General features: G+C 73.5%; 50 protein-coding genes and 2 pseudogenes (1 of these 52 only partly in view). 24 read left to right on the top strand and 28 right to left on the bottom strand.

Annotation, left to right across the window (positions count from 1 at the left end):
• Together GV126_RS05025 and GV126_RS05020 are read right to left on the bottom strand one after the other, a co-directional pair.
• On the bottom strand, positions 1-183 hold the start of the coding sequence (locus GV126_RS05025) for a S8 family peptidase (RefSeq protein ID WP_185948238.1). It extends 3,117 nt beyond the left edge of the window; 183 of the gene's 3,300 nt are visible here — the first part of the coding sequence; its start codon is at positions 181-183; the stop codon falls past the left edge of the window.
• Between the two features lie 399 nt (positions 184-582).
• Positions 583-906, bottom strand: coding sequence for a DUF2254 family protein (locus GV126_RS05020; RefSeq protein ID WP_236569885.1), 324 nt, complete (start codon positions 904-906; stop codon positions 583-585).
• A 170-nt stretch (positions 907-1,076) separates the two neighbouring features.
• Here GV126_RS05020 and GV126_RS05015 point away from each other — a divergent pair, with 170 nt between their 5' ends.
• The gene (locus tag GV126_RS05015; protein ID WP_236569884.1) at positions 1,077-1,730 is read left to right on the top strand and encodes an RraA family protein; all 654 of its coding nucleotides are present in this window, start codon (positions 1,077-1,079) and stop codon (positions 1,728-1,730) included.
• An 82-nt stretch (positions 1,731-1,812) separates the two neighbouring features.
• Here GV126_RS05015 and GV126_RS05010 read toward each other — a convergent pair whose 3' ends face one another.
• Positions 1,813-3,189: a cellulase family glycosylhydrolase gene (locus GV126_RS05010; protein ID WP_185948220.1), complete on the bottom strand. Its 1,377-nt coding sequence runs from the start codon at positions 3,187-3,189 to the stop codon at positions 1,813-1,815.
• Between the two features lie 321 nt (positions 3,190-3,510).
• Between GV126_RS05010 and GV126_RS05005 the strand changes: the two genes are divergently transcribed.
• Complete coding sequence (locus tag GV126_RS05005) at positions 3,511-3,672, top strand: SCO1431 family membrane protein (RefSeq protein ID WP_159663051.1); 162 nt, start codon at positions 3,511-3,513, stop codon at positions 3,670-3,672.
• Between the two features lie 231 nt (positions 3,673-3,903).
• The gene (locus GV126_RS05000) at positions 3,904-5,076 is read left to right on the top strand and encodes an acyl-CoA dehydrogenase family protein (RefSeq protein WP_159663049.1); all 1,173 of its coding nucleotides are present in this window, start codon (positions 3,904-3,906) and stop codon (positions 5,074-5,076) included.
• On the opposite strand, the gene GV126_RS37595 is transcribed toward GV126_RS05000, so the two are convergent.
• Both GV126_RS37595 and GV126_RS04995 read right to left on the bottom strand, forming a co-directional pair.
• Complete coding sequence (locus GV126_RS37595) at positions 5,039-5,287, bottom strand: hypothetical protein (protein ID WP_236569883.1); 249 nt, start codon at positions 5,285-5,287, stop codon at positions 5,039-5,041. The two genes, GV126_RS05000 and GV126_RS37595, sit on opposite strands and share 38 nt — an antisense overlap.
• 465 nt (positions 5,288-5,752) lie before the next feature.
• Positions 5,753-6,184, bottom strand: a complete 432-nt coding sequence (locus tag GV126_RS04995) for a hypothetical protein (RefSeq protein WP_159663047.1) — start codon at positions 6,182-6,184, stop codon at positions 5,753-5,755.
• 203 nt (positions 6,185-6,387) lie between these two features.
• Between GV126_RS04995 and GV126_RS04990 the strand changes: the two genes are divergently transcribed.
• The gene (locus GV126_RS04990) at positions 6,388-6,828 is read left to right on the top strand and encodes an Lrp/AsnC family transcriptional regulator (RefSeq protein WP_006136660.1); all 441 of its coding nucleotides are present in this window, start codon (positions 6,388-6,390) and stop codon (positions 6,826-6,828) included.
• A 54-nt stretch (positions 6,829-6,882) separates the two neighbouring features.
• On the opposite strand, the pseudogene GV126_RS04985 reads toward GV126_RS04990, so the two are convergent.
• A pseudogene (locus tag GV126_RS04985) lies at positions 6,883-7,083 on the bottom strand (helix-turn-helix domain-containing protein); the annotation flags it as partial.
• A 221-nt stretch (positions 7,084-7,304) separates the two neighbouring features.
• Positions 7,305-7,745 carry an SH3 domain-containing protein gene (locus GV126_RS04980; protein WP_159663045.1) on the bottom strand — a complete coding sequence of 147 codons (441 nt, stop codon included), beginning with the start codon at positions 7,743-7,745 and terminating at the stop codon, positions 7,305-7,307.
• 352 nt (positions 7,746-8,097) lie between these two features.
• Between GV126_RS04980 and GV126_RS04975 the strand changes: the two genes are divergently transcribed.
• Positions 8,098-8,520 (top strand): PPOX class F420-dependent oxidoreductase, encoded by a 423-nt coding sequence (locus tag GV126_RS04975; RefSeq protein WP_159663043.1) that lies wholly within the window; start codon positions 8,098-8,100, stop codon positions 8,518-8,520.
• 139 nt (positions 8,521-8,659) lie between these two features.
• Positions 8,660-9,970, top strand: a complete 1,311-nt coding sequence (locus GV126_RS04970; RefSeq protein ID WP_159663041.1) for a baeRF2 domain-containing protein — start codon at positions 8,660-8,662, stop codon at positions 9,968-9,970.
• A 285-nt stretch (positions 9,971-10,255) separates the two neighbouring features.
• Here the strand turns inward: GV126_RS04970 and GV126_RS04965 are convergent, their stop codons facing one another.
• The 5 genes from GV126_RS04965 to GV126_RS04945 form a co-directional block, all read right to left on the bottom strand.
• Entirely contained in the window at positions 10,256-11,158 is a 903-nt protein-coding gene (locus GV126_RS04965) for a glycosyltransferase family 2 protein (protein WP_159663039.1), read from the bottom strand.
• Positions 11,159-11,334: 176 nt separating this feature from the next.
• Entirely contained in the window at positions 11,335-13,113 is a 1,779-nt protein-coding gene (gene polX / locus GV126_RS04960) for a DNA polymerase/3'-5' exonuclease PolX (protein ID WP_159663037.1), read from the bottom strand.
• A 74-nt stretch (positions 13,114-13,187) separates the two neighbouring features.
• On the bottom strand, positions 13,188-14,183 hold the full coding sequence (locus GV126_RS04955; RefSeq protein WP_419796022.1) for a sigma-70 family RNA polymerase sigma factor: 996 nt from the start codon (positions 14,181-14,183) through the stop codon (positions 13,188-13,190).
• Positions 14,184-14,622: 439 nt separating this feature from the next.
• On the bottom strand, positions 14,623-16,344 hold the full coding sequence (locus tag GV126_RS04950) for an MFS transporter (RefSeq protein ID WP_159663033.1): 1,722 nt from the start codon (positions 16,342-16,344) through the stop codon (positions 14,623-14,625).
• A gap of 108 nt (positions 16,345-16,452) precedes the next feature.
• Positions 16,453-16,911, bottom strand: coding sequence for a MarR family winged helix-turn-helix transcriptional regulator (locus tag GV126_RS04945; protein ID WP_159663031.1), 459 nt, complete (start codon positions 16,909-16,911; stop codon positions 16,453-16,455).
• 487 nt (positions 16,912-17,398) lie between these two features.
• Between GV126_RS04945 and GV126_RS04940 the strand changes: the two genes are divergently transcribed.
• Positions 17,399-18,370: a Gfo/Idh/MocA family protein gene (locus GV126_RS04940; protein WP_159663029.1), complete on the top strand. Its 972-nt coding sequence runs from the start codon at positions 17,399-17,401 to the stop codon at positions 18,368-18,370.
• 178 nt (positions 18,371-18,548) lie between these two features.
• Here GV126_RS04940 and GV126_RS04935 read toward each other — a convergent pair whose 3' ends face one another.
• Both GV126_RS04935 and GV126_RS04930 read right to left on the bottom strand, forming a co-directional pair.
• Positions 18,549-19,784, bottom strand: coding sequence for a metallophosphoesterase (locus tag GV126_RS04935; protein ID WP_159663027.1), 1,236 nt, complete (start codon positions 19,782-19,784; stop codon positions 18,549-18,551).
• Positions 19,785-20,038: 254 nt separating this feature from the next.
• Positions 20,039-20,338: a hypothetical protein gene (locus tag GV126_RS04930; protein WP_236569881.1), complete on the bottom strand. Its 300-nt coding sequence runs from the start codon at positions 20,336-20,338 to the stop codon at positions 20,039-20,041.
• 118 nt (positions 20,339-20,456) lie between these two features.
• Between GV126_RS04930 and GV126_RS04925 the strand changes: the two genes are divergently transcribed.
• Positions 20,457-23,594 (top strand): alpha-L-rhamnosidase, encoded by a 3,138-nt coding sequence (locus GV126_RS04925; protein ID WP_159663025.1) that lies wholly within the window; start codon positions 20,457-20,459, stop codon positions 23,592-23,594.
• Between the two features lie 108 nt (positions 23,595-23,702).
• Here the strand turns inward: GV126_RS04925 and GV126_RS04920 are convergent, their stop codons facing one another.
• From GV126_RS04920 to rhaI, 6 genes and pseudogenes are all read right to left on the bottom strand, one after another.
• On the bottom strand, positions 23,703-24,347 hold the full coding sequence (locus GV126_RS04920; protein ID WP_159663023.1) for a LutC/YkgG family protein: 645 nt from the start codon (positions 24,345-24,347) through the stop codon (positions 23,703-23,705).
• A complete protein-coding gene (locus tag GV126_RS04915) occupies positions 24,344-25,831 on the bottom strand; it encodes a LutB/LldF family L-lactate oxidation iron-sulfur protein (protein WP_159663021.1) in 1,488 nt (495 codons plus the stop codon). The genes GV126_RS04920 and GV126_RS04915 overlap by 4 nt, the downstream gene beginning before the upstream one ends.
• A complete protein-coding gene (locus tag GV126_RS36245) occupies positions 25,828-26,583 on the bottom strand; it encodes a (Fe-S)-binding protein (protein ID WP_185948068.1) in 756 nt (251 codons plus the stop codon). Before GV126_RS36245 ends, GV126_RS04915 begins: the two co-directional genes overlap by 4 nt.
• A gap of 111 nt (positions 26,584-26,694) precedes the next feature.
• Positions 26,695-28,122: pseudogene (locus tag GV126_RS36240) on the bottom strand (rhamnulokinase); the annotation flags it as partial.
• A gap of 8 nt (positions 28,123-28,130) precedes the next feature.
• Positions 28,131-30,170 carry a bifunctional aldolase/short-chain dehydrogenase gene (locus GV126_RS04905; RefSeq protein ID WP_159663017.1) on the bottom strand — a complete coding sequence of 680 codons (2,040 nt, stop codon included), beginning with the start codon at positions 30,168-30,170 and terminating at the stop codon, positions 28,131-28,133.
• A gap of 48 nt (positions 30,171-30,218) precedes the next feature.
• Positions 30,219-31,379: an L-rhamnose isomerase gene (rhaI, locus tag GV126_RS04900; RefSeq protein ID WP_159663015.1), complete on the bottom strand. Its 1,161-nt coding sequence runs from the start codon at positions 31,377-31,379 to the stop codon at positions 30,219-30,221.
• Between the two features lie 343 nt (positions 31,380-31,722).
• On the opposite strand from rhaI, the gene GV126_RS04895 reads away from it, so the two are divergent.
• The 11 genes from GV126_RS04895 (at position 31,723) to GV126_RS04845 (ending at position 43,243) form a co-directional block, all read left to right on the top strand.
• Positions 31,723-33,237 carry a sugar ABC transporter ATP-binding protein gene (locus GV126_RS04895; RefSeq protein ID WP_159663013.1) on the top strand — a complete coding sequence of 505 codons (1,515 nt, stop codon included), beginning with the start codon at positions 31,723-31,725 and terminating at the stop codon, positions 33,235-33,237.
• Positions 33,234-34,274 carry an ABC transporter permease gene (locus GV126_RS04890; protein ID WP_159663011.1) on the top strand — a complete coding sequence of 347 codons (1,041 nt, stop codon included), beginning with the start codon at positions 33,234-33,236 and terminating at the stop codon, positions 34,272-34,274. Before GV126_RS04895 ends, GV126_RS04890 begins: the two co-directional genes overlap by 4 nt.
• Positions 34,267-35,268: an ABC transporter permease gene (locus GV126_RS04885; RefSeq protein WP_159663009.1), complete on the top strand. Its 1,002-nt coding sequence runs from the start codon at positions 34,267-34,269 to the stop codon at positions 35,266-35,268. The genes GV126_RS04890 and GV126_RS04885 overlap by 8 nt, the downstream gene beginning before the upstream one ends.
• A 38-nt stretch (positions 35,269-35,306) precedes the next feature.
• Positions 35,307-36,389, top strand: a complete 1,083-nt coding sequence (rhaS, locus tag GV126_RS04880; protein ID WP_159663007.1) for a rhamnose ABC transporter substrate-binding protein — start codon at positions 35,307-35,309, stop codon at positions 36,387-36,389.
• Positions 36,390-36,424: 35 nt separating this feature from the next.
• Entirely contained in the window at positions 36,425-36,745 is a 321-nt protein-coding gene (locus tag GV126_RS04875; RefSeq protein WP_159663005.1) for an L-rhamnose mutarotase, read from the top strand.
• Between the two features lie 88 nt (positions 36,746-36,833).
• Positions 36,834-37,862 (top strand): LacI family DNA-binding transcriptional regulator, encoded by a 1,029-nt coding sequence (locus GV126_RS04870; RefSeq protein ID WP_159663003.1) that lies wholly within the window; start codon positions 36,834-36,836, stop codon positions 37,860-37,862.
• Between the two features lie 105 nt (positions 37,863-37,967).
• Complete coding sequence (locus GV126_RS04865; RefSeq protein WP_159663001.1) at positions 37,968-39,269, top strand: alpha/beta fold hydrolase; 1,302 nt, start codon at positions 37,968-37,970, stop codon at positions 39,267-39,269.
• A 55-nt stretch (positions 39,270-39,324) separates the two neighbouring features.
• Positions 39,325-40,083, top strand: coding sequence for a PIG-L deacetylase family protein (locus GV126_RS04860; RefSeq protein WP_159662999.1), 759 nt, complete (start codon positions 39,325-39,327; stop codon positions 40,081-40,083).
• Between the two features lie 73 nt (positions 40,084-40,156).
• Positions 40,157-41,101, top strand: coding sequence for an RNA polymerase sigma factor SigJ (sigJ, locus tag GV126_RS04855; RefSeq protein ID WP_159662997.1), 945 nt, complete (start codon positions 40,157-40,159; stop codon positions 41,099-41,101).
• A gap of 112 nt (positions 41,102-41,213) precedes the next feature.
• Positions 41,214-42,077: an alpha/beta fold hydrolase gene (locus GV126_RS04850; protein WP_159662995.1), complete on the top strand. Its 864-nt coding sequence runs from the start codon at positions 41,214-41,216 to the stop codon at positions 42,075-42,077.
• Between the two features lie 290 nt (positions 42,078-42,367).
• Positions 42,368-43,243: a pentapeptide repeat-containing protein gene (locus tag GV126_RS04845; protein WP_236570229.1), complete on the top strand. Its 876-nt coding sequence runs from the start codon at positions 42,368-42,370 to the stop codon at positions 43,241-43,243.
• Here GV126_RS04845 and GV126_RS04840 read toward each other — a convergent pair.
• On the bottom strand, positions 43,205-44,899 hold the full coding sequence (locus GV126_RS04840; protein WP_159662991.1) for a cytochrome P450: 1,695 nt from the start codon (positions 44,897-44,899) through the stop codon (positions 43,205-43,207). The two genes, GV126_RS04845 and GV126_RS04840, sit on opposite strands and share 39 nt — an antisense overlap.
• 135 nt (positions 44,900-45,034) lie before the next feature.
• On the opposite strand from GV126_RS04840, the gene GV126_RS04835 reads away from it, so the two are divergent.
• The 3 genes from GV126_RS04835 to GV126_RS04825 all read left to right on the top strand — a co-directional run bounded on the left by GV126_RS04835 (position 45,035) and on the right by GV126_RS04825 (position 47,222).
• Positions 45,035-45,646, top strand: coding sequence for a TetR/AcrR family transcriptional regulator (locus GV126_RS04835; protein ID WP_159662989.1), 612 nt, complete (start codon positions 45,035-45,037; stop codon positions 45,644-45,646).
• A 345-nt stretch (positions 45,647-45,991) separates the two neighbouring features.
• Positions 45,992-46,774: an alpha/beta hydrolase gene (locus GV126_RS04830; protein WP_201299800.1), complete on the top strand. Its 783-nt coding sequence runs from the start codon at positions 45,992-45,994 to the stop codon at positions 46,772-46,774.
• Between the two features lie 4 nt (positions 46,775-46,778).
• A complete protein-coding gene (locus tag GV126_RS04825) occupies positions 46,779-47,222 on the top strand; it encodes a MarR family winged helix-turn-helix transcriptional regulator (protein WP_159662985.1) in 444 nt (147 codons plus the stop codon).
• A gap of 100 nt (positions 47,223-47,322) precedes the next feature.
• Here the strand turns inward: GV126_RS04825 and GV126_RS04820 are convergent, their stop codons facing one another.
• The gene (locus GV126_RS04820) at positions 47,323-48,675 is read right to left on the bottom strand and encodes a glycoside hydrolase family 10 protein (RefSeq protein WP_159662983.1); all 1,353 of its coding nucleotides are present in this window, start codon (positions 48,673-48,675) and stop codon (positions 47,323-47,325) included.
• 343 nt (positions 48,676-49,018) lie between these two features.
• On the opposite strand from GV126_RS04820, the gene GV126_RS04815 reads away from it, so the two are divergent.
• The gene (locus GV126_RS04815; protein WP_159662981.1) at positions 49,019-49,261 is read left to right on the top strand and encodes a hypothetical protein; all 243 of its coding nucleotides are present in this window, start codon (positions 49,019-49,021) and stop codon (positions 49,259-49,261) included.
• 346 nt (positions 49,262-49,607) lie between these two features.
• On the opposite strand, the gene GV126_RS04810 is transcribed toward GV126_RS04815, so the two are convergent.
• Genes GV126_RS04810 through GV126_RS04785 form a run of 6 tightly spaced genes read right to left on the bottom strand, consistent with a single transcriptional unit; the run spans position 49,608 to position 55,055 of the window.
• Positions 49,608-50,888: a cytochrome P450 family protein gene (locus GV126_RS04810; RefSeq protein ID WP_236569880.1), complete on the bottom strand. Its 1,281-nt coding sequence runs from the start codon at positions 50,886-50,888 to the stop codon at positions 49,608-49,610.
• A gap of 2 nt (positions 50,889-50,890) precedes the next feature.
• Positions 50,891-52,108 (bottom strand): cytochrome P450, encoded by a 1,218-nt coding sequence (locus GV126_RS04805; protein WP_159662979.1) that lies wholly within the window; start codon positions 52,106-52,108, stop codon positions 50,891-50,893.
• Positions 52,105-52,731, bottom strand: coding sequence for a GTP-binding protein (locus GV126_RS04800; RefSeq protein ID WP_438947827.1), 627 nt, complete (start codon positions 52,729-52,731; stop codon positions 52,105-52,107). The genes GV126_RS04805 and GV126_RS04800 overlap by 4 nt, the downstream gene beginning before the upstream one ends.
• Positions 52,712-53,059: a DUF742 domain-containing protein gene (locus GV126_RS04795; protein WP_159662977.1), complete on the bottom strand. Its 348-nt coding sequence runs from the start codon at positions 53,057-53,059 to the stop codon at positions 52,712-52,714. Before GV126_RS04795 ends, GV126_RS04800 begins: the two co-directional genes overlap by 20 nt.
• A complete protein-coding gene (locus tag GV126_RS04790; protein ID WP_159662976.1) occupies positions 53,056-53,463 on the bottom strand; it encodes a roadblock/LC7 domain-containing protein in 408 nt (135 codons plus the stop codon). Before GV126_RS04790 ends, GV126_RS04795 begins: the two co-directional genes overlap by 4 nt.
• Complete coding sequence (locus tag GV126_RS04785; protein WP_159662974.1) at positions 53,460-55,055, bottom strand: sensor histidine kinase; 1,596 nt, start codon at positions 55,053-55,055, stop codon at positions 53,460-53,462. Before GV126_RS04785 ends, GV126_RS04790 begins: the two co-directional genes overlap by 4 nt.
• A gap of 353 nt (positions 55,056-55,408) precedes the next feature.
• Here GV126_RS04785 and GV126_RS04780 point away from each other — a divergent pair, with 353 nt between their 5' ends.
• The gene (locus tag GV126_RS04780; protein ID WP_159662972.1) at positions 55,409-56,626 is read left to right on the top strand and encodes an EfeM/EfeO family lipoprotein; all 1,218 of its coding nucleotides are present in this window, start codon (positions 55,409-55,411) and stop codon (positions 56,624-56,626) included.
• The last annotated feature ends 148 nt before the right edge of the window (positions 56,627-56,774 follow it).

Genomic DNA, 56,774 nt, shown 5'->3' with positions numbered 1-56,774 from the left:
CCGGCCCTTGGCGTCGAGGGCGACACGGTCACCGGTGATGAGAGTGACGTGGGTCTTCGCGGTGAGTCCCGACCCGGCGGCCGGGACGCTGTCCGCGGGCTTCGCCGACGCCGGGGTGGTCATGCCCGCGGCGAGGGCGACGGCTGCGGCCGTGGCCACACCGGCAGCAGCAACTCTTTTCACTTGTCTGCGCAAGTTCTCCCCCTGGAGTGGAGTAACGGGTGAATTCCCCGTTCACCCGAGCGGGAGAGGTTTCGTACGCATGTACGGCAACCTCTCCGGATCACGCAGTATGCCGGGAGCGATCTGACGGCTCAACAGATGAAAGGACGGTAAGAGACGATGAAGGAAAACTGTTACGCCGCAGTCGGATCACCGTTGCAGAACCGCGAAGTGCCCTGTCGGCGCGCCGCGTTGCCCGGACGCTGGTGTCGGTCTCCGGGGGGCACCCCACCTCAGCAGGGCTGCGAGGACGGTGCCTGGCAGGCAGGCGTGACATCTGATGTCCTGTCAGGTGGCTTTGCCGCAGCGCTGCTTCGGCTTGTTGAAGCACCGTTCCACTGCGTTGCGTGCTTGCAGGTGTCACGTTCGAAGACCCGGGGGCCGCCCACCGCGGCGGCCGCGGTGTCGTCCGGGCGCACATGTTCCGCGCGACCGTTGCGGGGAGCAGGTTCTTGCTCGTCCATGACTGGGCAGCGCGTCACCCTGTCCGAGAGAGCGGTCGGCCGAGCGCGGCAGCGCGTCCTCGTTCCGGTCGAGTGCCTGGACGGCGGTGGCGGGGTCGTCGACGGCGGGCGACAGGGCCCGGTTCGCGATGCCGGCGAGGAGCCGGAAACCGTACGCGGTGTTCTGCTGCGGCGTGCGGCTGGGCCCGTCACGGACGCGGGCAGCCGCCTGCTGGTCCACTCGCCGACCCGGGGGCCGGGGGCGTCGGCCGGCGCAGTACCGTCGACGCCGGGCGGGGCCGCCGGAGGACCGCCGGAGGCCGCCGGGGACAGCATGGACGCACCCCGCAGAGGGGCGCGACCGTGTCGTCCGCGGCCGCACGCGACGACGACCAGGGAAGCAGGGGAGACATGGCGGACGACACCGGAGGCATGGCGGACGGCACCGAAGCGAGCGGGTTCGCGGGCATCCCGACCACCACGCTCGCCGATGTCCTGGGGCGCGAGCGGGTCATGGACATCGGGATCCGCCCGCTGTGGCAGCCGGTGCCCCGGATCGCCGGACCCGCGTTCACCGTGCGGTGCCCTCCCGGCGACAACCTCATGCTGCACGCGGCGATCCACCGGGCCGCACCGGGCTCGGTCCTCGTCGTCGAATCGGGAGACCTCGACTACGCGCTGGCGGGCGGGAACGTCTGCGCCGTCGCGCAGCGCCGCGGTGTCGCGGCCCTGGTCGCGGACGGGCTGATCCGCGACCTCGCCGAGGTCCGGGAGGCGGGCTTCCCCGTCTTCGCCCGGGGAGTGATCCCGATTCCGGGCGGCAAGAAGGCCGTCGAGCCGCTCAACGTCGAGGTGCGCTGCGGCGGGGTGGCGGTGAACGCCGGTGACGTCGTCGTGGCCGACGAGGAGGGCGTCGTGGTCGTCCCCTCGGCCTGCCGGGACGACGTGCTGACCGCGGCCCGGGCCAAGCTGGCCAAGGAGGCCGGTGAGACTCTGGACGCCTGGGAGAGTGCGCACCGCACCCGCATCGACCGGATCCTGCGCGACGCGGGCTTCGAGGGCTGAGACGCCGCGGGCGCGCCCCGCACGGACGCATGCTGAGCGGCGAGGCTCCGGTCGTGCGGAGCCCCACCGCTCAGGGAAGCGGTCAGCTGGTGGGGAAGGTGTCCGGAGTGCTGATCCGGCTCTTCATCAGCGCTCCCGACTCGGTCAGCACCGCGCTGCTGCTGTAGTCGGTGCCCCCGCAGGTGCCGGGCTTGAGCGCCGCACTGCCCTCGGGCGCGTCGGAGTAGGTCCAGTTCGCGTAACTGATCTTCAGCTGGTCGAGCAGGTCCAGCCAGGCCGTGGTGCTCGCACGGTCCACCGCACCGTCGCCGGTGTAGCTCACCGTGCCGAACTCGGTGACGAACAGCGGCAGTCGGGTGGCCGCCCGGCTCACCGTGGCGCGGTAGTCGTCCTTGTGGCTGGCGGCGTAGAAGTGGAACGTGTACATGATGTTGTCGGCCTTGACCGGGTTGTTGACGATCTCGCTCTCGTTGGAGCCGTCCGAGACGCCCAGCGAGGACCAGCCGCGGGTGCCGACGATGACGACGGCGTCCGGGTCGGCCGCCCGGATCACCGGAATGACCTGCTCGGCGTACTGCTTGATGGCGGCCCAGCTCACGCCGTTGGGCTCGTTGGCGATCTCGTAGATCACGTTCTTCTTCGCGGCGTTGCGGGCGGCGACGGAGGCGAAGAACGTCTTGGCGCGGTCGAGGTTGTAGTTCGGGTCGCCCGGCGTCAGGGTGTGGAAGTCGATCAGGGCGTACATGCCGCGGGCCTCGGCCATGTCCACGAGGCTGTTCACCCGGCTGGTGAACCCGGCGGGGTCGGTCTCGTAGCCGTCTTCCTGCACGTACATCGCGATGCGCAGCAGATCCGCCTTCCAGTCCTTCGCCAGCGCGTCCAGGGAGGCGTTGTCGTAGCACTGGCTGAACCACTGCAGTCCGTGCGTGCTCATGCCGCGCAGCTGGATGGGGCGGTTGTACTGGTTGCACAGGTGCACGCCGCAGACGTGGAGCTGTCCGTTGACGCCGACGGGCGTGCCGTCGCCGCCGGTGGGGGGCGGCGTGGTGTCGTCGACGGAGCCGGTGCAGGCGACGCCGTTGAGGGTGAACGCCGTCGGCTTGGGATTGGCGCCCGTGAACGAGCCCACGAAGCCGGCGTCGACCGAGGCGCCGGTGGCCAGCGCACGGTTCCAGTCGGTGCCGGCGGCGGTCACGGTGGAGCCGGACTGCGCCCAGGCGGCGTTCCAGCCCTGGACGACCTTCTGGCCCGCGTCCGGCAGCGTGAACTTCAGGGTCCAGCCGGTGACGGGATCACCCAGGTTCGTGATCTTGACTCCGGCCTGGAACCCGCCCTGCCACTGGTTGGTGACCGTGTAGTCGACCCGGCAGCCGGTGGCGGCTGTCGCCTGCGGGCTGAACAGCGTCATGAGCCCGAGTGCCGTGGCACAGGCCGCCAGTAATGCCATGAACCGTCTCACATGTTCCTCCTGCGGGCGAACGGACCTCACGTCATGCGGAGCGACGTGATGGGAGCGCTCCCATGACTCCTGACGGCCCGAGACCGTACCGGCGGGGACCGGGGTGTGTACAGGGATGTGACGGCATTGATTGTCGCGGACCTGTCATACGGGTGCGGTCCAGCTTCTGTGGACCGGCTGTGTGACCGACGTCTCCGCCGTGTCGCCCACCGCGGGTGGCAAGGTGGACGAGGGGCCGGGAGCGAACCCGGCGCAAGGGGCCCGGGAGCCGACCCGGCGCCGGGGGAGTCCACGCAGCACCACCGATCAAGTGAGAAACCCATGACCGCTCACCCGGCCTCCGCGGCCTCCGTCACCCCCGCCCGTGTCCGCACCGGCGGCCCGAAGGGCGACGGCGACGCCCCCAAGTACCTCGAGCACGTCCTCGGCTGGGTCCTCGTCGTGGTGATCGCGATGCTCGTCACCCGGCTCGGCCTGCTGTGACCGGGCGTGTCCTCCGGTGCCGGCCGCCCCTCGCCCCTTTCTTGAAGTAAGCGGTCGTTAACCGGTGACTCCGCGCGGCCGATCGGGCATACTCACTGCGCACAGCCGCTGGTCAGCCACTTCCGTGACCCGGAAGTGCGAAGCATCAGCCGGCCGAGGAACCCTCCGGCGGAGCCGCCCCACCCAAGGCGCACGTCCGCCGATGTGCCCGACAGGGAGGAGAGCGTCGCCATGCCCGACCGCGCCCCGCAGCCGGTGGACCGGCAACTGCCCACGGACGAGGCCCGGGACCTGATCTCGCTCGTGCGTGACATCGCCCGGCACGAGATCGCCCCCAAGGCGGCCGAGGAGGAGGACGCCGGCCGCTTCCCGCGTGAGGTGTTCACCCTGCTGTCCCGCTCGGGCCTGCTCGGCCTGCCCTACGACGCGGAGTACGGCGGCGGGGACCAGCCCTACGAGGTCTACCTCCAGGTCCTGGAGGAACTGGCCGCGGCCCGCCTGACCGTCGGCCTGGGCCTGAGCGTGCACACCCTGGCCTCCTACGCACTCGCCGCCTACGGCACCAAGCAGCAGCGCGCCGACCACCTGCCCGCGATGCTCGGCGGTGACCTGCTCGGCGCGTACGCCCTGTCCGAGCCCGCCTCCGGCTCGGACGCCGCCTCCCTGCGCACCAAGGCGGTCCGCGACGGCGACGGCTGGGTGCTCACGGGCACCAAGGCGTGGATCACCCACGGCGGCGTCGCCGACTTCTACACGGTCATGGCGCGCACCGGCGTGGAGGGCCCGCGGGGAGTCACCGCGTTCCTGGTGCCCGGCGACGCCGAGGGCCTGAGCGCGGCGGCGCCGGAGAAGAAGATGGGCCTGAAGGGCTCACCGACCGCGCAGATCCACCTCGACGGCGTCCGGGTCCCCGACGAGCGGCGCATCGGCGAGGAAGGGCAGGGTTTCGCCATCGCGCTGTCCGCGCTGGACTCCGGGCGGCTCGGCATCGCGGCGTGCGCCATCGGCCTGGCCCAGGCGGCCCTCGACGAGGCCGTCGCGTACGCCGCCGACCGGCGGCAGTTCGGACGGCCGATCGCCGACTTCCAGGGACTGCGCTTCATGCTCGCCGACATGGCGACCCAGATCGAGGCGGGGCGCGCGCTGTACCTGGCGGCGGCGCGGCTGCGCGACGCGGGCCGGCCGTTCGCCCGGGAGGCGGCCATGGCCAAGCTGTTCTGCACGGACACGGCGATGCGGGTGACCACGGACGCGGTGCAGGTGCTCGGCGGCTACGGCTACACCGCCGACTTCCCGGTCGAGCGCTACATGCGTGAGGCCAAGGTGCTGCAGATCGTCGAGGGCACCAACCAGATCCAGCGCATGGTCATCGCCCGTCACGTCGCGGGTCCCGAGAGTCGCTGAACAGGCCGAGCCCGGGGAAGGGCGCCACGAGCCGGACCCACTCCGGGTCGTGGCGCCCCGGCAGCGTACGACCGCGGTCGGCCCAGGCGCGCACCAGGTCACGGTAGATCGGCGGGTCGGGGAGCGGGGGCGGCGCCGGCGGGAGCGGGGCCGTGGGCTGCGGCACGAAGATCCGACGCCTGCGTCCGGCTGCCGTGGGAATCGGGGTCATACCAGGGCAACGCGGTGCGGGGCGGACAGGTCACCGCTCGCCGGAATCGCGCGTGAGTTCACCGCCGTCCGCCACCGTGACGCCGCCCGCGGCACGGCGTGCGGGGCCCCGCCCTTATGGCGCCGGCGGTCCCGCGTGGGGCGCCGCAGGCATGGCTGCCGGAGGACCCGGACCGGACGGAGGGACCCGCACCACGGCGGCGTCGTGCGCCATGGTGCAGGGGTGGTGCCGGTCGCGGGTGGTGCCGACCCGCCGGTTGCGGGCGGTTTCGCACTGCCGACCGCGGGCGGGGGTGACCGGTACGGGTGGCACGCACCGGTGACACCGGCCGCAGGTGGTACCGCCCGCGGGCGGGGCGCCGGGCACGGGTGGCACCGGTCGTGGGTGCGGTGCCCGGTCGTGGGCGGAGTCGCCCGCGGGTGAGGTGTCGGCCGCGGGCGGGCGCCGGTGCGGCGGAACGGCCGCTCAGGCGGCGGGGCGGCGCATCACCGGCACGCGCATCGGGCGCGAGCCCGGGCCGCCGACGTGGGAGAACGGCTGCGTTCGCCAGTCCAGCCCCTGAGGGAGCGTCAGCAGCAGGACGGTCTGCTGCTCCTGCGGGGCGTACGACTCGTCCGCCGGGCGGGCCTCGGAGGCCTTGCGGCCGGTGCCGGCGCAGACCGTGAGCCCGAACGGGTTCCACGGCGAGGCGCACAGCGCGTGCTCCGGCAGGACCTCCTCGTCCGCCAGCAGGGCGATGGGCTGCGCGCACTCCGGGCAGATCACCCGGTACATCTCGAAGGTGTCGTAGTCGTCGAACTCCTCGGCGTCGAAGTCGTCGGGTTCGACGCCCTCCGGCTGGGACTCGACGACCGGCTGCTGCCGCTTGGACACGGAACGGCGCTTGACACTGTGCATGGGATTCTCCCCCTAAGGCTGGGCCGTGAAGGCACTGCGGCCTCGACCACAGCAAGCACTTCCCGTCAGGTCTCGCAGGTAATCACGAGAGCATTACGGAGGGCGCTCGAAGAGTGTGGCGTTTCTCACATGCTCGGCGCAGGTGCTCACGGCGGCGGGCGCGGCCCCCACGCGGCCCTCGGCGCCCTGTAGGTTCTTGCGCCCTGGAGGAGCTGGACCGACAGATCGTGCAGCTGCTCGTCAAGGACGGGCGGATGAGCTACACCGACCTGGGCAAGGCCACGGGCCTGTCCACGTCGGCCGTGCACCAGCGGGTGCGGCGGCTGGAGCAGCGTGGCGTCATCCGCGGGTACGCCGCGGTCGTCGACCCCGAGGCCGTGGGGCTGCCCATGACGGCGTTCATCTCGGTGAAACCCTTCGACCCCAGCGCCCCCGACGACATCGCCGACCGGCTGGCCGGAGTCCCGGAGATCGAGGCCTGCCACAGCGTGGCGGGCGACGAGAACTACATCCTCAAGGTGCGCGTGGCCACCCCGCACGAGCTGGAGGAACTCCTGGCCCGCGTGCGCAGCCTGGCGGGCGTGTCGACCCGTACGACGGTCGTCCTCTCCACGCCGTACGAGGCCCGCCCGCCGCGCATCTGACGCCGGCGGGCTCTGCCCGGCGGCCTCCCACAGCGCCAGCGCCGGTGCCGGGTCGGCGCCCGCGAGCCGGGCGAGCGCCTCCACGGCCGACCGGGGCGGGTGGGTGACCCCGGTGAGATACCGGTGCCAGGCGGACTTGCTGTACGGAGTGCGCGCGGCCAGGGCCGCCAGGCTCAGACCCGTACGGTCCCTCAGCTCGCGCAGGGTCCGTGCCAGCGTCCCGGATGGGGGTGCCGCTTCCTGGGACTGCCGCATCACCGCTCCCGACTCCACTGCCGCTGTGGGCGTTTCGCCCCGGTTGTCGGAATGGTTTCCCTGGGTGGGGGCACCGCCACACCTGCGGGAGGTAGGAGGAAGGTGAGCCCGGTGCGCACACCGGTCGTCGAGGCGCGCCCGCACCCGGCACGCCGCAGGCCCGCCCGGGACGAGTGACCCGGGCGGGCGGTGCGGTCACGAGGTCTGCGGCCGACGCCCCGTCAGCACCACGGCACCGAACCGCGGATCACCGCCACGTACCGTGCCGAGACGTAACCGCGTCCGTGTGCCAGCCGGTACCACAGGTGGGTGCCGCGCACCCGCGACCCATGGGTGCGGCACTGCAGCGCCAGCCACCGGCCCGGGTGCCGGACGCCGATCGTCCGGTAACCCGTGCCGGGTCCGGAGCGGACGTTGAGCGACGCGTGGCGGGTGGTCACCACTCCCACGGGGTGGTTCGAACGGCGGTGCGTGGCACGCCGGCTGACGTGGTGGGTGCGGTGCGCGGGTGCGGGCAGCAGCGAGGGCGGCTCGTGGGCCGCGACCGCCGGCACGGCGGCGCGCGGGGCGGAAGCGGCCGGTGCCGCGTCGGCGGCCGCGGGCAGCAGCGCGACCACGGCCACCGCGGCCGGCAGGACACCGGTCAAAAGCCGTCGGATCATGGAAACCTCCAGGCTGTCGATGCGGTGACCACAGGCCGTGATCACCTGCCGCCCAGCGTGTCCGCCCGGCCCGCCGCCGATGCCGTCCCGGCGTCCCGGGGGACGGCGGGGACGTCCCCCGGGAACGGCTGACCGGCTCGACCGCCCGTACACACGCGCATCCCGCGGCGTGCGCGCCGCGCGTCCGAGGCGCGCGCGACCGCCCGCCGGTCCCGGTCCGCCGGGCGCCGGAGCCTATGCTGAGTGACGGTCAGTGCCCGGCGCGCGCGGGCGCCGCCGGCCCCGCCCGTGTGACGCCCGGGCGCGCCGGGCACCCGACCGGCCGACGACTCTTGCACCCCAGGGAGCCCACATGTCCAAGCCACCGCTGCCGTCCGAGGCCGTCGAACTGCTGCGGCGCCCCAACCCGGCCGTCATGGCCACCCTGCGCTCCGACGGCGCACCGGTGTCCACGCCCACCTGGTACCTGTGGGACGACGGCCGGATCCTGATCAGCCTGGACGAGGGCCGGGTGCGCCTGAAGCACCTGCGGCGCGATCCGCGGGTGACCCTGACCGTCCTCGACGGCGACGACTGGTACACACACCTCACCCTCATCGGCCGGGTCACGCAGATGCGCGACGACGAGGGCCTGACCGACATCGACCGCCTGTCCACGCACTACACCGGCAAGCCCTACCCGGACCGCGTCCGGGCCCGGGTCACCGCCTGGATCGAGATCGAGCGCTGGCACGGCTGGGGCACCCTGAAGGACAGCGACCAGGCGTCCGTGTGACCGCACGGCCCGGGGCCGGCGCGCCCGCCGCCCCGGGGGCCGGAGCGGAGCCGCCCTGCAGGCGTACGCCGAGGTTGGCACCGTGCCCGCCGGGTACCCGGGCGCCGACGACCGGGGTACGAGGGGGCCGAGGGTCACGATGAAGCTGTCGTTCCTGGAACCCGTCACCGGCGGGCCCGGTCCCTGGGCCAGTGTCCACCTGGACACCTCCAGGGACATCGAGGACCCGGACAGGGCGATCGCACTGCGCTGGCGGCAGCTGCGGGCGGCGCTGCGCGCCCAGGGAGCGGACGAGGCCACGGTCGGCGCCCTGGACGACGTGGTCGGAGCGGACCGCGCGATTCCCGGACGGCACGGGCAGGCTCTGTTCGCCGCGCACGGACGTCTCGGCCTGGCGGCGGAACTGCCCGACCCGCCCGAGCACGACACCGCCCGGTTCGGTCCGCTGCCCGACACCCTGCCGGTCGCCCTCGCGCACGCCCCCGACATCCCGTACCTGGCCGTCGTCCTCACCCGCACCGCCCCGCCTCCCGGCGGCGGCGCCGACACCCCTCGGGACGGGGCCGGGCAGGTGCTCGTCGTCGGCGAGGCCGGCCGGTGGCCCATGAGCCGCATCGCCCCGGGACGACGCCTGAGCCGCCGGCTACCCGTGGCGGACTGGCCGCGCTCGGCCCACCAGGTCGCACGGGACCTGGCGGACCTGGCCGACGGCCACCGGGCCGAGGTCGTCGTGGTGTGCCGGGACGCCGGCGACCCCTGGCTGTCCGGCGTCCTGGTCAACCGCCTGCCCATCCAGCTCCAGAACAGCCTGACGGTCGTCGACAACGACGCGAGCGACGTGAGCGACGGGATCGACGTGAGCGAGGGGAGCGAGGGGAGCGAGGGGAGCGACGGGACCGACGTGAGCGACCTGGGCGACCTGGACGACCGGAGCGAGGTGAGCGAGGAGCACGACGACCGGCGCGCCACGCACGACATGAACGACGAGGTGGACGACGGCACCGAGAGCGGCCACCCCGCCGGGCGTGCCCTGGCCGAGGCGCACGTGGCCCGCGTCCTCGACGGATGTCTCAGCAGGGCGGACGAGCGGCACGTGGACGTCTTCTTCACCCAGCGCGCCAGGCACCGCCACCGGTCCGAGGGCATCGCCGCCGCCGTCACGGCCCTGCAGCGCGGCCAGGCCCAGGCCGTTCTGCTCAGTCCGCCCCTGCGGCTGCCCGAGCACCTGTGGACGGGCACACGCCCCGACCAGATCGCCCTGACGGCCGCCGAGCTGCGGTCGTTCGGCACCAGCGACGTGCGGGGGGAGCCGGCCGGGTCGGCACTGCTGCACGCCGCCGTGCGCACGGGAGCGGACCTGGTCGTGCTGCCGCCGGACGAGACACCTCTGACCGACGGCGTGGGCGTGGTGCTGCGCTACCGCGACGTCACGGACCTGACGGTCCTCTAGGGCGTGTTTCGAAAGTCCCGTCTGGCCCGCGACGCCTGGCACGGCACCTCGCCGCGTTGTCGGGCTCGTCCGCGTACGCCCCGTACGCGGACGACCCTCCGCCTTGCGATGCACCGCGCCAGACGCCGCGGGCCCCGCCCTCCGGGCGGACGACGCTACTTTCGAAACACGCCCTAGCCGCACGGCGGCATCCGCCGCGCCCTGTCCGGTTCCTCCGGCCGCACCCCGCCCTGCCCTGCCCGCATCCGGCTCGCGCCGAGTCCACGGCCCGCCGGCCGCTCCTCGTCAGCGCAGTTCCCCCAGCACGGCGAGCCGGCGCACCACGGACGGGGGTACGGGCCGACGGCGGGCGATGCCGCCGGGCAGGCGGCGCAGCAGGCCGCACAGGGCGCGAGCGGCGGCCGGGTCGCGGACGGCCCGCCCGGCGAGCATGGCCGTCCGGCGCGCGGCGTCCCTCAGGGGCAGGCGCATCCAGTGCACGAGGACGTCGTTGCGCTGGTGCAGGGACCAGCGTCGCGCGGGCGTCTCCCGCAACGGCGACGGCAGGTGGCGTGCCTGCACGGCGGACACGTAGGCCAGCCCCCAGCCGGCCGCGGCCAGGTCGACGGCCAGCAGGCTCTCCTCGCCCCCGAAGAACAGCAGTTCGTCGAAGCCGCCGACGGAGAGGAACGCCGCGCGCCGCACGACCGCCGCGCAGGCGGGAAAGCCCAGCACGCTCGGGCCGGGCAGGTCCGCCTCCCGGCCCAGCGGCGCCGACGCCATCTTCAGCGAGACGGGATCCGTCCGGCCGGCCTCGCCGGTGCGCAGCCGTGCCACCAGCAGGCCCAGGCGCGCGTGGCGGTCGAACAGGTCCGCGGCCCGGGCCCGGGAGTACGGCTCCCACCACGAGTCGTCGTCGCTGAAGGCCACGTACGGGGTACGGGCCAGCCGGACGCCGATGTTGCGCGCGCACGCGCCCCGGTTCTCCCGCAGCCGCACCAGCGTGACCTGCGGGAAGCGAGCGGCGACCATGGCGGCGGTGCCGTCGGCCGAACCGTTGTCCACGACGACGACCGGCGGGCTCTCCGGCAGCCGGGTCAGCCGCCCCAGGGTGCCGCGCAACTCCTCGCGGCGGTTCAAGGTGGCCACCACCACCGTCACGGGCGCGGTGGGCGCCGCATCCGAGGTCCGAGATCGCCGAGCGGTCACGCGCGGGCTCCTTCACGACGGCCGTGCCTGTTGTCACCCGTCCCTGCGGTCACCTCGCCCGGCCCCGGGCGCTCCGCGGGTTCGCGCACAACGCCTCCGACTGCCCCCGTACCGGGTGTTTCACGCACCGGGGCCGCGGTCCCTGCCCGGGGTGCCGGAAAACCCCGCCCGGCCGGTCAGGCCGCGGAGCGCCCGGGGCGCCGCTTGGTGCGGCCCTTGCGCAGGAAGCGGCGCAGCCGCGCCTCGGGCCAGGTGTTGATCACGTCGTCCTGGGTGAGCCAGCCGCGCTGCGCCGTGCCCACCCCGTAGCGGATGGTGGCCAGGTGCACGGTGGCGTGGGCGTCGCTGTCGACGGCGAACTTCACGCCGTGGCGCCTGGCCCGCAGGATGTCCTCGTCGCGCAGGTCCAGCCGGTCCGGGTGGGCGTTGATCTCCAGTGCGGTGCCGGTGCGGGCGCAGGCGGCGAACACCTCGTCCCAGTCGGCGTCCAGGCCCGGCCGTCTGCCGATGATCCGGGTGGTGGGATGGCCGATGATGTCGACGTACGGGTTCTCGCAGGCCCGCACCAGCCGCCGGGTCAGCTCCCGGCGCGACCGGTTGAAGTGCGAGTGCACCGAGGCCACGCACAGGTCGAAGCCGGCCAGGAAGTCCTCCGGCCAGTCCACGCCGCCGTCGGGGTCGATGTTCAGCTCGGCGCCGTGCAGCAGGCGCATGCCCCCGCCCCGGGCGCGCCGCCCGTTGCGGCCGTAGACGCCGTCGAGGGCACGCACCTGCTCGCGCTGGGCCAGCATCCGCTCGTCCGTCATGCGCTGCATGGACAGGGCGGGTCCGTGGTCGGTCACCGCGTAGTAGGCGTAGCCGCGCCGCGCGGCCGCCTCGACCATCTCCTCCAGCGGGGCCAGGCCGTCGGTGAGGTCGGTGTGGGTGTGCAGGTCGCCGCGGAGCTGCGCCTCCTCGACCAACTCGGGCAGCTCGCCGCGCAGTCCGGCCTCGATCTCCCCGCGGTCCTCGCGCAGTGGGGGCGGGATCCAGGGCAGTCCGAGCCGGGCGTAGACCTCCTCCTCCGTCTCGGAGACGATCTTCTCGCCGGTCTCGGCGTCGAACAGCCCGTACTCGGACAGCTTCAGCTTCTGGTGGACGGCGAGTTCGCGGGTGCGGATGTTGTGCGCCTTGGCGCCGGTGAAGTACTGCAGGGCCGCGCCCCAGGAATCGGGCGGGACGACCCGCAGGTCGACGGAGAGGCCCCTGGTGGTGCGGACCGAGGTCTTCTTCTCACCGCGGGCGACGACCTCCGAGACGTACGGCAGCTCGGTGAACGCCCGCATCAGCGGCCCCGGATCGGTCGCCGCGGTCAGCACGTCGATGTCCCCGATGGTCTCGCGGAAGCGGCGCAGCGAACCGGCGTACGTGCACCGCAGGCAACCGGTCACCGCGGACAGCGCGGCGACGACGTCCTCGGCGAGGTCGGCGGCCACATCCAGCAGGACCCGGTCCGAGGAGGACCGCAGCAGCTCGATGCCGTGCAGGATGTTCTCCTCGGTCCTGGGGCCGAAGCCCTTCAGGTCGCGCAGCCGCTCGGCACGGATGGCCTCGGCCAGCTCCTCCACCGAGGAGATGCCCAGCTCCTCGTACAGGACACAGGCCTTCTTCGGGCCGAGCGTGGGGATGGCCGTCAGCCGCCGCACACCCGAGGGGATCTTCGCCCGCAGTTCCTCCACCGCGGACACCTTGCCGGTGCGGAAGTACTCGACGATCTTCTCCGCGATCGACTTGCCGACGTTGGGTATCTCCTGCAGGCCCTTGACGTCGAGGGTGGCCACGTCGGCGTGGTAGCCGCCCACCGACCGGGCGGCCTTCTCGTAGACACGTGCCTTGTACGCGTCTCCTCCGGTGATCGAGATCAGATCCGCGTACTCGGCGAACAGCGCGGCGATCTCGTCGTTGGAACGAGCCACACCTTCAGGTTAGGCGAGCACACCCGCCCGGGCGATCCGTTCCCCGCCCGGGCCGTCGGGTCCGTCGGCTCACGTCAGCTCGCCCACTCCAGCAGGCGTTCGCCGCGCTCCGGCGCCCGCAGGTGGGCCAGCGACTGCTTCTCCAGCTGGCGGACGCGTTCGCGGGTGAGCCCCACCCGCTCCGCCACCTGCTGCAGGGTGCGGGGCGTACCGTCGTGCAGGCCGTAGCGCAGGCTGAGGATCATGGCCTCGCGGGGGCCGAGCGTGCCCAGGGCGTCGCGCAGTTCCTCGGCGAGCGCCCGGTACTCGGCGACCTCCGGTGCCTGCAGCACGTCGGTGGCCGGGATGAGGTCGCCGACCACGGTCTCGCCGGTGTCGTCGACGGGTGTGTCGAGGCTGACCGCGTGCCGTCCGACCCGGCGCAGCCAGGTGACACGTTCGGGTTTCAGGCCGCTCTCCCGGGCGACCTCCTCCTCCGTCGGCTCGTGGTCGAGGCGCAGCTGGAGTTTGCGTTCGACCTTGGCGAGCTTCTGCAGCTCCTCCACGACGTGCATGGGCAGCCGTACCGTGCGGGCGTGCTGGGCCAAGCCCCGTTCGATGGCCTGGCGGATCCACCAGGTGGCGTACGTGGAGAGCTTGAAACCCTTGGTGTGGTCGAACTTCTCGATCGCCCGGATCAGCCCGAGGTTGCCCTCCTGGATGAGGTCGAGCAGGGGCATGCCCCGGTGGGCGTGGCGCTTGGCGATCGACACCACGAGCCGCAGGTTGGCCCGGATCATGTGGTCCTTGGCGCACTGCCCGTCGTGCGCGGCTGCCTCCAGCTCACGCCGCCGGTGTGGCGGCAGGTCGCCTCCTTCGGCCTCGGCCCGGGCCAGCTCCTCGGCGGCGCGCACCCCCGCCTCGATGCGCTGGGCCAGCCGGACCTCCTCCTCGGCGCTGAGCAGCGGCGTCGCGGAGATCTGGTTCAGGTACTGGCCGAGCAGATCGGCTTCGTCGCCGGGTTCCGGGGTGCGGCTGCGCGGGCGTGCGGAGTGTTCGGTGGCGCGGCGGCTCTCTCGCGGGTCCGCCACGGCGGATCGTGCCGGTGCGGGCATCGTTGCGGCCCTCCGTCCCCTTCCGCTTGACATCGTCTGGCACTCGTGCCCTGGACAGGAGCGGCGAGTACCCGAGGCAGGCACGCCCACACCGCAGCTCCACCGCCGCCACTGCGGTCCGCCGGCGTCGGACCGGGGTTCTGGTGCGGCGGACGTGGTGGGGGGGGCGCCCGACCCGGCCGGCCTCGTCTGATCGACCGATCGACCGGCCCCCTGACGTGGCCTCCTCGCCGCGTGCCGCGGTGGATCCGGGGCCGCCGGCCGCACGTACGGAGGAGCCGACGGGCCTGTCGAGGTTGCGCGCGTCCCCCGCCGTTGCCGTCACCGCCGTTGCCGTCGCCGGGAACGGACAGGCCGGCGGGCCGCGGCGCGTGAGGTGTGCGCCGCGGCCCGCGCGCCCGGGGTGCCGGCCGGATCAGACCGCGCTGTCGCGCAGCTCGGTCAGGGTGTCCGTGGTCAGGGGCCGGGGTGTGTGGTCGGTGTCGATCAGGACGACGGTGCAGCGGGCGGCCTGGGTGAGGGCGGTGGTGAGACTGCCCTCGGCGAACTGCGCCACCGGGCCGCGCGGCGAGCGGCCCACCGCGACGGTGCGGGCACCGATGTGGTCGGCGTGCCGGGCCAGCACCCGGCCGGCGGCGGCGTGGTCGCCGATGCTGGTGAGGATCTGGCCGGTGGCCCGGACGCCGTGCGCGGCGAGCCGGTCCAGGTGGGCGGTGACGGCGGCCCGGGCCTGGTCGGCGGTCTCGGTGTCGACGGCCTGTTCCTCGACGACGGCGGTCTGCCGGACGTGGACGACCTCCAGCGGGCTGTTGGTGTCGCGGGCGAGGCGGGCGGCGGCGTCGACGATCGCGGCGGCGCGGGCGTGGGAGCCGACGGCGACGACCACGGGGGCCCCGTTCGAGGTGGCCGGGGTGCCGACGGGGGTCAGCGTCGGTTCCATGGACTCGGTCTCGTCGGTGCGCGTCTCGGCCTGCCGGAGCAGGCGGTGACCGCTGGCCAGGACCGGGATGGCGAGGAAGAAGGTGGCGGCGCCGAGGTAGAACGGCACGCTCAGGTCGGTGGCGTCGGCCAGCTTGCCGGCGACGTAGGGGGCCAGGCCGCCGCCGATGAAGCGCAGGAAGCCGTAGGCGGAGGACGCCACCGGGCGCTCGACGGGGGAGACGAGCATGACGGCCTGGGTGGTGAGGGTGTTGTTGATGCCGATGAAGGCGCCGCTGACGATGACCGCGACGATCACGGTCGTGGGCGTGGTGACGCCGGCGGCGATGACCGCCATGACGACGCTCAGGCCCAGCAGGTTGGCGTAGAGGACCTTCGCGGTGCCGAACCGGGCCTGCAGGCGCGGGGCGAAGAAGACGCTGAAGGCGGCCACCAGCAGGCCCCAGCCGGTGAAGACGAGCCCGAGTTCGTGCGCGCTCAGCTTCATCGGGTACGGGGCGTAGCCGAGCATCGTGAAGAAGCCCCAGTTGTACAGCAGGGCCATCAGGCCCATGGTCAGCAGACCGCGGTGGCGCAGTGCCTTGAGCGGGGCGATGGGGGAGGTGCGCTGCTTCGGCTTGGGCAGGCTGGGAACGAAGGCGAGGGTGGCGAGCAGGGCGATGGCCATGAGGGCGGCGACGCCGAAGAACGGGCCGCGCCAGCTGATGGCGCCCAGTTCACCGCCCAGCAGCGGGCCTACGGCGATACCGAGGCCGAGGGCGGTCTCGTAGAGGATGATCGCGCCGCCGAAGCCGCCGCTGGCGGAGGCGACGATCACGGCCAGGGAGGTGGCGATGAACAGGGCGTTGCCCAGGCCCCAGCCGGCGCGGAAACCGACGATGCCGTTGATGGAGTCGGTGGAGCCTGCCAGCGCCGCGAAGACGACGATGACGGCCAGGCCTATGACCAGGGTGCGCTTGGCCCCGAACCGGCTGGAGAACCAGCCGACGAACAGCATCGCGACCGCGGTGACGATCAGATAGCTGCTGAACAGCAGGGATACCTGGCTCGGCGAGGCGTGCAGGCTCTCCGCCAGCGCGGGCAGGATCGGGTCGACGAGCCCGATGCCCATGAACGAGATCACGCAGGCGAACGCCACGGCCCAGACGGCCTTGGGCTGCCGGAACGGACTGGCCGTCTTCTCGTGCGGTGTACTCATGACCGTCCTTCTCCCCTCAGGTGGCCACACGTGTGCGGCCGGGCGGTGACAGGTGTGCGGCGGCGGGAACAGTGAGCGCGGCGCGGGTGGGCCGGTGGGCCGGTGGGCTCAGGAACGCGCCTGGTGCTGCTGGATCGCGCGGGCCAGCGCCGGCAGCGCGGTCCGCACCGCGCGCTGCTCCGGCCCGGTCAGCTCCGCGACGAGCCGCTCCAGCGCCCGGGCGCGCTCGGCGCGCCGCTGCCGGAACACCTCCAGACCGGTGTCGGTGGCCTCCACCAGCACCCCCCGGCCGTCGGTGCGGTCGGCGACGCGGCGGACGAGACCGGCCCGCTCCATGCGGGTGACCAGCTGCGTCATGTTGGGCTGGGAGACGTTCTCCGCCCGCGCCAGCTCGGTCAGCCGCTGCGGCCCCTCCCGGCCCAGCCGCCCCAGCGCCGAGGAGGCCGCGGTGCTCAGCCCGCCGGCCGTCGCGCTCTGGCGCACGTACCGGACCATCTGCTCCACGGCGATGATCAGTTCCTCACCGGGCGTCTGCGCGGAGGCGGTATCCATAACCCGCTTATGCATAAGTGCATGATGCACCTGTGTGGACGGTGAAGCAATGAGGGCGCGAGGATGTTCTTCGACGTCCTCGGAGAGTTCTCGGGGTTCGGGGTTTGCACACCGACGACTGACGGGCACCCGGAGCCGATCGGACGGCCCGTGCCGCCGGGTGCGGGTGTGCCGCCGGTACGGGTGTACCGCCGGTACCGCGTGCCGCTCGAACGCCCGGCCGCACCGACCGGCGGCCGGCGCGCACCCGGCCGCAGCTCCGCGCCCGGCAACGCGGAGGCGCCGCACCGCGCCCCGCGCCTGCACGAGGCGACCGACGGGGTGACGGTAGGTCAATGCGCCCCGTCGGCCGGACAGGTGGCGCCGGCGCGACCCACTTCGACCCCTGCCCGGGCAGACTGCTCGCTGGGCGAGCGCTCGTCACGCCGGTCCAGTACGGTTACCACCGCGATATGCAGGCCCGCACCCTGCCGGCCTGCCTGCGGGCGACGGGGGGAACGCCATGAACGAGCGGCCGGTACGGTTCGGGGTGATCTCCTGCGCCGACATCGCCTGGCGGCGCACACTGCCGGTGCTGGCGGCCGCGCCCCAGGTGCGCATCACGGCCATCGGCAGCCGTGACCCCGACCGGGCCGCACGCTTCGCCGACCGCTTCGGCGGCACACCCGTCCGGGGTTACCGGGCAGTGCTGGAACGGGACGACGTGGACGCCGTGTACGTGCCCCTTCCCACCGGACTGCACCGCGAGTGGGTCGAGCGGGCGTTGCTCGCGGACAAACACGTCCTGGTGGAGAAGCCGACGACCGTCAGCCTGACGGAGACGGAGGACCTGCTTGCGCTCGCCCGGGAGCGGGGGCTGGTGCTGCACGAGAACATGACCTTCCCCCATCACACCCTGCACGCCGAGGTCCGCCGGTTGCTCGAGAGCGGCGCCATCGGCGAGCTGCGCGAACTGTCAGCGTCGTTCGGCATCCCGCCGCGCGCCCCGGAGGACATCCGTTACCGCCCGGAGCTGGGCGGGGGCGCGCTGCTCGACGTCGGGGTGTACCCGGTGCGGGCCGCGCTGGAGTTCCTCGGCCCGGGCCTGGAGGTGGCGGGTGCCGTGCTGCGTACGGACCCGGCGAGCGGTGTGGACGTGGCGGGCGGCGCGCTGCTGGCGCGCAAGGACGGGGTGACCGCGCAGGTGGGTTTCGGCTTTGCGCACGCGTACCGGAACACCTACGCGCTGTGGGGTTCGCTGGGGCGGCTCAGCGTGCACCGGGTCTACAGCGCGCCGGCCACCCTGCGCCCTGTCGTCCGCATCGAACGACAGGACCACGTCGAGGAGTTGACCCTGGACGCCGACGACCAGTTCGACGGCAGCACCGGCGCGTTCGTGCGCGCGGTGCGCGGTGCGCCGCCCGGTGACGTGTGGGCGATGGTCGAACAGGCCCGTGTCGTGGACACCATCCAGGACTGTGCGACGGTCCTGTGACCGCTGAGGGGCCGGCGGACCGCCGGATACGCCAGGACGAACATACGCCCAAAGCCGAGTGCACGGCCGGAGGTGCATCGCCTGCTCGAACCACCGGCCCTTCGAGCAGACGGCAACCAGATCACGCACCTGACGCCGGGAGCACCGGCCCGGACTGTGCGCGGCGAGACGAACCTGATCATCCGTCGACGCCGGACCCCTCGGCCTGCGCGTGCGGGGAGCGGAGCACCAGCAGGGTGATCTCGCTGGGGGCGAAGACGCGGAACGGCGGGCCCCAGAAGCCGGTGCCGCGGCTGGTGTAGAGGAGGGCGCGGGTGCCGTGGCGGCTGAGGCCGGCGAGGGCGGGCTGGCCGAGGCGGACCCGGGGGTGGAAGGGCCAGATCTGGCCCCCGGGGGTGGGGCCGGAGAGCTGGAGGTCGGTGCCTGCGGCTGCCGCCCGGTCGACGAATTTCGGCTGGTGGGCCAGGAGCAGGACGGGCAGGTCGGGATCGGCGCCGTCCAGGGCTCCGGCGAGGGGGGCGCGGTGGCCCGCCAGACCGGAGGACTCGGCGGTGACGTCGTCCACGCCGGCGACGACGAGGGCGTCGCCTCCGCGTTCGAGCAGCAGGTGGCGGTTGCGCAGCGGCTCCCAGCCCAGCTCGTCCATCAGGTCCACCCAGCCCTGGGCCTCGCTGTAGTACTCGTGGTTGCCGGTGACGTAGACACGGGCGTGGGTGGCGCGCACCGTGCCGAGTGGGGCGGCCTGGGCACGGCGGCGTTCTGCCGTGCCGTCCGCGATGTCGCCGGTGTGGCAGACCAGGTCGGCTTCCAGGGTGTTCACCTTCTCGCACGCCCGTGCCGACCAGCGGGCGCGATCGAGCGGCCCGTAGTGGGTGTCGGTGACCAGGACGACACGCAGCCCGTCCAATCCGGCACCCAGGCGCGGGAGTCGCACGTCGAGTCGGCGCACACGTGGCACGCGGCGGGCCTCTGCGTATCCCCAGCCGAGCAGGACGGCGGTGGTGCCGAGGACGGCCCAGGTGACGATGCGGGCCCGGTCCTGGCCCTCGCCGACGCCGGCCACGGTCAGGGCGAGCCGCAACAGGACGCCGAGCAGGACGGACCAGATGAACAGAACCCAGCTGGTGCCCAGCAGGGTGTCACCGACGATCGCCGCCCGGTCCTGCTGGCGCCGGCCGTGGCCGCGCGCCATCGCGAGCGGCATGCCGACGAGGCCGAGGACGAACAGGACGGTGCCGACCACGGTGGCGGGCAGCGGCCAGTGCTGACCGGTGTACAGCAGCACCCAGCAGGGAACGGCCCACAGCAGGACCGGGGCGATCAGGGGGATGCAGCGCATCAGGCGGCGCAGCCGGCTCGGCCGCGGCGCTGGTGCCTCGCTCTCGGCGGGCCGGGTGCTGCTGGTGTCGGTCACGCTTTTCCCTCCCTGACCGGGCTGCCGTCTCGCGCACTGTATCCGGTCGCCTTCGGGCCGGCCGGGCCGGCTTTGCCGCCGAACCGAGGAACGCCAGGGTCGGCTTCCGCGCAGTCAGCCGCGACCGACCCGGTCCCCGACGGTCTCGGCGGACTCCCGCGGCACCCGAACCTCGGCTCACCCGTGGCATCAGCTGCGGCGGCACAGCGCTCGCGGCGCTCGAACGCGCGCTTGAGCGGCGGACGGCCGCATGGTCACTGGACCAGTTCGATGTGGGGGTGGGAGGGGTCGGCCGGGCAGGCGTGGAGCTGGAGGTTGTAGCCGCCGGCGATCATGATCAGGGTGAAGGTCGCGGGTGGGGTGCCGCGGAGGGGTGGAGTCGGGTTCGTCCGTTCCTCCTCCGGGGCCCAGCTGTCGCTGCCGGCGTTCCATTCGGTGGTGGCGATGGTGAGGAGAGGGAGCGCCTCGGTGCCGCATTCCGGGCAGGGGCGGGCGACGGGGTCGGTGAGGCCCCAGCCCCCGGAACCCGGTGCTCCCCTTTTGAACGGTTTCAATTTCCACTCTGCCCAGAGCGTAGACAATCGCCTCCCGTGCCACTAACTTCATCGGCCGCTCGTCTGAATCGATACAACTCCCGATCGATACAACTCCAGCGGCCGAAGGGACAACGGCATGAACAACGGAGCCGACGGCACGGCGGACGGAACAGTGCGCCGCAGAACAGTGCTGGCCACCGCGCTCGGCGCGGTACCGGTGGCCCTGGCGGGCGGGGTCGCGGCGGCCGGCCGGGCCCCCGCGGCCCCCGCCGGCCCGGCCGCCTCGGCCGTGCCCACCGCCCCGCAGGGCACCGCCGTCGAGGCGCTGACGGTCGAACACCGCCCCGATCCCCTGGGCGTGGACGCGGAGAACCCCCGTTTCGGCTGGCGCATGTCCTCCCCGGTCCGCGGCCGCCGCCAGAGCGCCTACCGCCTCCTCGTCGCCACCTCCGCCGACCGGCTGCGACCGGGCCGCGCCGACGTGTGGGACAGCGGACGGGTCGTCTCGGCGGAGTCGGTGGCCGTGCGCCACGCCGGCCGCGCGCTCACCCCCTCGACCCGCTACTTCTGGACCGTACGCGTCTGGGACGAGCGCGGGCGGCCGCTGCCGGACGCCCCGGTGGCCACCTTCGAGACCGGCCTGATGAGCACCGACGGCACCACCCGCTGGGACGGCGCCCGCTGGATCACCATGGCCGGCAAGAAGCCGAACTCGCCCGGAGCGCCGCTGCTGCGCCGCCAGGTCGCCCTGCGCGGCCGGGTCCGCGAGGCGCGGCTGTACCTCTCGGCGCTCGGCGTGTACGAGGCGTACGTCAACGGCCGCCGGGTCAGCGTCCCGCACGGCGACGGCACCACCCACGAACTCCTCGCCCCGGGCTGGACGAACTACGACACCACCGTCAGCTACCTCACCTATGACGTCACCGCCCTGGTGGGGGAGGACCGGCAGCTCACCCTCGCCGCGGTGCTCGGCAACGGCTGGTACAACGGCCGCGTCTCCGACGGCAGCGTGTACTACGCCGAGGACGGCAACCCGCTCGCCCTGAAGGCCAAGCTGCTCCTGCGCTACGCCGACGGCTCCACCCAGTCGGTGGTCACCGGGCCCGGCGCCGGCTGGAAGGCCACCGACCCCGGTCCCTACCGCGCCGACGACATCTACGACGGCCAGACCTACGACGCCCGCAGGGAACTGCCCGGCTGGACGGCGAACGGCTTCGACGACTCCGCCTGGGCGGACGTGGCCGAGCACGGCCACGCCGCCCGTTCCCCCGGCGCCATGCTGGTCGCCTCCCCGGGCGAGAGCGCCCGCCTCACCCCCGAGTGGGACCGCAGACCGCGGTCCGTGACCGTGTACACCGGCGTCACCGGCCAGGCGGGCAGCGCCAACGGCAAGGGCCGCGTCGTCGTGGACCCCGCCCGCACGGTCACCGACCCCGCCCGCGCCGCGACCGCCTCGGTCACGCTCGCCGAGGGCGACACGGCGGTCTTCGACCTGGGCCAGAACATGGTCGGAGTGCCCCGCTACACCCTGCGCGGGCCGGCCGGCGCCGAAGTCGCCTTCCGCTTCGGCGAGATGCTGAACGACACCAGCAAGGGCGCCGACGGCCCGGAGGGCTCGGTCTACCGCGCCAACCTGCGCACCGCGAAGGCGACCAGCACGTACACCCTCAAGGGCGACCCGCACGGCGAGACCCACGAGGACTCCCTCACCTTCTACGGCTTCCGCTACGCGTCGGTGACGGTCACCGGCGGACCGGTCACCGTCACCTCCCTGACCGGGCGGGTCGCCACCTCCGCGCTGCGCGAGATCGGCACCGTCACCACCGACGACGCCCAGGTCAACCAGCTGATCAGCAACGTCCACTGGGGCCAGCGCGGCAACTACCTGTGGATCCCCACCGACTGCCCGCAGCGCGACGAACGCCTCGGCTGGACCGGCGACACCCAGCTGTTCTGCGGCACCGGCCTGTACAACGTCGACGCGGTCGCCTTCCTCAGCCACTTCGAGGACATCCTCATCGAGTCGCAGAAGACCTACGGCCTGGACGGCGCCCAGTTCACGGCCGTCGCCCCCGGCAACCGCTACAACGCGGCCGCCCCGGTGAGCGGTTGGGCCGACTGCGGGGTCGTCGTGCCCTGGACGGTGTGGCAGATGAGCGGCGACCGGACGGTCGTCGACCGCAGCTGGGCGGCGATGACCCGCTACCTGGACTGGATCCGGGCCAGGACCGGGGACACCTACGCCGGCCAGGGTGCCCTGTTCGCCGACTGGCTCGCCCCGCAGAGCACCGGCACCCAGTTCATGAGCGACGTGTACTACGCCTACAGCACCCGCCTGATGGCGCAGATGGCACGGGCGACGGACCGCACCGCCGAGGCCGACCGGTACGACGCGCTCTTCGCCGACATCAAGCGGGCCTTCCTGGCGAAGTACCTGACGGTGGACGGCGACACCGTCACCGTCCGCTCCAGCCTCGGCGGCAGCCCGATCAACGGCACCGCCCCCGAGGACAACAGCCAGACCGCGCTGCTGTGGGTGCTCAAACTCGGCCTGTACGACACCGAGGCCCAGCGCCGCCGGCTGGTCGCCCTGCTCGCCGACAACATCGGCAACGACGCCGCCTACAAGGCCGCCCACCCCGGCAGCACGCGCGTGCAGTACGCCGAGAACACCCTCTCCGTCGGCTTCCTCGGGGTGAACGTGCTCGCCCCCGTCCTCACCGACGAGGGCCGCGCCGACCTCGCCTACAAGCTGCTCCACCAGAACGCCATGCCGTCCTGGCTGTACTCGGTGGACAACGGCGCCACCACCGTCTGGGAGCGCTGGAACTCCTACTCGAAGCAGGACGGCTTCGGGCCGGTGGAGATGAACTCCTTCAACCACTATTCCTACGGGGCGATCATGGAGTGGATGTACGAGGGCATGGCCGGTATCGCCAAGGACCCCGAGCACCCGGGCTTCCGCCACTTCTTCCTGCGCCCCCACCCCGACCCCACGGGCCGCATCACGCACGTGGCCGGTGAGCACGTCTCCCCGTACGGCCGGATCGCCAGCGAGTGGACGGTGAAGGACCGCACCCTGACCTACCGGGCCGTCGTCCCCGCCAACTCCACGGCCACCCTGCGCCTTCCGGCCGCGGACCCGGACACCGTTCGCGAGGGCAGGACGCCGCTGTCCCACGTCGGGGGAGTGAGGTATCTGGGCTTCGCGGACGGCACGGCCTCCTACCGGCTGCCGTCGGGGCGCTACGAAGTGACCTCCGCCCTGAGCTGACCGCACACCACAAAGACGGCCGTCGGCCCCGCACGGACATCGTGCGGGGCCGACGGGCTGCGGGCTGCGGGCCGCGGGCCGCGGGCCGCGGTCGCCGGGACCGGTGCCTCAGTCGCCGACCAGGACCACTTCCAGGATGCGCGGCCCGTGCACGCCCTCCACCCGGTCCAGTTCGATGTCGCTGGTCGCGGACGGTCCGGAGATCCACGTCAGGGGACGGGACGGGGTGAGACGTTCCAGGGCCTCGGGGACGGAGGCGACGACCTGGTCGGGGACGCGGACCACGCAGATGTGGTGGTCGGGGACCAGGGTGATCCGGCGGCGGCCCTGGTCGGGGGAGCCGTCCAGGACGATGGTGCCGGTCTCGGCGACGGCGACCGCGCAGCCGGTGATCACACTGTCGACGTGGTCCAGTTCGTCCGGGGTGCTCTCCGCCCGGTCCTCCACCCTCGGCACGTCCGTCTGCGCCAGCCACCCCGCGTCCAGCCCCGGCGGCACCAGCACGCTTTTCGCGTCCCGCTCGCCCAGCAGATGGGCGATGAGCCCCGGCAGCCCCGCGGTGTCGCTGCGGTGCACGATCGCCCGGTAGTCCACCAGGTTCTCCGCCAGCAGGTCCACCGTCTGGGCGACGGTCCGCTCGCCGTGCCGGCGCAGATAGTCGCGGTGGACGGCCTCCTCGTAGGGCGTGTCGTTCGCCGGCACGTCCGCCAGGGCGCGGCGCACCCGGCCCAGGATCCTCTCCCTGCTGCTCACTTCGCCTCGTCCTTTCCGCCGCGGGTGCGCTGCCACCAGTCCCGGAACGGCTCCGCGGGCACCGCCGGCAGATCCCGGCTGCCGCTCCAGGCCCGGCCGGGTCCGGGCAGCGTACGGGGATGGAAGCGGCGGGTGCGCGAGGCCAGCCGCTGACCGGCGGCCAGCGCACCGGGATGCGTGAACGCCCAGCGCGCCGCCCGCATCGCCGCCCGCTCGGCCGCGTGGCCCTTGGCGGGCTTGAGCACCACCTTGCTGCCGCCTCGTGTCGCCTGCCCGCCCTCGGCGACCCGCTCGCGCAGATGCACCAGCACCTCGGGGATGTCGATGGCGACCGGGCACACCTCGTAGCAGGCGCCGCACAGCGACGACGCGTACGGCAGCGAGGCGTCGATCTCGCTGGCCGTGCCCCGCAGCTGCGGGCTGAGGATCGCGCCGATCGGTCCGGGGTAGACCGGGCCGTAGGCGTGCCCGCCGGCCCGCTCGTACACCGGGCACACGTTCAGGCAGGCCGAGCAGCGGATGCAGCGCAGCGCCTGGCGGCCCACCTCGTCGGCGAGGGTGTCGGTGCGGCCGTTGTCCAGCAGCACCAGGTGGAAGGTGCTCGGGCCGTCGCCGTCGGTGGTGCCCGTCCACATCGACGTGTACGGGTTCATCCGCTCGGCGGTGGACGAGCGGGGCAGGGTCTGCAGGAACACCTCCAGGTCCCGCCAGGTGGGCACGATCTTCTCGATGCCGACGACCGAGATCAGCGTCTCGGGCAGGGTCAGGCACATCCGCCCGTTGCCCTCGGACTCCACGACCACCAGGGTGCCGGTCTCGGCGACGACGAAGTTGGCGCCGGAGATGCCGACCTTGGCGCGCAGGAACTTCTCCCGCAGGTGCAGCCGGGCCGCCTCGGCGAGTTCGGCGGGTGTGTCGGTCAGCCCCTCGGGGGCCGGGCGGCCCCAGGCGCCCATCTCGGAGCGGAAGATGTCACGGATCTCGCCGCGGTTGCGGTGGATGGCCGGGACCAGGATGTGCGAGGGCCGGTCCTTGCCCAACTGCACGATCAGCTCGGCCAGGTCGGTCTCGTAGGCGCGGATGCCCTCGGCCTCCAGGGCCTCGTTGAGCCCGATCTCCTGCGTCGCCATCGACTTGACCTTGACGACCTCGCGCTCGCCGGTCGCCTTGACCAGGCCGGCCACGATCCGGTTGGCCTCCTCGGCGTCCACCGCCCAGTGCACGGTGCCGCCGGCCGCCGTCACCGCCTCCTCCACCTGCACCAGATAGCGGTCCAGGTGGCGCAGCGTGTGGTCCTTGATCCGCTTGCCGGCCTCGCGCAGCCGCGCCCAGTCGGACACTTCCGCCACCGCCTTGGCCCGCTTGGCCCGGATGGTGTGGGTGGCGTGGCGCAGGTTGCGGCGCAGGGTTTCGTCGCGGACCGCCTCGTGCGCGGCCTTCGGGAACGACTCGAACGCGGGCATGCCCAGGTATGTGGTGCTCATGCGGCCGGGTCCTCCTCGGTGCTCGCCAGGATCTCGGCGATGTGCACCGGCCGCATGCCGGTGCCCAGCCGGGTCATCGTGCCGCCGATGTGCATCAGGCAGGAGTTGTCGGCCGCGCACAGCACGTCCGCGCCGGTCGAGGCGGCGTTGCGCACCTTGTCGGCGCCCATGGCCGCCGAGACGTCCGCGTTCTTCACCGCGAAGGTGCCGCCGAACCCGCAGCACTCCTCCGCGCCCGGCAGCTCGACCAGCTCCAGGCCCTTGACCGCTTCCAGCAGCCTGCGGGGGCGGTCCCCGAGTCCCAGGGAGCGCAGCCCGTGGCAGGTCGGGTGGTAGGTCACCCGGTGCGGGTAGTACGCCCCGACGTCCGTCACGCCCAGCACGTCGACCAGGAACTCGGTCAGCTCGTACGTCTTGGGCACCACCGGTGCCAGTGTCCGGGCCAGTGCGTCGCCCCGGCCCTCGGCCCGCGCCCGCTCGCCCATGCGGGGATACAGCTCCCGCACCATCGCCCCGCACGACCCGGACGGGGTCACGATCGCCTCGTAGTCACGGAAGACATCGGAGAAGTGCCGGGCCAGCGGTTCCGCCTCGTGCCGGTAGCCGGTGTTGTAGTGCGCCTGCCCGCAACACGTCTGGGCCGTGGGGAAGTCCACGTCCACGCCCAGCCTGGTCAGCAGTTTCACCACGGCGCGCCCGGTGTCCGGATACAGCGTGTCGTTGACGCAGGTCAGGAACAGGGCGACACGCATCGCGGCTCCTCGTTGTCGATCATCGGATGGATGAAGCCTAGTAAGGCCCGGCAGGCGGGGTAAGTCCCCGCCGCACGGCGTGGCGGCCGGGCCGCCCCACGGCACGGCGGCGGCGAGCCGGTCCTCGGCGGCCCGCCACGCGGCGGCGTCGCCGCGCGGCGCGTACCGCGTCAGCGGCTGGGTGCGGGCGAGCAGGCGCCGCATGTCCGCGCGGTCACCGACCAGCCCGTGCGCCCGTGCCTGCACCAGGACGTTGCCCAGGGCCGCCGCCTCCGCCGGGCCGGCCACCACCGGCAGCCCGCAGGCGTCGGCGGTCAGCTGGCACAGCAGCGCGTTGCGCGTGCCGCCGCCCACGATGTGCACCACGTCCACGGGACGGTCCGTGAGCCGCTGGGCGTCGGCGAGGGCCCGGCGGTGGGCCAGGGCGAGCGAGTCGAGGACGCAGCGGGTGACCTCGGCGGGCGTGGCCGGCACCGGCTGTCCCGTCGATCGGCAGGCGGCCGCGATCCGCTCCGGCATCCGCCCCGGCGCGAGGAACGCCGCGTCCTGGGCGTCCACGACCGACCGCAGCGCCGGCACCTCGGCGGCCTGCCGCAGCAGTTCGCCCAGGTCCGGCTCGCCCCACTCCCGCAGGCACTCCTGCAGCAGCCACAGGCCCATGATGTTGCGCAGATAGCGGACCGTGCCGTCGATCCCGAGTTCGTTGGTGAAGTTCGCGGCGCGGCTGTCCTCGGTGAGCACGGGCGCGTCCAGCTCCAGCCCGGCCAGCGACCAGGTGCCGGTGCAGATGTACGCGAACCGCTCGCCCTCGGCGGGGACGGCGGCCACCGCGGACGCCGTGTCGTGCGAGGCGACCGTCGTCACCGGCACGGGTCCGTGCAGCCCGGTCTGCTCCAGGACCTCCGGGCGCAGCGCGCCCGCCGGGTCGCCGGGCCGGCGCAGCGGCGCGAACAGGCCCAGGTCGATGCCGAGCCGGGCGGCGACGTCGTGGGACCAGGCGCGGGTGCGCGGGTCGAGGAGCTGGGTGGTGGAGGCGTTGGTCAGCTCCGTGCCCTGCTCGCCGGTCAGCCAGTACGTCAGCAGGTCCGGGATCAGCAACAGGCGCCGCGCGTGGGCGAACTGCGCCGTGCCGCGGGCCGCCGCCAGCTGGTAGAGCGTGTTGAACGGCGCGTACTGCAGCCCGGTCGCCGCGTACAGCTCGGCCGCCGGCACCGTCGCCCACACCTTCTGCGCGACCCCCTCGGTGCGGCTGTCGCGGTAGTGCACCGGGTTGCCGAGCAGCGCCCCGTCGGCGTCCAGCAGCCCAAAGTCCACGGCCCAGCTGTCGATGCCGACGGAGTCCACCGCTCCCGCCGCCCGCAGCCCCTCGAGCACCCCCGCGTACAGCGCGAGGATGTCCCAGCGCAGCCCCTCGGGGGTGCGCACGGGCCGGTTGGGGAAGCGGTGCGCCTCGCTCAGCTCCAGCACGTCCTGACCCACGCGGCCGGTCATGACGCGCCCGCTGGACGCGCCGAGATCGACCGCCGCGTAGGTCCGCACGCGTCCGCTCACCGCAGGAAGGCGGCCGCGACGCCGGCGTCGACGGGGACGAGCAGCCCGGTGGTGTGGGTCAGATCGCCGCCGGTCAGCGCGAACACGGCGTTCGCGACGTGCTCGGGCAGCACCTCGCGCTTGAGGAGGGTGCGCTGCGCGTAGAACTCGCCCAGTTTCTCCTCCGGCACGCCGTACACCGCCGCCCGCTGGGCGCCCCAGCCGCCGGCGAAGATGCCGGAGCCGCGCACCACGCCGTCCGGGTTGACACCGTTGACCCGGATGCCGTGCTCGCCCAGCTCGGCCGCCAGCAGCCGCACCTGGTGGGCCTGGTCGGCCTTGGTCGCGGAGTAGGCGATGTTGTTCGGCCCGGCGAAGACGGCGTTCTTGGAGGCGATGTAGACGATGTCGCCGCCCAGGCCCTGCGCGGTCATCACCCGGGCCGCCTCGCGCGAGACCAGGAAGGAGCCGCGGGCCATGACGGCGTGCTGCACGTCCCAGTCCGCGGCGGTGGTCTCCAGCAGCGGCTTGGAGAGGGAGATCCCGGCGTTGTTCACCACCAGGTCCACGCCGCCGAAGGCGAGCACGGCCTGCTGGAAGGCCGCGGCGATCTGCTCCTCGGAGGTGACGTCGACGGTCACGGCGACGGCCTTGTCGGGGCCGCCCAGTTCGTCCGCGACGGCGGCGGCGTTCTCGGCGTTCAGGTCGGCGACGACGACACACGCGCCCTCGGCGACCAGCCGGTGCGCGATCGCCTTGCCGATGCCGCTGCCCGCGCCGGTGACCAGGGCGATGCGGGTGGCCAGCGGCTTGGGCCTGGGCATCCGCCGGAACTTGGCCTCCTCCAGCGCCCAGTACTCGATGCGGAACTTCTCCGCCTCCTCGATCGGCGCGTACGTCGAGACGGCCTCGGCGCCGCGCATGACGTTGATGGCGTTGACGTAGAACTCGCCGGCCACCCGCGCGGTCTGCTTGTCCTTGCCGAAGGAGAACATGCCCACGCCGGGGACCAGGACGATCGCCGGGTCGGCGCCGCGCATCGCGGGCGAGTCCGCGGTGGCGTGCCGCGCGTAGTAGGCGGCGTACTCCGCGCGGTACGCGGCGTGCAGTTCCTTCAGCCGGGCGATCGCCTGCTCCAGCGGGGCGGTCGGCGGCAGGTCGAGGACGAGCGGGCGGACCTTGGTACGCAGGAAGTGGTCGGGGCAGGAGGTGCCGAGCGCGGCCAGCCGCGGGTGCTCGGCGCGGGCGAGGAAGTCCAGCACGACGTCGGAGTCGGTGAAGTGCCCGACCTGCGCCCTGTCCTGGGAGGCGACGGCCCGCACATGAGGCGCCAGGGCCGCGGCCCGCGCCCGGCGCTCGGCCTCGGGCAGCGCCGCGTAGCCCTCGATCACGGGCCCGAAGGGCTCCGCCTTGCCCCGCTCGGCGAGGAACGCCTCGGCGGTGCGGATGATGTGCAGCGAGTTGCGCTCGCACTCCTCGGAGGTCTCGCCCCACGCCGTGATGCCGTGCCCGCCGAGGATGCAGCCGATGGCCCGCGGGTTGGCCTTCTTGATGGCCGCGATGTCCAGGCCGAGCTGGAAGCCGGGCCGTCGCCAGGGCACCCACACCACCGACTCGCCGAAGCACTCGGCGGTCAGTTTCTCGCCGTCGGCGGCGCAGGCCAGCGCGATCCCGGAGTCGGGGTGCAGGTGGTCCACGTGCGGGGCGTCGACCAGCCCGTGCATGGCGGTGTCGATGGAGGGCGCCGCGCCGCCCTTGCCGTGCAGGCAGTAGTCGAACGCGGCGACCATCTCGTCCTCGCGCTCGACGCCCGGGTAGACCTCGGTCAGCGCCCGCAGCCGGTCCAGCCGCAGCACGGCGAGACCGGCCTCGGTGAGCGTGCCGAGGTCACCGCCCGAGCCCTTGACCCACATCAGCTCCACGTCACCGCCGGTGACGGGGTCGGTGCCGGTGCCCTTGGCGGAGGCGTTGCCGCCGGCGTAGTTGGTGTTGCGGGGGTCGGAGCCGAGCCGGTGGGAGCGGGCCAGGAGGGCGTCGGCCTGGGGGTGGAGTGCCATGGGGAGTCCTTCGGGTGTGGTGGTCCGTGGGTGCGGCGGCGGTGTCGCTCAGGCGCCCCACCCGGCCTGCTGTCCGCCGACCCGCTCGGCGACGATCTTCTCCTGCCAGCCGGAACGGGCGTAGGCCGCGAGCGGGTCGGGGTCGAGCCCCATCTCCTCGCGCACCTCGCGCAGCAGCGGCCGCACGTCCGTGTTGTAGGCGTCCATGAGCACCGCGTTCGCGCCGAGCACGTCCCCGGCGGCCTGGGCGGTGGCCAGCGCCTCCCGGTCCACCAGCAGGGCCTTGGCCGTGGCCTCCTGGACGTTCATCACCGAGCGGATGATCGCCGGAATCTTGGCCTCGATGTTGTGGCACTGGTCGAGCATGAAGGCGACCTCGGGCGTGAGCCCGCCGCCGCGCACCACCTCGAACATGATCCGGAACAGCTGGAACGGGTCGGCGGCCCCGACCATGAGGTCGTCGTCGGCGTAGAAGCGGGAGTTGAAGTCGAACCCGCCGAGCCGGCCCTCGCGCAGCAGCGTCGCCACGATGAACTCGATGTTCGTGCCCGGCGCGTGGTGGCCGGTGTCCACCACGACCTGCGCCTTGGGACCGAGCTTGAGGCAGTGCGCGTAGGCGGTGCCCCAGTCCGGGACGTCCGTGGCGTAGAAGGCCGGCTCGAACAGCTTGTACTCCAGGAGCATCCGCTGCCCCTCGCCGAGCCGCTCGTACACCGCCGCCAGGCCCTCGGCGAGCCGGTCCTGCCGGCCGCGCAGGTCGTCCTGGCCGGGGTAGTTGGTGCCGTCGGCGAACCACAGCTTCAGATCCCGCGACCCGGTGGCGTCCATGATGTCGACGCACTCGAAGAGGTGGTCGAGCGCCTTGCGGCGCACCGCCGCGTCCGGGTGGCAGACGCTGCCGAGCTTGTAGTCGTCGTCCTGGAAGGTGTTGGAGTTGATCGCGCCGAGCCGCACCCCGCGGTCCTCGGCGTGCTCGGCCAGGGCGGTGTAGTCGTCCACCCGGTCCCACGGGATGTGCAGGGCCACGGTGGGGGCCACGCCCGTGAACTCGTGGACCTTGGCCGCGTCGTCCAGTTTCTCCTGCGGGCTGCGGGGCACGCCCGGCTGGGTGAACACCTTGAATCGGGTCCCCGAGTTCCCGTACGCCCACGACGGCGTCTCGACGGCCTGGGTCTTGAGCGCGGCCTTCACCGCGGCTGGCTCGGTCACTGCAGGGCTCCTGTGACGTCGGGTCGGAAGAAGGCGCCGAGCGGTGGCTCGGCGGGAGCCGAGCCGTCGCGGGACGACTCGGCGTGGAGCTGACTCGTTGTGAAACGATTCAGGAACGGAAGCTATGGGGCTGCGCCAGGGGTGTCAACCCCTCCGGAGTCCCCGTTCTCCGTGACTCCTTCGTGACGTTCGGCGCTGGTGTCCGTGGGACACGTGGTCAGAAAGATTTTCGACCCGCACCCATTGACGCGACCTGGGCCGCATGCCTAACGTCCCGGCAACCAAGTTGAAACCTTTCACGACGCGATGCGGCGTTGTCGCCGGCGTCGTCGAGGAGCCCCCAATGACCCACCCGTCCGACACGGGTCCGGCCCCGGTGCTGGCACTGAAGGACATCTCCAAGTCCTTCGGCGCGGTGCGTGCCCTCAGGAACGTGTCCCTGGAGCTGTTCCCGGGGGAGGTGCACGCCCTCGCCGGAGAGAACGGCGCGGGCAAGTCGACCCTCATCAAGACCCTCGCCGGGGTGCACCGGCCGGACGCCGGCCAGGTGCTGCTCGACGGCGAGCCGGTCGTCTTCCACGGCCCCAAGGACGCTCGCGACGCGGGCATCGCCGTCATCTACCAGGAGCCGACGCTCTTCCCCGACCTGTCGATCGCCGAGAACATCTTCATGGGCCGCAGGCCCCGGCGGGCGCTGGGCCGTATCGACCACAGGGCCACCCGGGAGGCCACCGCGGGCCTGATGCGCCGCCTCGGCGTCGACCTCGACCCCGACCGCCCCGCGCGCGGCCTGTCCATCGCCGACCAGCAGATCGTGGAGATCGCCAAGGCGCTCTCCTTCGACGCCCGCGTCCTGATCATGGACGAGCCGACCGCCGCCCTGACCGGCAGCGAGGTCGCCCGCCTGTTCGGCGTCGTGCGTACGCTGCGCGATCAGGGCGCCGCCGTGCTGTTCATCTCCCACCGCCTGGAGGAGATCTTCGAGATCTGCCGGCGGGTCACCACCCTCAGGGACGGCGCCTGGATCGCCAGCGAACTGCTGGACGGCATGACCGAGGACGACCTGGTGCGCCGCATGGTCGGCCGCGACCTCGACGAGCTGTACCCCAAGCAGGACGTCACCCCCGGCGAGGTCGCGCTCCGCGTGCGCCGGCTCACCCGCGAGGGCGTCTTCACCGACGTCTCCTTCGAGGTGCGGCGCGGCGAGATCGTGGGCCTGGCCGGACTGGTCGGCGCCGGGCGCACGGAGGTCGCCCGGGCCGTGTTCGGCATCGACCGCTGGGACGCCGGCGAGGTGGAGGTCGACGGCCGCAAGCTCACCAACGGCGCACCCTCCACCGCGATGGCCGCCGGGCTCGCCCTGGTCCCCGAGGACCGCCGCGCCCAGGGCCTGGTGATGGACATGTCCATCGAACGCAACATCGGCCTCACCGGCCTGCGCACCACCGTCAAGGCCGGCCTGATGAACCGCGGCGCCGAACGCAGCCGCTCCCTGGACTGGGCGGTCAAGCTCCAGGTCAAGTACGCCCGGATCGCGGACGCCGTCTCCACCCTCTCCGGCGGCAACCAGCAGAAGGTCGTGCTGGCCAAGTGGCTCGCCACCGGCCCGAAGGTGCTCATCGTCGACGAGCCCACCCGCGGCATCGACGTCGGCACCAAGGCCGGGGTGCACCGGCTGCTGAGCCACCTGGCCGCCGACGGCGTCGCCGTCCTGATGATCTCCTCCGACCTGCCCGAGGTCCTCGGCATGGCCGACCGTGTCCTCGTCATGCACGAGGGCCGGCTCACCGCCGAGATCCCCCGCTCCGACGCCACCGAGGAAACCGTGATGGCCGCAGCCACGGGGAGGGCCGCGTGACCGTGACCGCCCCCAACCCCGCCTCCGCCACCGAGGCGCCCAAGACCGGCGGCAGCCGCCTGGTCGACCGCGTCTTCAAGATGCGCGAACTCGCCATCCTGATCGTCTTCCTGGTGATGATCGCCGTCACCCAGGCCGGCAACAGCGAGTTCCTCTCCCAGCAGGGCATCAAGGACCTGCTGCTCAACGCCACCATCCTGGTGCTGGTCGCCACCGGCCAGTCGCTGGTCGTCATCACCCGCAACGTCGACCTGTCGGTCGGCTCCACGCTCGGCATCACCGCCTTCGCCGCCGGCACCTACCTGCACGGCGGCGGCAACCCGGCGGTGGCGATCGTCCTGGCCGTCCTCCTCGGCGTCGCCTTCGGCCTGCTCAACGGCCTGCTCGTCAGCCTCGGCCAGGTGCCCGCCCTCGTCGTCACCCTCGGCACGCTCTACATCATCCGCGGCATCGACTCCATCTGGGTGGGCTCCCGCCAGATCACCGCCGCCGATCTGCCCGGCTCCTTCGTCGACTTCGGCTCCGGCGGCGTCTGGGCGGTGCCGTACCTGGCGCTGATCGCCCTCGTGGTCCTGGTCGGCACGGCGTACTGCTTGAAGAACTTCTCCAGCGGCCGCGAGCTGTACGCGCTCGGCTCCAATCCGGAGGCCGCGCGCCTGGCCGGCATCCCGGTGCGCAAGCGGATCCTGGCCGCCTACACCTTCTGCGGCGCGCTCGCCGGACTCGCCGGCGCCCTGTACCTGGCCCGGTTCGGCAACGTCGACTCCGGCACCGGCAACGGCTACGAACTCACCGTCGTCAGCGCCGTCGTCGTCGGCGGCGTCGTCTTCACCGGCGGCTCCGGCAGCGTCTACGGCGCGGCCCTCGGCGCCCTGCTGCTGACCAGCATCAACAGCGTGCTGCCCGCCCTCGGCGTCAGCTCCGTGTGGGTGCTGGCCATCAACGGCATCCTGCTCCTGCTCGCCATCGCGGTCGACCGGATCGTCGCCCTGCGCGTCGCCTCGGCCCTGAAGAAGAGGAACGCCCGCCATGCCTGAGTCCCTGACGCGCGCCGTCCGCTGGGACACCGTCGTCGGCGCCCTGCTGATCGTGGTGCTGCTGTTCTCCTTCGGCTTCGTCGACGGCTTCGGCAACGCCCTGAACCTGTCGTTCCTGATCGGCAACACCCTGCCGATCGCGCTCATCGCCCTGCCGATGACCCTGCTGGTCGTCTCCGGCGAGATCGACCTGTCGGTCGCCTCCACCGCCGGCCTGTCCGGCGCGGTGATGGGCGCCCTGTGGAACCAGGGCATGGCCATCGAGACGATCATCCCGCTGTGCCTGGTGCTCGGCGCGGTGTGCGGCCTGGTCAACGGCCTGCTGGTGACCCGCCTCGGGCTGCCCTCGCTCGCCGTCACCATCGGCACGCTCGCCGCCTACCGGGGCATCGCGCAGATCGTGCTCGGCTCCGACGCGGTCACCGACTTCCCCTCCCAGTACCTGGACTTCGCGGCCGGACGCGTCGGCGACAGCTTCCTGCCGCAGGCCTTCCTGCCCTTCCTGGTGCTGCTGGTCCTCGCCGTCGTCGCCCTGCACGCCACCCCGTTCGGCCGGTCACTGTTCGCGATCGGCGCCGGCGAGGAGGCCGCCCGGTTCGCCGGCATCCGCGTCAAGCGCAACAAGCTGATCCTGTTCACCGCCACCGGCTTCATGTCCGCCCTCACCGGCGTCTTCTGGGCCCTGCACTACGCCAGCGCCCGCTACGACAACGCCACCGGCCTGGAGCTGTCGGTCGTCGCGTCCGTCCTGCTCGGCGGCATCGACTTCGACGGCGGCAAGGGCACCCTCGGCGGCGCGATCGCCGGCGTGTTCCTGCTCGGCACCCTGCAGAACGTGATGAGCCTGCTCAACGTCTCCGCCCAGTCGCAGATCGTCGTCACCGGCGTCCTGCTCGTCGTCTCCGTCCTCGGCCCGCGCGCCGCACGCCAGATCGCCGTCGCCCGGGCGGGCCGCAGGGCGGCCGCCGCCCGGACGCCCACCGCGACCCCGTGACCGCCGCCCCACCCTCTTCGAACGTCAAGGAACCCGTCATGCACAGAGCACCGCTCCGCCGTACCAGCGCGGCCCTGGCCGCCGCCGCCTGTCTCGCCGTGGCCCTCACCGCCTGCGGCGGCACCACCAAGAAGGACGTCCAGAACGAGGGCGGCGCGGCCGCCACCGCCGGCAAGGCCGACCCGAACGCCGCCACCAAGAAGGGCCTGACCGTCGGCTTCCTGCCCAAGCAGGTCAACAACCCCTACTTCACCACCGCCGACAACGGCGGCAAGAAGGCCCTGCAGGAGCTGGGGGAGACCTACAAGGAGGTCGGCCCCTCCAGCGCCACCGACACCTCCGGCCAGGTCTCCTACGTCAACACCCTCACCCAGCAGCAGGCCGACGCCATGGCCGTCTCCGCGCAGGACCCCGGCGCCCTGTGCACCGCGCTCAAGCAGGCCATGAAGAACGGCATCAAGGTCGTCACCTACGACTCCGACACCAAGCCGGACTGCCGCAACGCCTTCGTCTCCCAGGCCTCCGCCGAGGATCTCGGCCGCACCGAGGTGCAACTGCTGGCGCAGCAGATCGGCTACAAGGGCGAGATCGCGATCCTGTCCGCCGCGCAGACCGCCACGAACCAGAACACCTGGATCGGCTACATGAAGGAGGAGCTGAAGGACCCCAAGTACAAGGACATCAAGCTGGTCAAGATCGCCTACGGCAACGACGACGCCCAGACGTCCTTCCAGCAGACCCAGGGCCTGCTCCAGCAGTACCCGAACCTGAAGGGGATCATCTCCCCGACCACCGTCGGCATCAAGGCCGCCGCCCAGTACCTGTCCGGCTCCAAGTACAAGGGCAAGGTCAAGCTCACCGGCCTGGGCACCCCCAACGACATGCGCAAGTACGTCAAGAACGGCACCGTCGAAGCCTTCGAGCTGTGGGACCCGGCCAAGCTCGGCGAACTGGCCGCCCGCACCGCCGTCGCCCTGGCCTCCGGGCAGATCACCGGCAAGGAGGGCGAGACCTTCAAGGCCGGCGCCATGGGCAGCTACACGATCGGCAAGGACGGCGTGATCAACCTCGGCAAGCCCACGGTCTTCGACGCCAAGAACATCGACCGGTTCACCTTCTAGTCGTCCGGACCCCCTCACACCGGGAGCGGTACTCCATGCAACGCGTCTGTTTCCTCCTCAAGGTCCGCGAGGACCGGATCGCCGAGTACCGCGCACGCCACACCGCCGTGTGGCCCGAGATGCGCGAGGCGCTCGCGGCCACCGGCTGGCACAACTACTCGCTCTTCCTGCGCGAGGACGGCCTCCTCGTCGGCTACCTGGAGACCGAGGACTTCGAGGCCGCGAAAGCCGGCATGGAGGCCACCGAGGTCAACGCCCGCTGGCAGGCCGAGATGGCGCCGCTGTTCGAGTCCCTGGACGGCGCCCGGCCCGACGAGGCGATGAAACCCCTCACGGAGGTCTTCCACCTCGCCTGACCGGCACGATCCGCCTCGGTGCGCGGCGGACGGTAATGTGAATGCCCGCCCGCCGCTCCTGCCCTGTCTTCCTGGAGGTCTCCGCCCGATGACCCAGTCGGTGGGTATCAAGGACGTCGCCCGCGCCGCCGGTGTCTCCGTGGGCACGGTCTCGAACGTCATCAACCGTCCCGAGACCGTCGCCACCGAGACCCGCGCCCGGGTGCTGTCCGCGATCGACCGGCTCGGCTACGTCCGCAGCGAGTCCGCGCGGCAGCTGCGCGCGGGCCGCAGCAGGATCATGGGGCTGCTCGTGCTCGACATGGGCAACCCCTTCTTCGTGGACGTCGCCCGCGGTGCCGAGCGGGCCGCCCGTGAGGCCGGGCTCGGCGTGATGGTCTGCAACAGCGCCCAGAGCCCCGGGGAGGAGGCCGAGTACCTGGCGCTCTTCGCCGAGCAGCGGGTGCGCGGCGTCCTGCTCACCCCCACCGACGCCACCGGCCGCAACCTCGCCGCCTTCCGCCGCCACAACATCCCGTTCGTGCTGGTGGACCGCGTCGCCGAGGGCGCCACCGAGTGCTCGGTGTCCGTCGACGACGTCGCGGGCGGCGCCCTGGCGGTGCGACACCTGGTGGACGCCGGGCACCGCCTGATCGCCTACGTCAGCGGGCCGCCCGGCCTCAATCAGGTCCGCGACCGCCGCACCGGCGCCCTGAACGCCCTGCGCGAGGCCGGCCTCGGCCCCGACGCGCTGCGCGAACTGCCCACCGAACGCCTCGACGTGGCCGCCGGCCGGGACGCCGGCGCCCGCCTCCTCGGCCTCGCCGAGCGTCCCACGGCCGTCTTCTGCGCCAACGACCTGCTCGCCCTGGGCGTCCTGCAGGCCATGTACGCGGCCGGCGTGAACGTTCCCGACGACCTCGCCATCGTCGGCTACGACGACATAGAGTTCGCCGCCGCCGCGGCCGTGCCCCTCACCTCCGTCCGCCAGCCCGCCGTCACCATGGGGGCCATGGCGGCGGAGCTGCTGCTGGAGGAGACCGAGACCCGTCAGGGAACGACGGCGCCGCACGAGCACCGCCGGGTGGTGCTCCAGCCCGAACTGGTGGTGCGCAGCTCCACCCTGCCGGGCCGCTGACCCGGGCGTTCACCCCCCCCGCAGAACGCCGTCCCCGGGGCCCGGCGGGGCGGCACCGTGTGCTGAACTGGGACGCGGCCGCCCACCCTGCTCCCGGGAGATCCGTTGCCCTTCCCCTACCGCCAGCCCGGCGTCGTCCTGACCGACCACACCTTCCCCGTGCCGCTCGACCACGACGACCCCGCCGGGGAGACGATCGAGCTGTACGCCCGGGAGGTCGTCGCGAGCGACAAGGCGGACCAGGACCTGCCGTGGCTGCTGTACCTCCAGGGCGGCCCCGGCTTCGGGGCGAACCGCTTCATCGGCAAGCAGGCATGGCTCGGCCGGGCCCTGCGCGAGGACCGGGTGCTGCTGCTGGACCAGCGCGGCACCGGCCACTCCACCCCCGCCAACCGCCAGACCCTCCCACTGCGCGGCGGCCCGGCCGAACAGGCCGACTACCTCACGCACTTCCGCGCCGACTCCATCGTCCGCGACTGCGAGGCGATCCGCCCCCGCCTGACCGGCGGCGCCCCCTGGACCGTCCTCGGCCAGAGCTTCGGCGGCTTCTGCACGGTGCACTACCTCTCCACCCGCCCCGAGGGCCTGGCCGCCGCCCTGATCACCGGTGGGCTGCCCTCCCTCGACGCCCACGCCGACGACGTCTACCGGGCCGCCTACCCGCGCATCGCACGCAAGGTCGCCGCCCACTACGCGCGCTACCCGCAGGACGTCGACCGCGCCCGCCGCATCGCCGACCACCTGCTCACCCACGACGTCGTGCTCCCCGGCGGCTACTGCCTGACCGTCGAGGCCTTCCAGTCCCTGGGGATCATGCTGGGCACCGGCGACGGCAGCCACCGCCTGCACTTCCTGCTGGAGCACGCCTTCGTGCCCACCCCGGCGGGCCCGGCCCTGTCCGACGCCTTCCAGGAACAGGTCCAGGGCCTGCTGTCGTACGCCGCCCACCCGCTGTACGCACTCGTCCACGAGGCCATCTACGCGCAGGACGCCCGGCCCACCGCCTGGTCGGCGGAGCGGGCGCGCGGGGAGTTCCCCCGGTTCGACGCGGCCAAGGCGCTGGCCGGCGACGGGCCGGTGCTGTTCACCGGCGAGTCCGTGCACCCGTGGATGTTCGACTGCGACCCGGCGCTGCGCCCGCTGCGCGCGACCGCCGACCTGCTCGCGGCCCGCACCGACTGGCGGCCCCTGTACGACCGCGACCGGCTCGCCGCCAACGAGGTCCCGGTCGCCGCGGCCGTCTACCACGACGACATGTACGTCGACACCGCCCACGCCCTGGACACCGCCCGCGCGATCCGCGGCCTGCGCACCTGGGTCACCGACGAGTTCCAGCACGACGGCGTGCGGGCCGGCGGCCCCCGCGTCCTGGACCGCCTGCTCGCCCTCGTCCGCGACGAGGCCTGAGCGCCCGCGACGTCCCGTCAGCCGGATTGTCGGTGGCCGCGGTTAGTCTTCCCGCATGACGAGTGACACGACCGGCGGGTGCGAGCCCGGAGCGCTGCGGCCCATGCCCGGCGACTGGCGGCGCGCCCTCGCGGTGGTGGCGCACCCCGACGACCTGGAGTACGGCTGCTCGGCGGCGATCGCCCACTGGACCGACGGCGGACGGGAGATCGCCTACGTGCTCGCCACCCGCGGCGAGGCCGGCATCGACACCCTGCCTCCCGAGCGGTGCGGCCCGCTGCGCGAGCGCGAGCAGCGGGCGGGCGCGGCGGCCGTCGGGGTCTCGACGGTGGAGTTCCTCGCCCACCGGGACGGCGTCGTCGAGTACGGCACCGCCCTGCGCCGCGACATCGCCGCCGCCGTCCGCCGGCACCGCCCCGAACTGGTCATCACCCTCAACCACCGCGACACCTGGGGCGGCACCGCCTGGAACACCCCGGACCACGTGGCCGTGGGCCGCGCCACCCTGGACGCGGCCGCCGACGCCGGCAACCGGTGGATCTTCCCCGAACTGGCCGAGCAGGGTCTGCAGCCCTGGGACGGAGTGCGCTGGGTCGCCGTCGCCGGCACCGACACACCCACCCACGCCGTGGAGGCGGCCCCCGGCCTGGAGCGGGCGGTGCGCTCCCTGCTGGCACACCGCACCTACATCGAGGCGTTGACCGACCAGGACCCTCAGACGTACGCCCGCGACTTCCTGACCGCGGCCGCCGAGCAGGCCGGCCGGCGGTTCGGCGGCAGACCGGCCGTCGCCTTCGAGCTGTTCAGCCGGTGACGCGGCCGGCGCACGACACGACCGACACGCACAGGGACGCGACGAAGACGCGACAGGGGGACGGGGGGAGACGATGACCGGGACGACGGACACACCCGACGGGGAGGCACCCGCAGGGCAGGCACGTGCAGGGGACGCACTCGCACGGTGCTTCGAGGAACACCGCGGACAGCTGCGGGCGGTGGCCTACCGCATGCTCGGCTCGCTGACCGAGGCGGAGGACGCCGTCCAGGAGACCTGGCTCAGACTCACCCGCACCGACACCGCCGGCATCGGCAACCTGGCCGGCTGGCTGACCACGGTCACCGGCCGCATCTGCCTCGACCTGCTGCGCACCCGCCGCGCGCGCCGCGAGGAACCCATGGACGACACCTTCGTCCCGGACCCCGTCGTCCGCCCCCTGCCCCGCACCGACCCGGAGCAGGAGGCCCTCCAGGCCGACTCGGTGGGCCTGGCCCTGCTCGTCGTGCTGGAGACGCTCGCCCCGGACGAGAGACTGGCGTTCGTGCTGCACGACCTGTTCGCGGTGCCGTTCGACGACATCGCCCCGGTCCTGGAGCGCACCCCGGCCGCCACCCGCCAGCTCGCCAGCCGGGCCCGGCGCCGGGTCCGGGGCGCCACACCGGCGACCGACACCGACCTCGGACGGCAGCGCCAGGTGCTCGACGCCTTCCTGGCCGCCTCCCGCGGCGGCGACTTCGAGGCGCTCGTCGCCGTGCTCCACCCCGACGTGGTGCTGCGGGTGGACGCCGGTGCCCTCCTGCGCGGAACGGGCGCCTCCAAGGTGGTCCACGGGGCAAGGACGGTGGCCGCGCAGGCACTCACCTTCTCCCGGTTCGCCGGCACGGCACGGCTCGTCCTGGTCAACGGCACCATCGGGGTGGCCAACGCCCCCGACGGGGGACCGCGGTCGGTCATGGGTGTCACCGTCGCCGACGGCCGCATCACCCACCTGTACATCCTGGCCGACCCCGACCGGCTGGCCCACCTGGACCTGGCGGCGATCACGGCCAAATGACGGCAGCACCGGCCGGGTCGGCCACCGTTCAGGGCAGCCGACCGGCGCCGCTCCTGCGGTTCGTGCGCAACTCCGTTGCGGCACACGCCCGTCGGCTGCCACAGTCACCGTCATGCTGGCCTTCACCGCCCCCGACGGAACCCGCCTCGCCTACCACGTGAGCGGGGACGGTCCGCCGCTCGTGTGCCTGCCGGGCGGGCCGGTACGGGCCTCGGCCTACCTGGGCGACCTCGGCGGGCTGTCCGCCCACCGGCGGCTGGTGCTGCTGGATCTACGGGGGAGCGGTGCCTCGCAGGTGCCGCGGGACCCCGCGACCTACCGCTGCGACCGGCTCGTGGACGACGTGGACGCGCTGCGCGCCCACCTCGGCCTGGACACGGTGGACCTGCTGGCGCACTGCGCCGGCGCCAACCTGGCGGCGCTGTACGCGAGCCGCCGCCCCGAACGCGTGGGACGGCTGGCGCTGATCACGCCGAGCGTCGCGGCCGTCGGCCTGACGATCACCGTGGACACCCGTCTGGCCACGGCACGCCTGCGCCGGGGCGAGCCGTGGTTCGCCGACGGGTACGCCGCCCTGGAGGACGTCGCGGCGGGGCGGGCGGAGGACGGTCACTGGGCGAGGATCGCCCCCTTCCTCCACGGCCGCTGGGACGAAGCCGCCCGAGCGCTGGAGGCCGCCGACGCCGAGCAGAAGAACAGCGAGGCGGCCGCCGTCTACGGCGCGCCCGGCGCCTACGACCCGGACGTCACCCGTGCCGCGCTCGCCACCCTGTCCGCCCCCGTGCTGGTCCTGGCCGGTGAAGTCGACGTGAACTCGCCGCCGTCCGCGATGGCCGCGTACGCCGGTCTGTTCCCGCGGGCCGACCTGGTGGTCCAGCCCGGCGCCGGGCACTACCCGTGGCGGGACGACCCCGCTCGGTTCACGGCGGCCGTCACCGCGTTCCTGCGCCGGCCGGCGGTCCGGGACGCCTCCTGAGGACCGGCCGCCCGCGGGCCGGGGGCGGTGCGGCAGGTCAACAGGGCTGGGCGTGGACAGGTCACCGGGGCCGGCAGCGGCAGGTCGTCGGGACCGGCAGCGGCGGTCGACAGCGCTGGCAGGGGCAGCCCATCAGGGCCGGTAGCGGCGGGTCGGCAGGCCCGTCGGCGGCAGGGCGGTTCAGTAGGGTGGGCGGCATGCCAGAACAGACAGCCGACGGGACGGACCGAATAGACCCGGCGGAGCCGATCGAGGGGATCGACCGCGGCGGCCGGCCGGACCTGCCCGCCCTGTCCGACCTGCGCGGCGACTGCGCGCGCTGCTTCGGGCTGTGCTGCGTGGCCCTGCCCTTCGCGGCCTCCGCGGACTTCGCGCTCGACAAGCCCGCGGGCAAGCCCTGCCCGAACCTGCAGGGCGACCACCGGTGCGGCATCCACGCCCGCCTGCGGCAGCAGGGCTTCACCGGCTGCACGGTCTACGACTGCTTCGGCGCCGGTCAGAAGGTCGCGCAGGTCACCTTCGCCGGGCGCGACGGGCGGTCGGCCGGCCGCGCGGACGCCCGGCGGATGTTCGAGGTCTTCCCGGTCGTCCGGCACCTGCACGAACTGCTCTGGTACCTGGCCGAGGCTCTGCCCCTGCCGGCCGCCCGCCCCGTCCACCCCGAGCTGCGCCGGGCCCTGGAGCGGACCGAGGAGCTGACCCTGCTGCCGCCCGAGGAACTGGCCGCACTGGACGTCGGCGCCCACCGGCAGGAGATCAACGTCCTGCTGCTGCGCACCAGCGAGCTGGTCCGGGCCGAGACACGCGGCCGGACGAGCCCGAGGGACAGGAAGAGCGGCGGGAGGAACGGAGCAAGGCGCAAGGGGACGGGCGGCGGTGGGAAGGACCACCGGGGCGCGGACCTGATCGGGGCCCGGCTGAAGGGCGCCGACCTGCGGGGAGCCAGCCTGCGCGGCGCCTATCTGATCGCCGCCGACCTCACCGGTGCCGATCTGCGCGGCGCCGACCTGATCGGCGCCGACCTGCGCGACGCGAACCTCGCCGACGCCGACCTGACCGGCGCCCTCTTCCTCACCCAGCCGCAGCTGAACGCGGCCCGGGGCAACGCCGGCACCCGGCTGCCGGAGTCAGTCACCCGCCCCGTGCACTGGACAGCGCGCGGCTGAGGCGTCCCCGGTGTCCCCGGCCTCCGGAACACCAGAGGACCGGGCCTGCCGGGCCGGACACGCCTCTTGCGCCAGGTCCGCCTCCTGCGCGGGGTCCGGCTCTTGCGCGGGGTCCGGCTCCTGCGCGGCCCCCGCCCCGGCCGTCGCGCTCGCCGGTGTGCGCCGCTCCAGGCGCAGCCGCAGGGCCTCCGGCATGAGGGTCAGCCGCTCGGTCACCTTCAGCCGGTAGCCGGGGTCGATGCGCAGCTCGTAGCGGCGCAGCAGCAGCCCGAGGACCAACGTGGCCTCGTGCAGCGCGAACTGGCGGCCGATGCACGCCCGCGCCCCGGTCCCGAACGGCTTGAAGACGTGCGGCGGGCGGGCCCGTACCGCCCGTGCCTCGAACCGGTCGGGGTCGAACCGCTCCGCGTCCGGGCCCCACACCTCCGGATCGCGGTGCAGCATCGGCGTCAGCACCAGCGCCCACGCGCCCCGGCGCATGGGGTGCTCCCCGGCCAGCACCGTGTCCTGCCGGGCCTCGCGGGCGAAGGCGGGCGCGGTCGGCCACAGCCGCAGCGACTCGTCCAGCACCCGGCGCACGTACCGCAACTTGGCGACCTGCTCGTAGCCCGGCGTAGCCGCGGCCCCCCAGACCCGGTCCACCTCGGCCCGGGCACGCGCCGCGACCCGCGGGTGCCGGGCGAGGTAGTACAGCGCGAACGACAGCGCGCCGGAGGTCGTCTCGTGCCCGGCCACCAGGAACGTGATCACCTGGCGGCGCACGTTCTGCGCGGACAGCCGTTCGCCGGTCCGTGGATGGGTCGTCTCCAGCATCCGGTCCAGCAGGTCGCCGCGGCCGTCGCCGCCGGCCGCGCGGCGGGCGCGCACCAGGGCGTCGACCGTGTCGTTGAGGTGGGTGATGTCGGCCGCGTTGCGGCGGCTCGCCTCGCGCAGCAGGTAGGGGGCGAGCGGGGCCGGGACGGTGTTGAGGCGCTGCGCGTAGGAGAGCGCGCCGACCATCGCGGTGACGAAGGGGTGCGGGCAGGCGCGTTCGAAGGAGCCGAAGTCGTGCCCGAAACCGGTGCGGGCGATCGTCTCCAGGGTGAGCCTGGTCATGTCGCCGGGGACGTCCACGGTGCGGCCCGCGGCCAGCGCGCGGTCCCAGTGGTCGGTCAGCCGCGCGGCCACGTCCAGCATCATCGTGTGGTAGCCGGCCATCGCCTCGCGGCTGAAGCCGGGGGCCAGGACGTCGTGCGCGAGCTGCCAGTTGGGCTCGTGGTTGTACGCGGTGAACAGGCCGTCCCCGGCGACCGGCCGCAGGTTGGCCACGCCCAGGCCGACGTGCTTGGCGAACCGCGACTCGTCCGCGAGGTCGGCGACCAGCCGCGCGCCCCAGACGAACACGAACTCCTTGCCGAACGCCTTGCGGCGGAAGATCGGGCCCAGGCGGCGCGCCAGGCGCATCGAGTCCTGCAAGGGGGTGCGCCGGTCGGCGCCCAGGACGTCGCCGAGGAGGGGGGGCGGGTGGGGCGGGTGCGGGATGCGGTGCAGCTCCGGCCAGCCCAGGCGCGCGTCGCGGAATCCTTTCGGCAGTCCGTCTCCCGCCGGCGCTCCGTCCCCCGCCGCGGGCGCCGCGCTCCCCGTCGGCACTCCGGTTCCCGTCGTGGTCTGGGCCATGCCGCTCTTCTCCCGGGTCGTTGTCGGACGGTCTCCGACGATCCAGCGTGTGTGGAACGTGTGTTGTACGTGGGTTCAATAGCGTGCTCCTCAGTCTGGGCCCGTTGTTGAACCGGCGTCAAGTAAAGTGCGGGCATGGCCGGGAACCAGGGGGAGCAGCGCACGCGCCGCAGGCTGAGCACCGGGGAACGCCGGGAGCAGCTGCTGTCGGTGGGGGCGCGGCTGTTCTCGGAGAGCCCCTACGACGACGTGTGGATCGAGCAGGTCGCCGAGATCGCTGGCGTCTCGCGCGGCCTGCTCTACCACTACTTCCCGACCAAGCGGGACTTCTTCGCGGCCGTCGTCGAACGCGAGAGCGAGCGCATGCTGCGGATGACCGCGGCGGTGCCCGGCGTCCCGGTGCGCGAACAGCTCGCGGCGGGCCTGGACGCCTACCTGGAGTACGTCCGCGCCCACGCTCACGGCTACCGTGCCTTCCACCGCGCCGACGCGGCGGGTGACCAGGCCGTGCGCCGTATCTACCGGCGGGCCCTGGCCGCCCAGGAGCGGCAGATCCTGGCCGCGCTCGCCGCGGACCCCGAGTTCGGGCCGCTCGCCGCGGGGCGCCCGGAGCTGAAGCTGGCCGTCCGCGGCTGGCTGGCGTTCGCCACGGCCGTGTGCCTGGAGTGGCTGCGCGGCTTCGACCTGACCCGCGAGCAGGTCCGCGACCTGTGCGCCCGCGCCCTGCTGGGCGTGCTCGCCCCCTGAGCGGCGGGCCGCCGTCCCTCGCTGCCGGGTCGCGTGCCCTGCCGGCCCCGTGTGCCCGCGGCAGGGTCGCCCGCCCTGCTGATCCCGTGCGCTCGCTGCCGGGTCGCGTGCCCTGCCGACCTCGTGTGCTCGCGGCAGGGTCGCCCGCCCTGCCGCCCCCGTCCGCGCGCTGCCAGGCCGTCTGCCGTGCCGATCCCGTCCGCGCGCTGCCCGCGCGCGGTGCCTTCACGCCCCCGCGCCTGTGCGACCCCCGCGCCTGCGCGCCCCCGGGTCCGTCCGCGTCCCCGACGCGTGCGCCGTCGCCTCTCCGCTGCCTCGCCGGTGTGCCGCCGGTCCGTCTACGGCGTGCCCGACGGCGGGCGGCCACTGGAGACGGACCTGTGGCTGCCCGAGGAGCCGTCCGGGCCCGTGCCCGTCGTCGTCTTCGTGCACGGCGGAGCCTGGCGCACCGGACTGCGCGACGACCTCGGGCCCCGGTTCCGGCACTGGAGCCCTTCTCCGTTCGCCCGGTGGGTGCGCGCCGGGTTCGCCGTGGCCTGCCCCGACTACCGGCTCAGCGGAGAGGCCACCCACCCCGCGCAACGCGAGGACCTGCACACCCTGCTGGCCTGGCTGCACGGCCGGGCCGGCGAACTCGGCCTGGACACCGCACGCACCGTCCTGTGGGGGGAGTCCGCGGGCGGCCATCTCGCCGCGCTGACCGCCCTGACGGCCCCCGGCGCCAGGGAGACGGCCACGATCCGCGGCTGCGCCACCTGGTACGCGCCCACCGACCTCGTGCGGCTCGCCGAGGACGCCGGGCACGGCGACGCCCGCGACCGAACCACCTTCGAGGCGCTGCTGCTCGGCGCGGCACCCGCCGAGGCGCCGGGCCGCGCCCGGGACGCCAGCCCGGTCGCCCATGGGAGGGCGGACGCGCCGCCGTTCCTGGTGCTGCACGGCAGCCGGGACGGCATCGTGCCGTTCGCGCAGGGCGAGCGGCTGGCCGCCGCCCTGCGCGCCGCCGGAGCGCCCGTCGACTTCCGGCCGGTCCCAGGGGGCGACCACCTGTGGGTGGGCGTGACGGAGGCCGAGGTCGAGCGGTGCTTCACCGCGACGCTGGACTTCGCCGCCCGGTGCGTACGCTGACCCCATGAGCCATCCCGCCGCCAACCTGCCCCAGCTCTTCACCGAGGCCAGACGCTGGTTCGAGGACGCCCTGTTCGCGAGCATGGAGGCGGCGGGGGAGCAGCCGGTGACCACGGCCCAGGCGTCCGTGTTCGCGCTGCTCGACGCGGAGGGCACGACCGTCTCCGAACTCGCCCGCCGCATGGGCGTGACCCGGCAGACGGCCCATCAGGCGGTGCACGGGCTGATCGGCATGGGGCTGCTGGAACAGGTCCCCGACCCGGGGTCCGCGCGCCGCCGGCTGATCCGGACCACCGCCGAGGGGCAGCGGGTCCACGAGCGGGCCCAGGCCACCATCGCGGTCATCGAGTCGGTGCTGGCCGAGCGCATCGGAGCGGCCGGTGTCCAGGCCCTGCGCGGCGGCCTGACCGCGGACTGGGGACAGCCGCCGCTCGTGAGTGCGCCGTGACCGGCCGGCCCGCACGGTGCGTCCGGTGCGGGCCGGCCGGCGTGCTCACGGCGCCGTCCCCAGGGCGCCGGATTCAGGCGTCCTGTGCGGGCACGTCCGTTCAGGACGCCGTGCAGGTGCCGACCGTCGGGGTGCCGGAGGTGCCGTTCTTCGCCGCGGTGAAACCGAAGCTGGTCGAGGCGCCCGCGGCGAGGTTGCCGTTGTAGGTCGGGCGGACGGTCATGACGGTGCCGGTGCCGTCCCAGCTCGCGCTGCCGTTCCACAGGGCGGTCACCTTCTGCCCCGCGGGGAACGTCACGGTCACGGTCCAGCCGCTGATCGGCGCGGAGCCGGCCGTCACGGTGACCTCGCCGTTGTAGCCGTCGTTCCAGTCGGCCGTCCTGGCGAAGGCGACCGTGCAGGCGGCACCGGTGTTCCCGCCACCGCCGCCGTTGTCCCCGCCGCCGCTCGTACCGCCCAGCGCCGCCAGCACGGCGTCGTACGCGGGCTTCTTCGCGTAGGCGGAGTCGAACAGCAGCGGGGTGCCGCTGCTGCGCCAGGAGTACTTGTCGGTCACGCCCCAGACGGTGATGCCCGTGCAGCGGGTCACCGCCAGGCACGCCTTGACCACGTTGGAGTAGTTGGTGGCCTGGGCGGTGCCGGAGCCCTCGATGTCCAGCTCGGTGATCTGCACGTCGACCCCGAGGTCGGCGAAGCGCTGCAGATTGGCCCGGTAGTCGGACGGGACCGGCGAGGCGCTGTTGAAGTGGGACTGGAAGCCCACACAGTCGATGGGCACGCCGCGCGCCTTGAAGTCCTTGACCATGGCGTAGACCGCGTTGCTCTTCGCGTTGACGCCGTCGGTGTTGTAGTCGTTGTAGCAGAGCTTGGCGTCCGGATCGGCGGCGCGGGCGGTGCGGAACGCCTCCTCGATGAAGCCGTCGCCGAGCTTGTCCTGGAACGGCGAGCTGCGCCGGGCGCCGCTGGAGCCGTCCTGGAACGCCTCGTTGACCACGTCCCAGGCGTAGATCTTGCCCTTGTAGTGCTTCATGACCTGGGTGATGTGGTTGTCCATCGCCGTGCGCAGATCGGCCGCACCCAGGCCGGAGACCCAGGACGGCAGCTGCGAGTGCCACACCAGCGTGTGGCCGCGGATCTTCATCCCCTTGCTCTGCGCATGGGAGACGATCTGGTCGGCGGCGCCGAAAGTGAAGGTGCCCCGGGTGGGCTCGGTGGCGTCCCACTTCATCTCGTTCTCCGGCGTCACCGCGCTGAACTCCCGGTCCAGGGTGTTCACGTAGTCGCTCTCGCCGAGGTGGCCGGCCGCCACGGCGGTGCCGAAGTACCGTCCGGTGCCGGCCGCGGCGGAGCCCAGCGTGTCGGCGGCGGCCGCGCTGTGCGCGAGGGCCGTCACCGTGCTCGCCGCGAGCAGGGCCGACGCGAACCCCTGCACTGCCCTTCTTAGCGTGGGCATGACATCTCCTTCGCTCGAAAGTTTCGGCTGTGTTACCGAATTCGACGCGCAGGTTACGGAGGGACCCGAGGCCGGTCAATGGTTCGCGCAGGCTTCCGGAAGGATGGCTGAAGCCTGACGTCCGCCCTGGAAGGAGGGATCCCTCTCCTGGGCGGGAATCGAAAGTTTCGGAGAAGATCTGTCCCGGGCGGCGCCGCGCACGGTCCTGCGCGTTCGTCACCCGAGTGCACGAGCGTCCCTCGTCCGGGGGAGCCGGACGGGACACGGGGATGTGCGGACTGCGGATCTGCCAGCCTCCCTGTGCCGGGCACGAGGGCTCGGTGACGCACAGGGAGGTGGACGTTTGTCCGGTCACGTGGGACGTATCGGCGGGCGGCAGGTGGTGGCCGTCCTGGCCCTGGGAGGCGGTCTGCTGCTCGGTCCGCTGCTGCCGGCGCAGGCGGCGGACGACAGCGGCGCGGCGGCGGGGGACGGCGGTCCCGCGACCACGGCCCCCGGCCCGGCCCACGACCACACGTCACCGGCCGCGGTCTCCCCGGACGGCGAGCACCGGGCATCGCTGACCGTGGTCCCCCCGGGGCGGTGAGCAGCAGGCGTCACCGGCCGTGTTCCTCCCCACCGCGCCGGGCGCGCGGCGGCGAGCCGAGCCGGGCCGCCGGGCGATGAGCCCGGTGGCCGGGGCTGAGCAGCGGTGATGCGGCAACCGGGTGACGGCGCGCGTGGCTCGTCGGGCGCCGTCACCCGGTGCGGGCTATCGTGGAAACACGCCCGGTGGCCGCAACTGAAGGCAGCCGGACGCGCGTTGGTGGTCCAAGGAAAGGCGCCCCGCTTCCCGTGGGGAGATGCAGGTGCAAGGCCTGCCCAACGCTCCGGCACACGAAGCCCCCGACCTCATCGGCCGGGGGCTTCCCGCGTTCGGCGGCCAGGAGGCGCTACGGCTCCAGCCGCACCGGCAGTTCGTACAGGTCGTTCTGGGTGACGACCGGCTTGTGGCGCAGCTCGGCGGCCGGCACCGCGAGTTCCAGGCGCGGGAAGCGGGCGTACAGCGCGGGCAGCGCGACACCCGCCTCCAGCCGGGACAGGGCCGCGCCCGGGCAGACGTGCGGCCCGTGACCGAAGGAGATGTGACGGTTCTTCGACGTGCGGGTGATGTCGAAGTCGCGCGCGGTCGGTCCGTGCGCCCGCTCGTCGCGGCCTATCGCGCCGTAGGAGACGATCAGCGCGTCGCCCGCCGGGATGACCTTGTCGCCGACCGGCACGTCCTCGGTCGCGAACCGGATCAGCACGTGCGAGGTGGGCGTGGACCAGCGCAGGGTCTCCTCGATCACCGCCGACCAGTCGGCCTCGCCGGAGAGCACCAGCGCGCGCTGCTCGGGGTGCGTGGAGAGGTTGACCACCGCGTTGACGATCAGCGAGATGGTCGTCTCGTGGCCGGCCGCGACCATCAGCTGCAGCGTGGAGACGATCTCCTCGTCGGTGAGGCGGTCGCCGTCCTCGGAGGCGAGGATGAGCGCGCTGGTCAGGTCGTCGCCGGGCGCCCGCCGCTTGGCGGCCACCGTGTCGCCCATCAGCCGCGCCAGCTCCGTCAGGGTGGCGACGACCTCCTCGGGCGGGGTCTGGGTGGAGAAGAACTTCTCGAACAGCACTTTCAGGCGGGGCAGCAGGGCGGTGTCGATGCCCATGAGGTCGGCGACGACGTACATCGGCAGCGGGTAGGCGAACGCGGCCTTCAGGTCCACCACGTCCCGGCCGCGCGGCAGCGCGTCGAGCAGGTCCTCGGTGAGCCGCTCGACCCGCTCGCGCATCCGCTCCACCCGGCGCGGGGTCAGCGCCTGCGCGACCAGCGTGCGCAGCCGCCGGTGCTCGGCGCCGTCCACGGTGAGCATCGAACGGCCCGGGTTGGCCAGGCCGATCAGCGGCCAGTCGGCGGGGATCTCGCCGCGCTGCCAGGCCCCCCACACGCCGATGTCCTTCACCAGCCGGGGATCGGTCAGCAGCGCCTTGGCCTCGGCGTGGTGGGTGACCGCCCACACCGGGACACCGCCCGGCAGTTCGACCGCTGCCAGCGGGCCGGCCGCGCGCAGCCGGGCGCTCTCGCCGTCCAGGTCGGTGACGAAGGGATCGAGGGCGATCCGGGCGCCGCTCGCGGTGCCGGTACCGGTGGTGCCGGTGTCTGTGCCTGTGCCGGTGGTGCCAGTGGTGCCGGTCGTCATCGTCATCCGCCTTTCAGGGCAGGGGTCGCGGTGAACCGTACGGGCAACTCGGTCAGCCCCCGCAGCCAGGGCGAGGGACGGCGGGTGAGGGCGTCGGCGGGCACCGCCAGATCGATGTCCGGCAGCCGGTCCAGCACCACCTCGATGCCCGTCCGCGCGATCACCTCGGCGATCTCCTGCGCGGGGAAGGGGCAGCGGTGCTCGCCGTGGCCGAAGGAGAAGTGCGCGTTGTTGCCGCCGGTCAGGGCCGAGCCGTGGGTGCGCACCTGGGGGTCGGAGTTGGCGCCCTGCAGACCGAGCAGCAGCAGGTCACCGGCGCGGATGCGACGGCCGCCGAGCCGGGTGTCGCGGGTCGCCCAGCGTCCGGCGACGTTCTGCGTGGGCGTGTCCTCCCACAGCACCTCGTTCATGGCCTCCGCCACGCTGTTGCGGCCACCGAACAGGGAGGCGGCGACCCGCTCGTCGGTCAGCATCAGGCGCAGCGAGTTGCCGATCCAGTCGGCGGTCGGCTGGTGTCCGGCCGCCATCATCACCATCAGGTCCTCGGCGATCTCCTGGTCGGTGAACCCGTGGTTGTCGGCCAGCAGCCGCGAGGCCACGTCGTCGGCGGGCCGCTCCCTGCGCGCGGCGAGCAGCTCCGCCATGGCCGTGGCCAGGTGGGCCTGGCCCGCGATCGCCCGCTCCCGGCCGTCGATCATGTCGTTGAGGGCGGTGACCAGCGCCGGGCCCTCCTCGTCGGAGACGCCGTACAGCCGGGCCAGGACCCGCACCGGCAGCAGCATCGCGTAGTCACCGATGAGGTCGGCCTCGCCCTCGGCGCACACCGCGTCGATCAGCTCGTCGGCGAACCGCTCGGAGTGCCGGCGCAGTTCGGCCGGGTCCACCCCCTCCAGGGCGCCGGAGATCATCGCGGCCCGCTCCCGGTGCCGCTCGCCCACGGTGTACAGGATCGACGGCTGCTTGTGGCCGATCATCGGCAGCAGCGGCCAGTCGTCGGGGATGTTCTCCCACTGGTTCCACAGATCCGAGTCGCGGCTGAACAGCACCGGGTCACCGGTGACCTGGTGCAGCTCGCGGTAGCCCAGCACCAGCCAGGCCGGTATGCCGCCGTCGAGCAGCACCGGGGTGACCGCGCCGTGCTCGCTCCGCATCCGGCGGTACAGGCGGGCGGGTTCGGTCTGGAACTCCGGGCCGCTGAGCGGGACGGCGTCGGGGGTCACACCAACTCCTGCCGGGGCAGGGCCGCGGGCGCGGCCCGACCGGCGTACTGGTTCTTCAGGTGCTCGACGAGGGTGATGAGGACCTGCTTGCCGGATCGGCGGGAGCGGGCGTCGCAGTCGACCAGCGGCACCTGCGGATCGAGGTCGAGCGCCTCGCGGATCTCGGCGTGGCTGTGCACCGGGCCGCCGAAGTCGTTGCAGGCCACGATGAACGGCGTGCCGTGGTGCTCCAGGCGGTCGATGGCGTACCAGGAGTCGTCGATGCGGCGCGTGTCCAGCAGCACGACCGCGCCGAGCGTGCCGGAGAACAGCCGGTCCCACAGGAACCAGAACCGCTCCTGCCCGGGCGCGCCGAACAGGTACAGCACGTTGCGCGCGTCCAGGGTGATGCGGCCGAAGTCGAAGGCGACGGTGGTGGCGGTCTTGCCGCGCACCCCGGTGACGTCGTCCACCGACTCGCCCGCCTGGGTCATCGTCTCCTCGGTGTTGAGGGGGCGTATCTCGCTGACCGAGCGGACCAGGGTGGTCTTGCCGACGCCGAAGCCTCCCACGACCACGATCTTCAGGCCGTTGTGGGCCGAGGCACCCAGCGGGGTGCGCACCTCAGAGATTGCGGAGTCCAACGAGCACCTGCTCCAGGATGTCGGGGTCGTAAACGGCTGCCGCGCGCGGATGCCGGGCGCTGACCCGGCCCGCCGCCAGCAGGTCGCACAGCAGCACCTTGGTGATGCTCACGGGCAGACGCAGCTCGGCGGCGATCTCCACCACGGCCGTGGGAAGTTGAGCCATCCGCAGGATCGCGGCGTGCTCCGACTGCATGCCCGGCACCGGCTCCGACTCCGCGACGACCAGGGTGACCAGGTCGAAGGGGTCGTCGGGGCCGGTGCTGGTGCGCCCGCCGGTGATGGTGTAGAGACGGTCCGGCGCGTCGTCCCTGCCGGGCCGGCTCATGACGTACGGGGCTGAGCGGTCAGGTGCTCGCCCAGCTGCTCGACCAGCTCGCTCATGTTGTGCCCGACGAGCCCGGCGTCCGCGTCCTCGGTGGTGATCACGGCCAGATGGGCCCCCTCCCCGGCCTCCACGATGAACAGCACGCCGCCGTAGAACTCGGTCATCGCCGAGCGCACCCCGCCGCTGCCGTCGCCGAACTCGGCCGACGCGCCGTGGGAGAGCGACTGGATGCCGGCGGCGATCGCGGCGAGCTGGTCGGCCTGGTCGACCGTCAGCTCCGGGGTGCGGCACAGCTTCAGTCCGTCGCGGGACAGCACGAGCGCGTGCCGCGTGCCCGGAGTCCGCTCCAGCAGGCCCGTCAGGAGCCAGGTGAGCTTGTCGTCGGCGGTGGTCTGGCCGGTCATGAAGTGGTGTCGCCTTCCGGGTGCGCGTAGGGGTGGGACGAGGGTCGGGCCGCATCGGCCGGGGGCGCGGCGTCGCCTTCGGCCGCCGGGCGCTCGCCGGCCGCGCCGGGCGGCGCCGCGTGCTCGGCGCCGGGCGCGCGCACGGCCCGGCGGAAGCTGCTGAAGCGGGCGACGCGGGCCTTGGCGTCCTGGGGGCCGGACGCGGTGCGCGGCGCGGGGGTGCGGGCGGCGGCGCGGGCTCGTTCGGCCTCGGCCAGCGTGCGGCCGCGGCGCCGCCGGGGCAGGCCGGCCGCACGCTCGGCGGTGTCGCCGTCGGTGCCGTCCGGCGTGCTGTCGTGCACCGGTTCGGGAGCGGGAGCGGGGGCGGGAGGCAGCTCCTCCCCTCGCTTCCCGCTCCTGGCCGGGACGTCGGTGTCCTCGCTCGCGGCCGTACGGGCCGGCTGCCCCGGGGCGGTGGCGGGCGCGGTGAGGATGTCCTGCGGGAGGAGCATCAGCACGCCCGTGCCGCCCCGCGCGGAGGGCCGGAAGGACACCTTCAGGCCGTACTTGCGCGCCAGGCGGCCCACGACGGCCAGCCCCAGCCGGGTGCCGGTGAGCCCGCCCAGCTCGGAGACGTCACCGGAGACCGCCCGCTCGGCACGGCGCAGCTGGACCTCGCCCATGACCAGCCCGCTGTCCTCCACGGACACGATGATCCCGGCCGGCACCTCCTCGACGTAGACGTGCACCTCCGAGGTCGGCGGGGAGAAGGTGGCGGCGGTGTCGAGGATCTCGGCCCGCGCGCGCATCACGCCCTCGGCGGCGTGCCCGGCGACCGCGGCCCCGCTGGGGGCGTGCCCCCGGACCCGGCGGTAGGCGCCGATGCGGCCCATCGCGCCGCGCAGGATCGACTCCATGGGGATGGGCCGCGCCCAGCGGCGGCCCGACCGGGCGCCGGTGAGGACGGCGACGGAGTCGGCGCGCCGGCCCGCCTGCGCGGTGCGGTGGTCCAGGTGCAGCAGGTCGGCCAGGACCTGCTCGTCGGTGTGGCGCTCCTCCATGGCCCGCAGGTCGGCGAGCATCGCGGTGGTCAGGGCCTGCATGCGGCCGGCCGCGCTGGAGGTCGCGGAGATCGCGGCGTCGCGGGCCCGCCGGGCGCGCTCCAGCTCCTCGGCGAGGCGGGCCCCCTCGTCCTTCAGACGCCGCAGCTCCCGGGCGCTCTCCTCCTCGACCCGCGCCTTCTCCCGGGCCAGCGACTCGGCGAACTCGGCCCGCTGCCGGGCCAGTTCGTCGATCAGGTGCTGCCGCTCGCGCTGCGCCTCCATGGACAGCCGCCCGTGCTCCTGCCGCAGGCGGTCGGCGTCCTGCTGCACCGACTGCAGCCGCTGCCGGGCGATCCGGGCGGTCCGTGCCGCACGCACCGCCAGGAACACGGCGATCACCAGCACCACGGCAGCGCCGCCCGTCCCCCAGGCGAGCGGGGCACGGGCGGAGGCCGGCGCCGCCGAGACCAGCGCCGCGACCGCGGCGAGCGCCACCACGGCGGTCAGGGCGGGCAGAGGCAGGAGCGTACGGAGGGCGGGGCGCTCGCCGCGAGGCGTGGGGGCGGTCATCAATCGGGTCCTCGGGCGGGCCGCCGCTCGCGGGAGGGCGGCCCTCGGTCTGGTCCGCGGGCAAGGCCTGACAACGGTCGGAAGTGACGGGTGGTGCTCAACTGTCGGTCACTATACGAGCCTTGGCGATCTTATTGGAAAGGTCCTGGTCACAATCCTGCGATCAACACGGTCCGCCGTGGTCGACGGGCGAGAGCGACAAGCCGGTGTGCCGATCGACCGTGAACGACGGGCGAGAGCGACAAGCCGGTGCGCCGATCCCACGGCTCGTCGGTTTCCTCATGCCTGGGCTCGGGCAGGGCTGTTGCCTACCATGACCTGATCGCAGCGCTCGACCGGGGGGAGGAACCCGCATGCAGGCGGTCGGCCGCGGTGCGCGCGCGCCGAGACGGCGGATCGCGTCGGCCGTGGCGGCGGTACTGGTCCTGGCCGGGGTGCTGGCCCTGGGTCTGGGCCACGGCCGTGCTCCCCGCACGGCGGGTTCGGCGGGCACGGCCGCCGACGGGCTGCCGCACACCGGCGTCGAGGTCTCGCCCGGCCGCTGCGGCCGCGGCTGGGACACGCCCGTGCCCGGCCTTCAGGTCTTCGACCTGCACAACACCTCCGACCGGGCCGCCGAGGTGATCCTGGAGGATCCCGGCAGCCACGCGGTGTACGGGGAGGTCGAGGACATCGGCCCGGGCACCACCCGCTCGCTGACCGTCCGCCTGGGCCGGGGCGCGTACGCCTTCCGGTGCCTGCCCGAGGACGCCGACGCGGCCACCGGGCCCACCGTGCGGGTCGACCGGGGCCGCAGCGGCCCGGCCGCCGCGCCCGTCACCGCGCACGACCTGATCCCGCCCGCCCTCGACTACCAGAAGTGGGTGGCCGGCGGGCTGCGGGAGGCGGTACGGCTGGCCGTCCGGCTGCGGGAGGCCATCGACCGCGGCGACCTCGCGGCGGCCCGCACGGCATGGCTGCCGGCGCATCTGCAGTACGAGCGGCTCGGAGCGGCGTACGACGCCTTCGGCGACGCGGACGGGCGCATCAACGGCACCGACGCCGGGCTGCCCGGCGGTGTGCGCGATGCGTCGTTCACCGGCTTCCACCGGATCGAGTACGGGCTGTGGCACGGCGAGAGCGCCCGCGGCCTCAGGGCCCCGGCGGCCGGTCTCGTCACCGCGCTCACCGCCCTGCGCGACGACTGGGCACAGGCCCGCATGGACCCCGCCCAGTTGGGGCTGCGGGCCCACGAGATCCTGGAGAACACCGTGCAGTTCGAGCTGACCGGCCGCACCGACTACGGCAGCGGCAGCAACCTCGCCGCCGCCCGCGCCAACCTCGACGGCACCCGCGCCGTGCTGACCCGGCTGCGCCCGCTGCTGGCGGACCGCTACAGCGGCCTTTCGGCGCTGGAGCGGAAAATGGACCGCGCCGAAACCCTCCTGGACGGCTTCCGGCACGGCGGACGGTGGACCCCGCTGGACCGGCTGAGCCGCAGCGAGCGGGAGAAGACCGACGCGGTCCTGGGCGACCTGGTGGAACGGCTGGCCTCCGTGGCCACCCTGTGCGACCCGCGGAGGACGGCGTGAACGGCAACGGTCGGCGGGCCAAGGCCGCCGGGGCGCCGGTGGAGGCGGCCGGGCGGGCGATGGACGCGGCCGGGCGGCGTGCGGACGGGGACGGGGTGCGGGCGGACAGGATGGAGGCGCGAACGGACGGGGCCGGGCGGTCGGTGGA

Origin of the sequence: Streptomyces mexicanus (genome assembly GCF_902506575.1) — a bacterium.
GTDB classification, from domain to species: Bacteria; Actinomycetota; Actinomycetes; order Streptomycetales; family Streptomycetaceae; genus Streptomyces; species Streptomyces mexicanus.
Note: the sequence above shows the minus strand (reverse complement) of the source record. Positions and strands in the feature narration are given on the sequence as shown.

What these genes read in the sequence shown, in the direction of transcription:
- GV126_RS05015 (WP_236569884.1), top strand. Translation starts at nt 1,077, where the DNA reads ATGGCGGACGACACCGGAGGCATGGCGGACGGCACCGAAGCGAGCGGG.
- GV126_RS05005 (WP_159663051.1), top strand. Translation starts at nt 3,511, where the DNA reads ATGACCGCTCACCCGGCCTCCGCGGCCTCCGTCACCCCCGCCCGTGTC.
- GV126_RS05000 (WP_159663049.1), top strand. Translation starts at nt 3,904, where the DNA reads ATGCCCGACCGCGCCCCGCAGCCGGTGGACCGGCAACTGCCCACGGAC.
- GV126_RS37595 (WP_236569883.1), bottom strand. Translation starts at nt 5,287, where the DNA reads ATGACCCCGATTCCCACGGCAGCCGGACGCAGGCGTCGGATCTTCGTG.
- GV126_RS04995 (WP_159663047.1), bottom strand. Translation starts at nt 6,184, where the DNA reads ATGCACAGTGTCAAGCGCCGTTCCGTGTCCAAGCGGCAGCAGCCGGTC.
- GV126_RS04980 (WP_159663045.1), bottom strand. Translation starts at nt 7,745, where the DNA reads ATGATCCGACGGCTTTTGACCGGTGTCCTGCCGGCCGCGGTGGCCGTG.
- GV126_RS04975 (WP_159663043.1), top strand. Translation starts at nt 8,098, where the DNA reads ATGTCCAAGCCACCGCTGCCGTCCGAGGCCGTCGAACTGCTGCGGCGC.
- GV126_RS04970 (WP_159663041.1), top strand. Translation starts at nt 8,660, where the DNA reads ATGAAGCTGTCGTTCCTGGAACCCGTCACCGGCGGGCCCGGTCCCTGG.
- GV126_RS04950 (WP_159663033.1), bottom strand. Translation starts at nt 16,344, where the DNA reads ATGAGTACACCGCACGAGAAGACGGCCAGTCCGTTCCGGCAGCCCAAG.
- GV126_RS04945 (WP_159663031.1), bottom strand. Translation starts at nt 16,911, where the DNA reads ATGCATAAGCGGGTTATGGATACCGCCTCCGCGCAGACGCCCGGTGAG.
- GV126_RS04940 (WP_159663029.1), top strand. Translation starts at nt 17,399, where the DNA reads ATGAACGAGCGGCCGGTACGGTTCGGGGTGATCTCCTGCGCCGACATC.
- GV126_RS04925 (WP_159663025.1), top strand. Translation starts at nt 20,457, where the DNA reads ATGAACAACGGAGCCGACGGCACGGCGGACGGAACAGTGCGCCGCAGA.
- GV126_RS04915 (WP_159663021.1), bottom strand. Translation starts at nt 25,831, where the DNA reads ATGAGCACCACATACCTGGGCATGCCCGCGTTCGAGTCGTTCCCGAAG.
- GV126_RS36245 (WP_185948068.1), bottom strand. Translation starts at nt 26,583, where the DNA reads ATGCGTGTCGCCCTGTTCCTGACCTGCGTCAACGACACGCTGTATCCG.
- GV126_RS04905 (WP_159663017.1), bottom strand. Translation starts at nt 30,170, where the DNA reads ATGGCACTCCACCCCCAGGCCGACGCCCTCCTGGCCCGCTCCCACCGG.
- GV126_RS04895 (WP_159663013.1), top strand. Translation starts at nt 31,723, where the DNA reads ATGACCCACCCGTCCGACACGGGTCCGGCCCCGGTGCTGGCACTGAAG.
- GV126_RS04885 (WP_159663009.1), top strand. Translation starts at nt 34,267, where the DNA reads ATGCCTGAGTCCCTGACGCGCGCCGTCCGCTGGGACACCGTCGTCGGC.
- rhaS (WP_159663007.1), top strand. Translation starts at nt 35,307, where the DNA reads ATGCACAGAGCACCGCTCCGCCGTACCAGCGCGGCCCTGGCCGCCGCC.
- GV126_RS04875 (WP_159663005.1), top strand. Translation starts at nt 36,425, where the DNA reads ATGCAACGCGTCTGTTTCCTCCTCAAGGTCCGCGAGGACCGGATCGCC.
- GV126_RS04870 (WP_159663003.1), top strand. Translation starts at nt 36,834, where the DNA reads ATGACCCAGTCGGTGGGTATCAAGGACGTCGCCCGCGCCGCCGGTGTC.
- GV126_RS04860 (WP_159662999.1), top strand. Translation starts at nt 39,325, where the DNA reads ATGACGAGTGACACGACCGGCGGGTGCGAGCCCGGAGCGCTGCGGCCC.
- sigJ (WP_159662997.1), top strand. Translation starts at nt 40,157, where the DNA reads ATGACCGGGACGACGGACACACCCGACGGGGAGGCACCCGCAGGGCAG.
- GV126_RS04850 (WP_159662995.1), top strand. Translation starts at nt 41,214, where the DNA reads ATGCTGGCCTTCACCGCCCCCGACGGAACCCGCCTCGCCTACCACGTG.
- GV126_RS04840 (WP_159662991.1), bottom strand. Translation starts at nt 44,899, where the DNA reads ATGGCCCAGACCACGACGGGAACCGGAGTGCCGACGGGGAGCGCGGCG.
- GV126_RS04835 (WP_159662989.1), top strand. Translation starts at nt 45,035, where the DNA reads ATGGCCGGGAACCAGGGGGAGCAGCGCACGCGCCGCAGGCTGAGCACC.
- GV126_RS04825 (WP_159662985.1), top strand. Translation starts at nt 46,779, where the DNA reads ATGAGCCATCCCGCCGCCAACCTGCCCCAGCTCTTCACCGAGGCCAGA.
- GV126_RS04820 (WP_159662983.1), bottom strand. Translation starts at nt 48,675, where the DNA reads ATGCCCACGCTAAGAAGGGCAGTGCAGGGGTTCGCGTCGGCCCTGCTC.
- GV126_RS04810 (WP_236569880.1), bottom strand. Translation starts at nt 50,888, where the DNA reads ATGACGACCGGCACCACTGGCACCACCGGCACAGGCACAGACACCGGC.
- GV126_RS04795 (WP_159662977.1), bottom strand. Translation starts at nt 53,059, where the DNA reads ATGAGCCGGCCCGGCAGGGACGACGCGCCGGACCGTCTCTACACCATC.
- GV126_RS04790 (WP_159662976.1), bottom strand. Translation starts at nt 53,463, where the DNA reads ATGACCGGCCAGACCACCGCCGACGACAAGCTCACCTGGCTCCTGACG.
- GV126_RS04785 (WP_159662974.1), bottom strand. Translation starts at nt 55,055, where the DNA reads ATGACCGCCCCCACGCCTCGCGGCGAGCGCCCCGCCCTCCGTACGCTC.
- GV126_RS04780 (WP_159662972.1), top strand. Translation starts at nt 55,409, where the DNA reads ATGCAGGCGGTCGGCCGCGGTGCGCGCGCGCCGAGACGGCGGATCGCG.